Annotated in this window: 56 protein-coding genes (1 of these 56 only partly in view); 27 read left to right on the top strand and 29 right to left on the bottom strand. The window is 69.7% G+C overall.

What is annotated here, in order from left to right:
- The 9 genes from DEU34_RS00280 to DEU34_RS00240 all read right to left on the bottom strand — a co-directional run.
- Positions 1-187 carry the 5' end (the start) of a sugar phosphate isomerase/epimerase gene (locus tag DEU34_RS00280; protein WP_121147716.1) on the bottom strand. Its footprint begins 734 nt before the window's first position, so 187 of the gene's 921 nt are visible here — the first part of the coding sequence; the start codon lies at positions 185-187; the stop codon falls past the left edge of the window.
- A 2-nt stretch (positions 188-189) separates the two neighbouring features.
- Positions 190-972 carry an SDR family NAD(P)-dependent oxidoreductase gene (locus DEU34_RS00275; protein WP_121147713.1) on the bottom strand — a complete coding sequence of 261 codons (783 nt, stop codon included), beginning with the start codon at positions 970-972 and terminating at the stop codon, positions 190-192.
- A gap of 69 nt (positions 973-1,041) precedes the next feature.
- A complete protein-coding gene (locus tag DEU34_RS00270) occupies positions 1,042-1,884 on the bottom strand; it encodes an SDR family NAD(P)-dependent oxidoreductase (RefSeq protein WP_183042288.1) in 843 nt (280 codons plus the stop codon).
- 75 nt (positions 1,885-1,959) lie between these two features.
- Positions 1,960-2,940, bottom strand: coding sequence for a sugar ABC transporter substrate-binding protein (locus DEU34_RS00265; protein ID WP_183042287.1), 981 nt, complete (start codon positions 2,938-2,940; stop codon positions 1,960-1,962).
- 86 nt (positions 2,941-3,026) lie between these two features.
- Positions 3,027-4,022 (bottom strand): ABC transporter permease, encoded by a 996-nt coding sequence (locus DEU34_RS00260; RefSeq protein WP_121147706.1) that lies wholly within the window; start codon positions 4,020-4,022, stop codon positions 3,027-3,029.
- Positions 4,019-5,548, bottom strand: coding sequence for a sugar ABC transporter ATP-binding protein (locus DEU34_RS00255; RefSeq protein WP_121147703.1), 1,530 nt, complete (start codon positions 5,546-5,548; stop codon positions 4,019-4,021). Before DEU34_RS00255 ends, DEU34_RS00260 begins: the two co-directional genes overlap by 4 nt.
- The gene (locus DEU34_RS00250; protein WP_121147701.1) at positions 5,545-6,615 is read right to left on the bottom strand and encodes a zinc-binding dehydrogenase; all 1,071 of its coding nucleotides are present in this window, start codon (positions 6,613-6,615) and stop codon (positions 5,545-5,547) included. Before DEU34_RS00250 ends, DEU34_RS00255 begins: the two co-directional genes overlap by 4 nt.
- A 30-nt stretch (positions 6,616-6,645) precedes the next feature.
- Positions 6,646-7,611: a transketolase family protein gene (locus DEU34_RS00245; RefSeq protein ID WP_121147698.1), complete on the bottom strand. Its 966-nt coding sequence runs from the start codon at positions 7,609-7,611 to the stop codon at positions 6,646-6,648.
- On the bottom strand, positions 7,611-8,486 hold the full coding sequence (locus DEU34_RS00240) for a transketolase (protein WP_121147696.1): 876 nt from the start codon (positions 8,484-8,486) through the stop codon (positions 7,611-7,613). Before DEU34_RS00240 ends, DEU34_RS00245 begins: the two co-directional genes overlap by 1 nt.
- A 253-nt stretch (positions 8,487-8,739) precedes the next feature.
- Here DEU34_RS00240 and DEU34_RS00235 point away from each other — a divergent pair, with 253 nt between their 5' ends.
- Positions 8,740-10,239, top strand: coding sequence for an aldehyde dehydrogenase family protein (locus DEU34_RS00235; RefSeq protein ID WP_121147695.1), 1,500 nt, complete (start codon positions 8,740-8,742; stop codon positions 10,237-10,239).
- A gap of 125 nt (positions 10,240-10,364) precedes the next feature.
- Positions 10,365-10,859, top strand: a complete 495-nt coding sequence (locus DEU34_RS00230) for a MarR family winged helix-turn-helix transcriptional regulator (protein ID WP_183042286.1) — start codon at positions 10,365-10,367, stop codon at positions 10,857-10,859.
- 57 nt (positions 10,860-10,916) lie between these two features.
- Here the strand turns inward: DEU34_RS00230 and DEU34_RS00225 are convergent, their stop codons facing one another.
- Entirely contained in the window at positions 10,917-11,381 is a 465-nt protein-coding gene (locus tag DEU34_RS00225) for a MarR family winged helix-turn-helix transcriptional regulator (RefSeq protein WP_121147691.1), read from the bottom strand.
- Between the two features lie 90 nt (positions 11,382-11,471).
- Here DEU34_RS00225 and DEU34_RS00220 point away from each other — a divergent pair, with 90 nt between their 5' ends.
- The 4 genes from DEU34_RS00220 to DEU34_RS00205 are packed head-to-tail and all read left to right on the top strand — an operon-like array spanning position 11,472 to position 15,326.
- Positions 11,472-12,398, top strand: a complete 927-nt coding sequence (locus DEU34_RS00220) for an SDR family NAD(P)-dependent oxidoreductase (protein ID WP_121147689.1) — start codon at positions 11,472-11,474, stop codon at positions 12,396-12,398.
- Entirely contained in the window at positions 12,395-13,279 is an 885-nt protein-coding gene (locus DEU34_RS00215; protein WP_121147688.1) for an amidohydrolase family protein, read from the top strand. The genes DEU34_RS00220 and DEU34_RS00215 overlap by 4 nt, the downstream gene beginning before the upstream one ends.
- A 23-nt stretch (positions 13,280-13,302) precedes the next feature.
- Complete coding sequence (locus tag DEU34_RS00210; protein WP_121147685.1) at positions 13,303-13,755, top strand: MaoC family dehydratase; 453 nt, start codon at positions 13,303-13,305, stop codon at positions 13,753-13,755.
- A 41-nt stretch (positions 13,756-13,796) separates the two neighbouring features.
- A complete protein-coding gene (locus DEU34_RS00205) occupies positions 13,797-15,326 on the top strand; it encodes a long-chain fatty acid--CoA ligase (protein WP_121147682.1) in 1,530 nt (509 codons plus the stop codon).
- 89 nt (positions 15,327-15,415) lie between these two features.
- Here DEU34_RS00205 and DEU34_RS00200 read toward each other — a convergent pair whose 3' ends face one another.
- The 5 genes from DEU34_RS00200 to DEU34_RS00180 are packed head-to-tail and all read right to left on the bottom strand — an operon-like array spanning position 15,416 to position 19,767.
- Positions 15,416-16,258 carry a PaaX family transcriptional regulator C-terminal domain-containing protein gene (locus tag DEU34_RS00200; protein WP_121147680.1) on the bottom strand — a complete coding sequence of 281 codons (843 nt, stop codon included), beginning with the start codon at positions 16,256-16,258 and terminating at the stop codon, positions 15,416-15,418.
- Between the two features lies 1 nt (position 16,259).
- Positions 16,260-17,060, bottom strand: coding sequence for an ABC transporter ATP-binding protein (locus DEU34_RS00195; protein ID WP_121147677.1), 801 nt, complete (start codon positions 17,058-17,060; stop codon positions 16,260-16,262).
- Positions 17,053-17,877 (bottom strand): ABC transporter permease, encoded by an 825-nt coding sequence (locus tag DEU34_RS00190; protein WP_121147675.1) that lies wholly within the window; start codon positions 17,875-17,877, stop codon positions 17,053-17,055. Before DEU34_RS00190 ends, DEU34_RS00195 begins: the two co-directional genes overlap by 8 nt.
- On the bottom strand, positions 17,874-18,716 hold the full coding sequence (locus DEU34_RS00185) for an ABC transporter permease (RefSeq protein ID WP_121147672.1): 843 nt from the start codon (positions 18,714-18,716) through the stop codon (positions 17,874-17,876). The genes DEU34_RS00190 and DEU34_RS00185 overlap by 4 nt, the downstream gene beginning before the upstream one ends.
- A gap of 58 nt (positions 18,717-18,774) precedes the next feature.
- On the bottom strand, positions 18,775-19,767 hold the full coding sequence (locus tag DEU34_RS00180; RefSeq protein WP_121147670.1) for an ABC transporter substrate-binding protein: 993 nt from the start codon (positions 19,765-19,767) through the stop codon (positions 18,775-18,777).
- 307 nt (positions 19,768-20,074) lie between these two features.
- On the opposite strand from DEU34_RS00180, the gene DEU34_RS00175 reads away from it, so the two are divergent.
- From DEU34_RS00175 to DEU34_RS00150, 6 genes are all read left to right on the top strand, one after another.
- Positions 20,075-20,950 (top strand): methylenetetrahydrofolate reductase, encoded by an 876-nt coding sequence (locus tag DEU34_RS00175; RefSeq protein ID WP_396652093.1) that lies wholly within the window; start codon positions 20,075-20,077, stop codon positions 20,948-20,950.
- A 36-nt stretch (positions 20,951-20,986) separates the two neighbouring features.
- A complete protein-coding gene (gene purU, locus DEU34_RS00170; protein WP_121147667.1) occupies positions 20,987-21,862 on the top strand; it encodes a formyltetrahydrofolate deformylase in 876 nt (291 codons plus the stop codon).
- Between the two features lie 54 nt (positions 21,863-21,916).
- Positions 21,917-23,320 (top strand): aminomethyltransferase family protein, encoded by a 1,404-nt coding sequence (locus DEU34_RS00165; RefSeq protein ID WP_121147665.1) that lies wholly within the window; start codon positions 21,917-21,919, stop codon positions 23,318-23,320.
- 110 nt (positions 23,321-23,430) lie between these two features.
- Positions 23,431-24,027, top strand: coding sequence for a PadR family transcriptional regulator (locus DEU34_RS00160; protein ID WP_116648180.1), 597 nt, complete (start codon positions 23,431-23,433; stop codon positions 24,025-24,027).
- A complete protein-coding gene (gene folE / locus DEU34_RS00155) occupies positions 24,024-24,611 on the top strand; it encodes a GTP cyclohydrolase I (protein ID WP_121147662.1) in 588 nt (195 codons plus the stop codon). The genes DEU34_RS00160 and folE overlap by 4 nt, the downstream gene beginning before the upstream one ends.
- 112 nt (positions 24,612-24,723) lie before the next feature.
- Positions 24,724-25,383: a GntR family transcriptional regulator gene (locus DEU34_RS00150; protein WP_259459975.1), complete on the top strand. Its 660-nt coding sequence runs from the start codon at positions 24,724-24,726 to the stop codon at positions 25,381-25,383.
- Between the two features lie 158 nt (positions 25,384-25,541).
- Here DEU34_RS00150 and DEU34_RS00145 read toward each other — a convergent pair whose 3' ends face one another.
- Genes DEU34_RS00145 through DEU34_RS00125 form a run of 5 tightly spaced genes read right to left on the bottom strand, consistent with a single transcriptional unit; the run spans position 25,542 to position 30,268 of the window.
- On the bottom strand, positions 25,542-26,807 hold the full coding sequence (locus tag DEU34_RS00145; RefSeq protein ID WP_259459974.1) for an ABC transporter substrate-binding protein: 1,266 nt from the start codon (positions 26,805-26,807) through the stop codon (positions 25,542-25,544).
- Positions 26,804-27,907: a branched-chain amino acid ABC transporter permease gene (locus tag DEU34_RS00140; RefSeq protein ID WP_121147659.1), complete on the bottom strand. Its 1,104-nt coding sequence runs from the start codon at positions 27,905-27,907 to the stop codon at positions 26,804-26,806. Before DEU34_RS00140 ends, DEU34_RS00145 begins: the two co-directional genes overlap by 4 nt.
- The gene (locus tag DEU34_RS00135) at positions 27,907-28,788 is read right to left on the bottom strand and encodes a branched-chain amino acid ABC transporter permease (protein ID WP_121147657.1); all 882 of its coding nucleotides are present in this window, start codon (positions 28,786-28,788) and stop codon (positions 27,907-27,909) included. Before DEU34_RS00135 ends, DEU34_RS00140 begins: the two co-directional genes overlap by 1 nt.
- Positions 28,789-28,791: 3 nt before the next feature.
- Complete coding sequence (locus DEU34_RS00130) at positions 28,792-29,502, bottom strand: ABC transporter ATP-binding protein (protein WP_121147654.1); 711 nt, start codon at positions 29,500-29,502, stop codon at positions 28,792-28,794.
- Positions 29,489-30,268, bottom strand: coding sequence for an ABC transporter ATP-binding protein (locus DEU34_RS00125; RefSeq protein WP_116648185.1), 780 nt, complete (start codon positions 30,266-30,268; stop codon positions 29,489-29,491). The genes DEU34_RS00130 and DEU34_RS00125 overlap by 14 nt, the downstream gene beginning before the upstream one ends.
- A gap of 285 nt (positions 30,269-30,553) precedes the next feature.
- On the opposite strand from DEU34_RS00125, the gene DEU34_RS00120 reads away from it, so the two are divergent.
- The 3 genes from DEU34_RS00120 (at position 30,554) to DEU34_RS00110 (ending at position 33,652) form a co-directional block, all read left to right on the top strand.
- On the top strand, positions 30,554-31,918 hold the full coding sequence (locus DEU34_RS00120; RefSeq protein WP_121147652.1) for an aminomethyltransferase family protein: 1,365 nt from the start codon (positions 30,554-30,556) through the stop codon (positions 31,916-31,918).
- 64 nt (positions 31,919-31,982) lie between these two features.
- Positions 31,983-32,885 (top strand): IclR family transcriptional regulator, encoded by a 903-nt coding sequence (locus tag DEU34_RS00115; protein WP_121147650.1) that lies wholly within the window; start codon positions 31,983-31,985, stop codon positions 32,883-32,885.
- Complete coding sequence (locus DEU34_RS00110; protein WP_121147647.1) at positions 32,882-33,652, top strand: DUF1932 domain-containing protein; 771 nt, start codon at positions 32,882-32,884, stop codon at positions 33,650-33,652. Before DEU34_RS00115 ends, DEU34_RS00110 begins: the two co-directional genes overlap by 4 nt.
- A gap of 264 nt (positions 33,653-33,916) precedes the next feature.
- On the opposite strand, the gene DEU34_RS00105 is transcribed toward DEU34_RS00110, so the two are convergent.
- Together DEU34_RS00105 and DEU34_RS00100 are read right to left on the bottom strand one after the other, a co-directional pair.
- Entirely contained in the window at positions 33,917-34,150 is a 234-nt protein-coding gene (locus tag DEU34_RS00105) for a hypothetical protein (protein WP_121147645.1), read from the bottom strand.
- Between the two features lie 52 nt (positions 34,151-34,202).
- Complete coding sequence (locus DEU34_RS00100; protein ID WP_121147642.1) at positions 34,203-35,561, bottom strand: aminomethyltransferase family protein; 1,359 nt, start codon at positions 35,559-35,561, stop codon at positions 34,203-34,205.
- Between the two features lie 128 nt (positions 35,562-35,689).
- On the opposite strand from DEU34_RS00100, the gene DEU34_RS00095 reads away from it, so the two are divergent.
- A complete protein-coding gene (locus DEU34_RS00095) occupies positions 35,690-36,613 on the top strand; it encodes a LysR family transcriptional regulator (RefSeq protein WP_121147640.1) in 924 nt (307 codons plus the stop codon).
- A 256-nt stretch (positions 36,614-36,869) separates the two neighbouring features.
- Here the strand turns inward: DEU34_RS00095 and DEU34_RS00090 are convergent, their stop codons facing one another.
- Positions 36,870-38,273, bottom strand: coding sequence for an aminomethyltransferase family protein (locus DEU34_RS00090; protein WP_121149635.1), 1,404 nt, complete (start codon positions 38,271-38,273; stop codon positions 36,870-36,872).
- Positions 38,274-38,519: 246 nt separating this feature from the next.
- On the opposite strand from DEU34_RS00090, the gene DEU34_RS00085 reads away from it, so the two are divergent.
- The 4 genes from DEU34_RS00085 to DEU34_RS00070 are packed head-to-tail and all read left to right on the top strand — an operon-like array spanning position 38,520 to position 42,030.
- Positions 38,520-39,275 (top strand): PIG-L deacetylase family protein, encoded by a 756-nt coding sequence (locus tag DEU34_RS00085; protein WP_121147637.1) that lies wholly within the window; start codon positions 38,520-38,522, stop codon positions 39,273-39,275.
- A gap of 13 nt (positions 39,276-39,288) precedes the next feature.
- The gene (locus DEU34_RS00080) at positions 39,289-39,990 is read left to right on the top strand and encodes a 4-carboxy-4-hydroxy-2-oxoadipate aldolase/oxaloacetate decarboxylase (RefSeq protein ID WP_121147635.1); all 702 of its coding nucleotides are present in this window, start codon (positions 39,289-39,291) and stop codon (positions 39,988-39,990) included.
- Positions 39,980-41,050, top strand: a complete 1,071-nt coding sequence (locus DEU34_RS00075; protein WP_259459973.1) for a 4-oxalomesaconate tautomerase — start codon at positions 39,980-39,982, stop codon at positions 41,048-41,050. The genes DEU34_RS00080 and DEU34_RS00075 overlap by 11 nt, the downstream gene beginning before the upstream one ends.
- Positions 41,051-41,082: 32 nt before the next feature.
- Positions 41,083-42,030: a VOC family protein gene (locus DEU34_RS00070; RefSeq protein WP_121147633.1), complete on the top strand. Its 948-nt coding sequence runs from the start codon at positions 41,083-41,085 to the stop codon at positions 42,028-42,030.
- A 115-nt stretch (positions 42,031-42,145) separates the two neighbouring features.
- Here the strand turns inward: DEU34_RS00070 and DEU34_RS00065 are convergent, their stop codons facing one another.
- The 3 genes from DEU34_RS00065 to DEU34_RS00055 all read right to left on the bottom strand — a co-directional run bounded on the left by DEU34_RS00065 (position 42,146) and on the right by DEU34_RS00055 (position 46,343).
- Positions 42,146-43,255, bottom strand: coding sequence for a 5-methyltetrahydropteroyltriglutamate--homocysteine S-methyltransferase (locus DEU34_RS00065; protein ID WP_121147631.1), 1,110 nt, complete (start codon positions 43,253-43,255; stop codon positions 42,146-42,148).
- A gap of 98 nt (positions 43,256-43,353) precedes the next feature.
- Positions 43,354-44,214, bottom strand: a complete 861-nt coding sequence (locus DEU34_RS00060; RefSeq protein ID WP_121147628.1) for a serine hydrolase — start codon at positions 44,212-44,214, stop codon at positions 43,354-43,356.
- Between the two features lie 134 nt (positions 44,215-44,348).
- Positions 44,349-46,343, bottom strand: a complete 1,995-nt coding sequence (locus DEU34_RS00055; protein WP_121147626.1) for a M13 family metallopeptidase — start codon at positions 46,341-46,343, stop codon at positions 44,349-44,351.
- A 65-nt stretch (positions 46,344-46,408) separates the two neighbouring features.
- Between DEU34_RS00055 and DEU34_RS00050 the strand changes: the two genes are divergently transcribed.
- On the top strand, positions 46,409-47,737 hold the full coding sequence (locus DEU34_RS00050; RefSeq protein WP_121147623.1) for an MATE family efflux transporter: 1,329 nt from the start codon (positions 46,409-46,411) through the stop codon (positions 47,735-47,737).
- Position 47,738: 1 nt separating this feature from the next.
- Here DEU34_RS00050 and DEU34_RS00045 read toward each other — a convergent pair whose 3' ends face one another.
- Complete coding sequence (locus tag DEU34_RS00045; RefSeq protein ID WP_259459972.1) at positions 47,739-48,371, bottom strand: RNA methyltransferase; 633 nt, start codon at positions 48,369-48,371, stop codon at positions 47,739-47,741.
- A 201-nt stretch (positions 48,372-48,572) separates the two neighbouring features.
- Between DEU34_RS00045 and DEU34_RS00040 the strand changes: the two genes are divergently transcribed.
- Together DEU34_RS00040 and DEU34_RS00035 are read left to right on the top strand one after the other, a co-directional pair.
- Complete coding sequence (locus DEU34_RS00040) at positions 48,573-49,904, top strand: Nramp family divalent metal transporter (RefSeq protein ID WP_183042285.1); 1,332 nt, start codon at positions 48,573-48,575, stop codon at positions 49,902-49,904.
- A gap of 9 nt (positions 49,905-49,913) precedes the next feature.
- Entirely contained in the window at positions 49,914-50,564 is a 651-nt protein-coding gene (locus DEU34_RS00035; RefSeq protein ID WP_121147620.1) for a metal-dependent transcriptional regulator, read from the top strand.
- Between the two features lie 3 nt (positions 50,565-50,567).
- On the opposite strand, the gene DEU34_RS00030 is transcribed toward DEU34_RS00035, so the two are convergent.
- Positions 50,568-51,515 (bottom strand): SDR family NAD(P)-dependent oxidoreductase, encoded by a 948-nt coding sequence (locus DEU34_RS00030; RefSeq protein WP_259459971.1) that lies wholly within the window; start codon positions 51,513-51,515, stop codon positions 50,568-50,570.
- Between the two features lie 111 nt (positions 51,516-51,626).
- Here DEU34_RS00030 and DEU34_RS00025 point away from each other — a divergent pair, with 111 nt between their 5' ends.
- Positions 51,627-52,451 (top strand): HAD-IIA family hydrolase, encoded by an 825-nt coding sequence (locus DEU34_RS00025; RefSeq protein ID WP_121147618.1) that lies wholly within the window; start codon positions 51,627-51,629, stop codon positions 52,449-52,451.
- Entirely contained in the window at positions 52,451-53,023 is a 573-nt protein-coding gene (locus DEU34_RS00020) for a YdeI family protein (protein ID WP_121147615.1), read from the top strand. The genes DEU34_RS00025 and DEU34_RS00020 overlap by 1 nt, the downstream gene beginning before the upstream one ends.
- A 113-nt stretch (positions 53,024-53,136) precedes the next feature.
- On the opposite strand, the gene pyrE is transcribed toward DEU34_RS00020, so the two are convergent.
- On the bottom strand, positions 53,137-53,730 hold the full coding sequence (gene pyrE, locus DEU34_RS00015) for an orotate phosphoribosyltransferase (RefSeq protein ID WP_116648203.1): 594 nt from the start codon (positions 53,728-53,730) through the stop codon (positions 53,137-53,139).
- 134 nt (positions 53,731-53,864) lie between these two features.
- Here pyrE and DEU34_RS00010 point away from each other — a divergent pair, with 134 nt between their 5' ends.
- Together DEU34_RS00010 and DEU34_RS00005 are read left to right on the top strand one after the other, a co-directional pair.
- Complete coding sequence (locus DEU34_RS00010) at positions 53,865-54,710, top strand: exodeoxyribonuclease III (protein WP_121147612.1); 846 nt, start codon at positions 53,865-53,867, stop codon at positions 54,708-54,710.
- A 74-nt stretch (positions 54,711-54,784) separates the two neighbouring features.
- Positions 54,785-55,629: DUF222 domain-containing protein (locus DEU34_RS00005; RefSeq protein ID WP_121147610.1), on the top strand; the 845-nt coding region annotated here is incomplete at its 3' end.

Below are 55,629 nucleotides of genomic sequence, written 5' to 3'. Positions count from 1 at the left end.
CGGAGAAGAGCGCTCTCAGCTCCGCAGCATCCGTCGTCTCCGGATCGAGCGGCGGGAGCACCGCGCGGCGGTACCCCAGCTCGCCCAGTGCGCCGAGCGCGGCACCGAGCGCGCGCGGCTCGACGTCGGGCACGAGGACGTTGATGTGGCAGGCGAGATCGAGGTCGAGCTCGAGATCGGGATTCATCGCTAGAAGGTGGGCAGGTCGAGCCGCTGCTTGAAGACGGAGTAGCCGTCGTCGACGTGGACGACCGTGCCGTTGATCACGTTCGCCTCGTCGGACGCGAGGAAGGCCACCACGTCGGCGATCTCGGAGGGCTGGGTCATCTTGTTGCGCAGCTGCTCGCTCGCGAACGTCTCCTTGAGCTGGTCGCTGAACTGGTTGATGATCGCGGTGCCCACGCGCCCCGGGGTGATCGCCACGGCGCGGATCCCGTACTGCGCGAGCTCGTACGCGGCCGATCGGGTGAAGGAGATCACGGCGGCCTTCGCGGCGCTGTACGTGAACGACAGCTCGGCGGCCTGCTCGCCGTAGATCGACGACGTGCTGATGATGACGCCGGGGGTGCCCTGATCGCGGAACTGCCGGCCCGCGGCGAGGATGCCGTAGTAGACGCCGTCCTGGTCGATGCGGATCATCGGCTCGTAGTCGACGGCCGGATCGTGTTCGAGCAGGGGCTTGCCGCCGGCGATGCCGGCGTTGTTGAAGATGACGTCGAGCGTGCCGAAGACCTCGACCGCTCTGGCCACCATCGCCTCGACCTCGGCGAACACCGAGACGTCGACCTGGCAGGCCGCGGTGGCGCCGTCGAAGCCTGCGGCCGTGATCTCGTCCACGGCCTGCTGGGCCCTCTCGAGCGAGATGTCGGCGACGAGCACCTTCGCGCCCTCGCGGACGAACTTCTCGACGGTCGCTCGGCCGATACCGCTGGCCCCGCCGGTGATGATGGCGACTTTGCCTTCAAGTCTCATTCTGAGTGCTCCTTCGTGATGGGCTGCCGGCGGAATGGAGATCCGGCGGGCAGAGGGGGTGGGTTCCGGTCAGAACCCGGTATGGGAGAGGGAGAGCGCCCCACCGTCGACGGCGAGGACGGCCCCCGTGACGAACGACGATGCCGGCGCGATGAGGAAGAGCATGGGCCCCTGGATCTCGGCCATGGTGCCCATCCGCGCGAGGGGGATGGTTCCCGCCCACATCGCCTCCGCTTCGGGGGTGATCTCGGTCTTGCCGTCGCCGATGCGCGTGCCCTTGAACGGACCGGGTGCGATCGCGTTCACGCGGATCCCGCGCGGTGCCAGTTCGAGGGCGAGCTGACGGACGAGATTGAGGATGGCCGCCTTGGTGGTGACATAGGCGTAGGAGACCATCGGGTCGGTCCGCAGCCCCGCCGTCGAGGCGGTGACGAGGATCCGACCGCCCGACTCGAGAACGCGCGACGCCGCGCGGAGCGTCTCGAACGTGCCGGTGAGGTTGGTCGCGATGACGTCGTCCCACTCGGCGTCGGTGTAGTCCGCGATGCGGCCGTCGCCGAGGTAGCTCGCCCCGCCGGAGATCCCCGCGTTCGCGACGACCACCGTGGGACGACCGACCTCGGCCGTGATGCGCTCGAACACGCCATCGACGGCGCCGCGCGCGGCGACATCGACGGCGTATCCGTGGGCCTTGCCTCCCGCCGAGACGATCCCCGCGGCGACGTCGGCCACTCGCTCCTCGCTCCGTCCGAGGACGACGACAGTGGCCCCGGCGGCGGCGTAGATCTCCGCCGCCGCCTGACCGATACCGCTGGAGGCACCCGTCACGACGACGACGTCTGCGCTCAGGTCGAACAGTGTCGAAGGACCGGCCGAGGCGGCGGTGCCGATCGTCGTATCTGGCGAGTCCACGGGCGGTCCTTTCATGGATGAGGCCGAACAGTGCGCGGGGGCGGACGAGGATGCGTCCGCCCCCGCGCAGAAGGGTCAGAGCTTGTCGGACGGGGTGATCGTCGACGCGTTCGCCTTGTCGACGAGCGTCGTGGCGACGGCGTCGAAGTTGCTCGACGGCATCGTTCCGCTCTCCTGGTAGGCGACCATCGCCTCGACGACCGTGTCGAGGATGCTCGGCCAGGGCTGCTCCACCGTGGCGAGGAACGTGCCGCCCGATTCGATGGCGGCGATCGCCTCGCTGGTCGCGTCGACACCGGTGACGACCGCATCCGACCCGGCCTCGTTCAGGGCCTGCGCGGCGCCGAGGGCGGCGTCGTCCCATCCGACCCAGACCGCGTCCAGCCCACCGGGGTTGGCCTGCAGGTAGTCGGTGACGAGCGCGAGGGCCTCCGTACGACCGGTCGCGGGAGAGGTCACCTTCTGGATGGATCCGCCCGCGATGTTCGCGCCGGCTGCCTCGAACGCCTCGGCGGCGAGGCCGGAACGCATCCGGATGCCCGGGTGGGGGTCATGGCCGATGACCATGATGTTCTTGCCCTCCAGGCCGCCCAGGGTGGTGTCGATCTCGTCGACGGTCTGATCGACGATCCCCTGCTGGTCGGCGGTGATGTTCAGCACGAAGCCGTCGGTGGCCTCGGTGCCGGCGTCCATCGCGAACATCGGGATGTTCGCGTCCTTCGCCGCGGTGATGATCGAGCTGATCGAGGCGTAGTCGGTGTAGCCGTTGAAGATGGCGTCGGCTCCCTGCCCGATGGCGCTCTCGACGGCGGGGTTCATCTTCTGGAAGTCGAAGTCTCCCTGGATCATGGTGAGATCCCAGCCGAGCTCGTCCGCCTTCTCCTGCACGGCCTTGACCCACCAGGCGCCGACGGGTGTCTGGTTGCCCGACGTGAAGGCGATGACCTTGAAGGTGTCGTCGTCTCCTCCGCCACCGGCACCGCCGGTGGAGCAACCCGTGAGGGCGAGGGCCGCGACGGCGGCTGCGGCCGCGATGGCCTTGATTCGTATACGCACTTCATACTCCTTTGTGTCGTTGCGCTTGTGCTGTGTGGTGCCCGGGCAGGGGTGGCGCCCGGTTCTTTCGGGTGAGGTTTCTGCGTCTATCTCTCTCGGCTCTTGAACGACGACAGCGTGACGGCCGCGATGATGATGAGGCCGGTGACGACCTGCTGCACGTAGGCGTTGACGCCGAGGATGTTGAGGCCGTTGCTCATCACGCCGATGATCGCGACACCGACGACGGTGCCGACGATGTTCGCGGCGCCCGAGCGGATCACGGTCATGCCGAGGAAGACCGCTGCGACCGAGAAGAGGAGGTTGTCCTCGCCCTGCACGGCGCTGGCGCTGCCGAGGCGCGCCGCGAGCAGGATGCCGCCGACGGCCGAGACCAGCCCGGCGAAGGCGAAGGCGAGAAGCCGCGCACGCCGGACGTTGACGCCGGAGAGGCGGGAGACCTCGACGTTGCCGCCGGTCGCGTACCACCGCCGACCGAGGGTCGTGTACTTGAGGACGAACCAGAGGATGAGCAGGATCGCGATCGCGAAGAACACCGGCAGCGGGATCTCGAGGAACCGCCCCTGCCCGAGCGCGTTGAACTCGGCCGGAAGGTTGAACAGCGTGGTGCCCTCGGTGACGAGGTAGGCGAGGCCGGTGACCGACGTGAGCGTCGCCAGGGTCGCGACGAACGCCGACAGGTTCAGGTACGCCACGAGCAGACCGTTGGCGATGCCGATCAGGAGCCCCACGGCGAGGGCGATGAGGATCGCCAGCACCACGGGCATCCCGCCGAGCATGAGGGATGCTGCCACCGCCCCCGCCAGCGCGGAGGTCGCCGCGACCGACAGGTCGAAGTCGCCGACGACCATCACGAGCGACTGCGCCCCGGCGATGATCGCCAGGATCGCCACCTGGTACAGGATGTTGCGGACGTTCGTGAAGGTGAGGAAGACGTCGGGCCGCATCGCGAAGAAGAAGACGACCAGCACCACCAGCGCCAGCACGGTGCCGCTGGAGAGGAGGGTCTGCCCCACCGAGCGGCGGGGCACGGCCCGGGTGCGGGAGGCGTCCTCGATCCCGGGGTTCTGCGTCGTGGTCATGAGTGGGCCTTTCCGTAGCAGTACGACAGGAGGACTTCCTCGTCCGCCCCGTCGGCGGGCACGTCGCCGAAGATCCGGCCCTCGTGCATGATGATGATGCGATCGCACATCCCGATGAGCTCGGGGAGCTCGGAGCTCACGGCGATCACCGTGGTGCCGCCGGCGACCAGCTGCCGGATGAGGCGGTAGATCTCTGCCTTCGTTCCGACGTCGATGCCCCGGGTGGGCTCGTCGAGCAGGAGCACGTGCGGGTTGCGCGCCAGCATCTTGGCCAGGACGACCTTCTGCTGGTTTCCGCCGGAGAGCTCCCCCACCGGCTGTCGAGAGCTGCGCGCCTTGATCTGGAGGTCGGCCATCCCCCGCGTGACGATGTCGGAGATCCTCGCCCCCGACACCATGCCGAAGGAGCTGACCCCGGGGATGTTCGCCACCGCGATGTTGTCGCGGATCGTGCTCCCGAGGATCACACCCTGGGTGCGCCGCTCCTCGGGCACGAGCGCGATCCCGGCATCCAGCGCGCGTCCGACGCTCGCCGCGTGCCCGAGCTCGTGGTCGCCCACCGTGATCGTGCCGCCCGCGCGCTTCTGCGCCCCGGCGAGGATGCGCAGCAGCTCGCTGCGGCCGGCCCCGGCGAGTCCGCCGATCCCGAGCACCTCTCCGCGGTGCGCCACGAACGAGACGTCTTTGACCCGGCGCCCGTGGAGGTTCTCCACGCGCAGGGCGACGTCGGATCCGACCGGCGTGCGCTCCGGGTAGAGGTCGCCGCCCGGGCGCCCGACCATGTTGGAGATGACCTCGTCGATGTGGGAGTCGGCGACGTCCTTCGTCACGATGGTCTCGCCGTTGCGCATGATCGTCAGGCGGTCGCACAGCTCGAAGACCTCCTCCAGACGGTGCGAGACGTAGACGATCGCCACGCCCTCGTCCCGGAGCCCGCGCAGCACCGCGAACAGCTCCGAGATCTCGGTGTCGGTGAGCGAGGCGGTCGGCTCGTCGAGGATCAGCACCCGCGCGTCTGTGGCGAGCGCCCGCGCGAACGCGACCATCGTCTGCTGCACCGGCGACAGCTCGCCCGCGAGCTTTCCGAGCGGGATCTTCTGGTGGATGCGCTCGAGCTGCGCGCGCGCCTGACGTCGCATCGCACGCCAGCTCACGATGCCGCCGCGCGAGGGCGTCTGCTCTCCGAGCAGGATGTTCTCCGCGACGCTGATCGTCGGGATGATCGACAGTTCCTGGTACAGGGCGACGATGCCGGCGCGGTTCGCGACGCGCACGTTGGCGAGCTCGATCTCCTCGCCGTCGCGCAGCAGGGTGCCGCCGTCGGGCGAGTAGACGCCGGTGAGCACCTTGATGAGGGTCGACTTCCCGGCCCCGTTCTCGCCCAGGAGGGCGTGGATCTCCCCGGGCCGTACCGAGAACCGCGCGCCGTTCAGGGCATGAACGCCGTCGAAGCGTTTGACGATGTCTCGCGCCTCGAGCGCGATCGAGGTCGAAGCGACCCGAGGTGCCTGTTCGGCGGTGGTCATGAGATGCCTCTCTCGTCATCGATGTCGTTGCACCGCAGCACGACCTTCGGGAATCGCCCGCTGACGTGCACCGCGAACGCCTCGACCGCGTCCTCGAGGTCGTAGACCGCCTCGGTCAGCTCGTCGAGCTTCAGATAGGGCAGGATCTGCAGCGCACGGGGAAAGGCGTAGGGCGAGACGAACACGCCCGTCAGCGTCAGCTCCTTGAGGTAGAGGCAGTCGGAGAGATTGAGCGGCAGCTCATAGTTCTCGGGATACATCGCCCCGTAGACGACGGTCGCCCCCTTGCCGGCGATGTCGAGCAGGCCCCGCACGGCGCGCGGCGATCCGGACGCGTCGATCACGACGTCGTAGCCGCGACCGCCGGTGATCTCCGACGCGAGGGCGCCCTGATCCTCGCTCACGGGATCGATCGCGAAGTCCGCGCCGTGGCGCAGCGCCATCTCGCGCCGCTCGGCGATCGGCTCGATCATCGTGAGCGAGGTCGCGCCGTTCATCTTCATCACCTGGAGGGTGAGCTGCCCGATCGGTCCGCCGCCGCAGATCGCCACCCGATCCCCCACCCGTGCGCGCGCTTTGTCCGCGATGCGCACCGCCACGGAGGTCGGTTCGAGGATGCTGCCGTGCAGGAGGCTGACCCCGTCGGGAAGCCGGTACACCTGCGACTCGTGCCAGGTCACGGTCTCGGCCATGCCGGGGCGGTTGTAGTCCTGGATGTTCTCGCAGAACTGCTGCCGGCCCTCCTGGCAGGGGCGGCATGTCCCGCAGAACCGCAGGAAGTTGCCCGCCACCCGGTCGCCGACCTTCAGACCGTTCCGGGTCGCCCGCTCGCCCAGCGCCTCGATGACCCCCGATAGCTCGTGGCCGAGTCCGATGGGCACGTCGGTGCCGAAGAAGCCCTCGGCGAGGTGGGGGTCAGATCCGCAGATCGCCGAATAGGCGACTCGGATGCGGACGTCCTCCGGCCCGAGCGGCTGCTCGGGGAAGTCGACGACGCCGATGCGTCCTCGGGTGTTCTCGTCGGGATCGCGCAGGCTGCCGATCCGTGTCACCGCTACCGTTCTCATTCGCTTCTCCGTTGAACCGAGGTGGATCGTTCAGGCCTGGGCGGAGACCGCGCGCCGCAGGGCCGCGACGGTGGCAGCGGGGCCGTACCCGTGCTTGTTGCGCAGCTCCTCGTCGTCGCCGAAGCCGGCGTACACCTGAGGGATCCCGAGTCGCTCGAAGGTCGTGAGCCGCACGCCGCGGTCGGCGACGACGTCGGCGATGCGCGAGGCGAGCCCGCCGTAGGCGAGGTGGTCCTCCAGCACGACGAAGCGTCCGCCGGTCTCGTCGGCGCACCGCACGATGAGCTCCTCGTCGATCGGCTTGAGCGTGAACATGTCGACGACGCGGATCGACCGGCCGTCCTTGGCGAGCTCGTCGGCGGCGTCGAGCGCCTGCGCGACGGTCGTGCCGTGGGTGAAGATGGTCGCGTCGGTTCCCTCGCGGGCGACGATCCCCTTGCCGATGCGCACGTCGTGCTCGCCCGGCTCGTACAACACCTTGTCCTTCTTGCCGACGGCCAGACGGATGTAGATCGGCCCCGTCATGGTCATCGACTGGCGGATGATCTCGCCGACCATCAGCGGGTCGCCGATGGAGGTGACCGTCATGTTGGTCAACGCGCACATCAACGCGAGGTCTTCCACGGCGTAGTGCGTCGATCCGCCGTTGCCGACGAGACCGCCGTGGGTGCCGATGATCTTCACGGGAAGGTTGGGGTAGCACACGTCGCTGCGCACCTGCTCGAGTGCACGCATGGAGAGGAAGGGCAGCATCCCCGAGACCACCGGGATGTTGCCGTCGTACGCGAGACCGGCGGCGATGCCGACGCACGCCTGCTCGGCGAGACCGACGTCGATGAAGCGGTCGGGGAACTTGTCGCGGAACTCCACGAGCGTGGCACCGATGTCGGGGGTGAGCACGAAGAGGTTCGAGTGCTCGTCTCCCAGTTCGGCGAGGGTCGACCCGATGACCGAACGGGCTCCGAGGAACTCGCCGAAGGTGAATGTGGTGGGCATCAGACGTTCTCCTTCGTGCGTGAGGACTGCAGGGCTGCGAGAGCCTTCTCGAGGTCGGCGGCGCCGAGCGACCCGGCGTGCCAGGCGAGGTTGCGCTCCATGAAGTCGACGCCCTTGCCCTTGATGGTCTCGGCGATGATCACCGTGGGAACGTCGCTGTCGGGGGCCGGGAGGGCGTCGACGGCGTCGACGAGCTGGCCCATGTCGTGGCCGTCGATCTCGACGACGTTCCAGCCGAAGGCCCGCCACTTGTCGGGGTAGGGCTCGAACATGACCCGCTCCTCGGCGTGGCTCGTCATGAGCTGCCTGTTGCGATCGATGAAGGCCACGAGGTTGCCGAGCTTGTTGCTGCGGCCGGCCATCGCCGCCTCCCACACCGAGCCCTCTCCGGTCTCGCCGTCGCCGAGCAGGGTGAAGACGCGGTGGTCGTCGCCGCGGTGCCGGGCGCTGAGGGCCATGCCGACCGCGAGCGGGAGACCGTGACCGAGCGAACCGGTCGACGCCTCGACGCCGGGTAGCTGAACCTTGCAGGGGTGCATTCCGTACGCACTGTCGAGCTGGCCGTAGGTGTCGACGATCCCCTCGTACGAGAAGAATCCGCGCATCGCCATCGTGATGTACATGCAGACCGCCGCGTGGCCCTTGCTCAGCACGAAGCGGTCGCGCTCCGGGTTGCTGATGTCGGTGGGGTCGATGTGCATCCCGTAGTGGAACAGCACGGTGAAGATGTCGGCGGCCGACAGATCTCCGCCGATGTGCACGGCCCCCTCGTAAGTTCCGCACAGCTCCAGCAATTTGGTGCGCAGCTCGAAAGACAGTTCCTCGAGCTCCGCGACGCTGTGCAGCGCCCCCGCATCCAGGGTCTTCGTACTCATCGCATCTCTCCTCGTTGATTGATACGCATGCCGATTTCCGGCGCCTGACCAGGCATCTTCTTCGACACTCTCGGGCTGCCGAGGGCCATTCTCCCCCCGACGGAAGTGACGCTAGCACGAAGCTCTTTACATGTAAACAGGAATGCACGTAAACTCCCCGCAGAGGTTGTGGCGCACGCGCTCAGCCCGCAGAATCGGGGGAAACGGCGTCGTTCTCTCCCGGAAGACGACTCACAGAGAGGTGGATGTCGATATGACTGGAGACGTTCTGACCAGCGCGGGAACGCGCACAGGTCTGTACATCGGCGGGGAGGAGCGGTTCACCGAGAACACGCTCTCGATCGCCGACCCCGCGAAGCCCGGGGCGATCGTCGGAGAGGCTGCAGCAGCATCCGCCGACGATGTCGCCGATGCCGTCGCCGCCGCGAAGGGCGCCTACCCGGGGTGGTCCGCGCTCGGCGCGAAGGAGCGCGCCCGCATCATGGGCGAAGCCATCAAGGGCATCGCCGATGATCGTGATGAGGATGCCGCGATCCTGTCGCAGGAGAACGGCAAGGTCCGCTTCGAATCCTGGGTCGACGCCCTCGTATTCGAGATCCGCTGGAACCTCGCGCTGATGCTGGCCGACGAGGTCGACACGACCAAGACACTGCCGGTGATCCCCGGCGCCATCCCCGTCTCCACGGAGGTCGCCTACCAGTCGATCGGCGTCGTCACGGTCATCGTCCCGTTCAACTGGCCGATCGCGATCCTGGGAGCCGCGCTCCCCCACGCGCTGCTGGCCGGCAACACCGCGATCGTGAAGCCGCCGCCCTCGGCGCCGCTGGCGACGACCCGCGTGGTGCAGCGCATCGCCGAGAAGCTGCCCCCGGGCGTGCTGAACGTCGTCACCGGCAAAGACGAGAACATGGCCGGCCTCATCCAGAACACCGACATTGCGAAGGTCTGCTTCACCGGATCGGTGGGCGGCGGCAAGCGCATCATGGAGATGGCCTCGAAGTCGCTCACGCGGGTGACGCTCGAGCTCGGCGGCAACGACGCGGCGGTGTTCCTCGCCGACGCCGAGATCGACGACACGCACCTCGACCGCCTCTACGCGGCGATCTACGACACGACCGGGCAGATCTGCATGAACGCCAAGCGCGTCTTCGTGCACCGTTCCCGCCTCGACGAGGTCGTCGCGGGGCTCTCGGCGCGCCTCGAGAAGGCCGTGATCGGTTACGGCCTCGACGAGGGCACCACGATGGGTCCCCTGCACCAGGCCGCGCAGAAGGCGTTCGTCGAGGAGATCATCCAGGAGGCCAAGGACGCCGGTGCCGACGTGCGCGAGTTCGGCGAACTGCCCGGCGGCGACCTGGCGGGCGGCAACTTCCTGCGCCCCGCCATCGTCGTCGACCCCGCTCTCGATCTCCGGGTCGTGACCCAGGAACAGTTCGGCCCCGTGATCCCCGTCATCCCGTTCGATGACGAGGACGAGGCCGTGCGCCTGGCCAACGACACCTGGGGCGGGCTCTGCGGATCGGTCTGGACCGCCGACCCCGCCGCCGCGCAGCGCGTGGGCGGTCAGCTCGAGTGCGGCTACGTCTGGGTCAACGACCACGGCGCCACCCGACTCGACCTGCGCGCCCCCTTCGGCGGCGTCAAGCAGTCGGGTTTCGGCCGCGAACAGGGCATCGAGGGCATCCGCGCCTTCCAGGACACCCGCTCGATCGCGACCATCGATCCCGAGGCGCTCGCGAACATGGCGCACTGACCCCGTGACGTCCAGATGGGGCTCGGCCTCCCGGCCGGGCCCCATCTGCGTTCCCCACCGACGACGGAAGGATCTGCATGCCACGCGGCACTGCATCGACGAGATTCCCCGCAGGATCGGATGACTTGCTCACCGAACCACTGACCGGCACGATCGACCCCGAGAACTTCACCCCGCGCTTGATAGCGCTGCTGTCGAATGCGCTCGTGTGGCGCGAGTCGCACGAGCTGCGCCGGCGCTTCGGGCTCGGCACCAACGACTGGCGGGTGATCTCGGCGCTCGCGATCAGGCCGGGTGCGTCGGCGACCGAGGTGACGGATTTCATCGGCGTGAACAAGGCGGTGGTGTCCAAGAGCGTCACGACGCTGGCTGCGCGTGAGCTCATCACGCTCGTCGACGGCCCCCGCGGCTCGCGCCCGCTCTACCTCACCCCGGCGGGAGTGCGGATGCATGACGAGATGCTCCCCGTCTCGACGAACGGGCAGGACATCATCCTCGAGGGCATGGATCCGGCGCACGTCGCCGCTCTGAACACCCTGCTGCGCGACATGATCGACAAGGTCCGGGTGGCCAACGCGGACGAAGCAGCCGAGCTCGACGAGGCCCCCACCCCCGTGTGAGCGGCGGGGACGGGTGCGGCCGACCGCGGAGCGCCTCGCACACCTGACGCGCGCGGATCAGCCCCGGTCGACGAAGGCGATGCGACGCAGCAGCGCGGCGAGCTGGTCGCGCTCGAGCGGCTCGAGCGCGGAGTGCAACTCCTGCTCGGCGTCGCGCGCGGCGACCGCGGCCTCGGCATGCACCGATCGACCCGCGTCCGTCGCGATGACGACATTTGCACGCCGATCGTTCGGATCGGGCCGTCGCTCGACGAGACCCCGCTGCTGGAGTCCGTCGACCAGCGCCACCACCTGGCTCGGATCGAGCCGGAGGAAGGTCGCGAGGTCTCGCTGCGTGGGTCGACGGTCGTCGACCGTCAGGGCGAGAACGGAGAACGATCGCACGCTCAGCCCGAACGGTCGCACCGCCGCGTTGCCGGCCGCCAGCGACAGGGCGTTCGCCCGCGCCATGAGAAAACTCAGATCCGCCGCGAGCGACACCGATGCGAGCCTCCCCGCGGAGGTGGTGCCGTCGGTCGCCATGGCGGCAAGCGTAGCAAAACATGCGCAAATCAATAATTGACAATCTCAACGATTTGCAGGTTCAATGAAGACACCAACGAAGGAGCCCTCATGTCCCTGGACGGCAAAGTCGCCATCGTCACCGGATCCGGCCGCGGCCTCGGCCTCGCCTACGCGCAGGAACTCGCCCGTCAGGGCGCGTCCGTCGTCATCAACGACGTCGACGCCGCCACGGCCGCCGAGGCGGTAGCCGGCATCGAGGCCGCCGGGGGCAGGGCCGTCGCGGTCGTCGCGCCGGTCGGGTCGACCGAGACGGCACAGCTGCTCGTCTCGACCGCCGTCGATACCTACGGGCGTCTCGACATCCTCGTCACCAACGCCGGCGTGCTGCGCGACACCGTGCTGTGGAAGATGAGCGACGACGACTTCGACACCGTCATCGGCGTCCACCTGCGCGGCACGTTCACGTGCGTCCGCGAAGCGGCGACCTACATGCGCGCCAACGAGATCGCCGGCCGCATCATCTGCATCGGCTCCCCCACCGGGCAGCGCGGCAACTTCGGTCAGACGAACTACGCCGCCGCCAAGGCCGGGATCGTCGGCATGGTGCGCACCTGGGCGCTCGAGCTCAAGAAGGCCGGCATCACCGCGAACGTCGTCGTGCCCGTCGCGGCGACGGCGATGACCGCGACGGTCCCCTATTTCGCGGCCGCCGTCGAGGCCGATACGGCCGGTGAGCCGATGCCGGCGTTCTACCGCCACGACCTCGGGTTCGGCACCGCCGACGACGTGTCGGGCCTGATCGCCTACCTCGCCTCCGACGAGGCGAGCGGCGTCACCGGACAGGCGATCGGTGTGGGCGGCGACCGCCTGCAGCTGTGGTCGCACCCCGAGCCCGTCGTCACCGCCTACCACGACGGCGGGTGGGGTGTTGCGGCACTGCAGGACGAGTTCCCCGGCCTCATCGGCGAGCACCAGCAGTCGGTCGGCGAACGCTTCCCCGCCCTCCCCGAAGAACTGCAGCGCCCGCGGCCGTGACCCGTTACGAACCGGCGATCGATCTCGCCTCGATCCGCGCGATCGACGTGCACGTGCACGTGGAGGTCGACGACCACGGGCACAGCTCGCTGCCGCCCGACCTGGCCGACGCCGCCTCGAAGTATTTCAGCGCCGACCTCGAGCGTCCTGACATCGACGCGATCGCGGCGTACTACCGCGAGCGCCGGATGGCCGCGGTCGTCTTCACCGTCGACGCCCAGACGGCGCTGCAGCATCCGCCCCTCTCGAGCGAGGAGATCGCGGAAGCCGCCGCTCGTAACAACGACGTGCTGATCCCGTTCGGCTCGGTCGACCCCCGCCGCGGCGCCGACGCGGTGGAGCGTGCACGACGCCTGATCGGCGACCACGGGGTGCGCGGCTTCAAGTTCCACCCGACCGTGCAGGGGTTCGATCCGAGCGACCCGGCGTGGTTCCCGCTCTACGCGGCGCTGCAGGACGCCGGTGTGGTCGCCCTGTTCCACACCGGCCAGACCGGGATCGGTGCGGGCATGCCCGGAGGGCGCGGGTTTCGCCTGGCCCTGTCGAACCCCATGCTGCTCGACACGGTGGCCGCGGAGTTCCCCGAGCTGCAGATCATCATGGCCCACCCGTCGGTCCCCTGGCAGGACGAGGCGATCTCGGTCGCGACTCACAAGCACAATACGTGGATCGACCTGTCGGGCTGGAGTCCGAAGTACTTCCCGCCGCAGCTCGTGCGCGCCGCGAACTCGTTCCTGAAGTCCCGCATCCTCTTCGGCTCCGACTTCCCGCTGCTCACTCCCGACCGCTGGTTGCGCGACGTGGAGACGACCGACCTGAAGCCCGAGGCGATGCCCGGCATCCTCCTCGACAACGCCGCACGCCTGCTCAAGCTCACCTGACCCTCACATCCCTAGGAGCCCTCATGACCACCACCGTCGCTTATACCGATGCCGCCGGCCTCGCCGGCACCGACCTCGGCTGGACCGAGTGGGTCGAGGTCACCCAGGACCGGGTGAACCTCTTCGCCGATGCCACCGACGATCACCAGTGGATCCACGTCGACCCCGAGCGCGCGAAGGACGGCCCGTTCGGCGGCGCCGTCGCCCACGGCTTCCTGTCGCTGTCGCTGACGGTGAAGTTCTGGTCGGAGCTGTTCGACGTCGAGGGCGTCAGCGCGAAGGTCAACTACGGCCTCGACAAGGTGCGCTTCGTCTCGCCCGTGAAGGTGGGCGCGAAGGTTCGCGGCGGTGCCGTGATCACCGAGGTCACCGAGGTGCCCGGCGGCTACCAGTTCGCCGTCGACCAGACGATCGAGATCGAGGGCGGTACGAAGCCCGCCGTCATCGCACGCGGGCTCTACCGCTTCTACGCCTGACCCACGAGGTCTCCCGACTCCCTCGACGATGAGGACATGCAATGACGCAGGACCACGGACTCGGCTTCTGGCTCGATAAGCGGCGACGGAAGACCCCGGACAAACCGGCCATCGTCTACGGCGACGACCGGACGATGACCTACCGGGCCCTCGCCGACGCCGCCGACCGTGTCGCGGCCGTGCTCGCCGAGCGGGGGATCGGTGCCGGCGATGCGGTGGGCTACCTCGGCGAGAACAGCCCCGAGTTCCTGCAGGTGCTGTTCGGCTGCGCGCAGCGCGGCGCCGTGTTCGTGCCGGTGAACACCCGGCTCGCCCCGCCCGAGATCGCGCATGTGCTGGCCGACTCCGGCGCGAAAGCCCTCGTGTACGACGCCGAGTTCGCCGAGCGCGTCGCCGACGGCATCGAGGCGGCGCGCGTCGCGCACGTGTTCCTCACCGGCGAGGGGGCGCCGGGGGTGCCGGGCCTCGCGCACCACATGCGTGAGGCCGCTCCACGCCCCGCCGATGCGGGGATCGGCCTCGACGATCCGGCGGCGATCATCTACACCTCCGGAACGACGGGGCGGGCGAAGGGAGCCGTGCTCAGCCACGGCAACCTGACGTGGTGCGCGATGAACTGCATCGTCGACTACGACGTCGTCTCGTCCGACGTGGCACTGATGATCTCCCCTCTGTTCCACGTCGCATCTCTCGGGATGGGCGCGCTCCCCGTGATCCTGAAGGGCGCGACGCTCGTGCTGGAGAAGGGCTTCGAGGCCGGGCGGGCGCTCCGCCTCGTCGAGCGTCACGGCGTGACCATGCTCAGCGGCGTGCCCACCACCTATCAGCTGATGGCCGACCATGCCGACTGGGCCACCACCGATGTGTCGAGCCTGCAGAAACTCACGTGCGGCGGGTCTGCTGTGCCCCTCCGCATCCTGAACGCCTTCGAAGAGCGCGGGCTCTCGTTCTCGCAGGGTTACGGGATGACCGAGACCTCCCCCGGCGCGACCGCGCTGTCGCCGGCGATGACCCGCGAGAAGCAGGGCAGCGTCGGCCTCCCCCACTTCTTCACCGATGTGCGCATCGCCGGGGAGAACGGCGAGCGGGTGCCGGCGGGCACGGTGGGCGAGATCGAGATCTCGGGCCCGAACGTGTTCCTCGGGTACCACGGCCTCCCCGAGGCGACCGCCGCGGCCTTCACGGCCGACGGCTGGTTCCGCTCGGGCGATCTCGGATACCTCGACGACGACGGGTACCTCTTCATCGCCGACCGACTGAAGGACATGATCATCTCGGGCGGCGAGAACATCTACCCTGCGGAGGTGGAGAGCCTGATCGCCGAGATCGGCGGCATCTCGGGCGTGGCGGTGATCGGGGTGCCCGACGAGCGGTGGGGCGAGGTGCCCTGGGCCGTGGTCACTCTGCGCGACGACGCGGAGGTGACGACCGAGTCGGTGCGCAGCCACCTCGACGGGGTGCTCGCCCGCTACAAGCTTCCGAAGAACGTCGTGGTCGTCGAGGAGCTCCCTCGCACGGCCTCGGGCAAGGTGCGTAAGCCCGACCTCCGTGCCCGGTTCGGTCGCCGCTGAGGGCGCCCGCCCGCCGAAACACGCGAATCGGCTGAGACACCACGCCAGGCGGTGCGTCTCGGCCGATGCGCGTGTGTCGGTGACGGGGGTCAGCCCAGGTCGGCGAAGGCCGCGACGGCCGCGTCGTGCAGCTCACTCCGACGCGCCCGGTAGGCGGCGATCGAGCGCTGCGCCGGCCAGTCGTCGTCGAGGAACTCGCAGGGCAGGCGGGGGTCTGCCCGGAGCAACGTGAGCCAGTCCGACACCAGCATGGTCAGCGACGACAGCGGCGGAACGGATGCTGCGGAGCGCGCCGGCTCTTCCCATACGGCCAAGAAGCGCTCGTGCAGTCCGCGCAGCGCGCCGAGATCCCAGGCCTCCCGCACCGACGCGGCGAGCGGGAACTCGGGCAGGTCGCGCGCCCGGAAGGCCACGACGCTCGAGTCGGTCAGCTCGTCGCGCAACGGCTCGAGGGCGCCGGCGAGATCCACCTCGCCGGGGGCGACCCACAGTCCGTCCCTCACCGGCGCGAACCCGCCCCAGGTGAGGGCGGCGCGCAGGCGGTGCCGCAGCGTCCGCTGCCCCTCGGGCACCGAGAAGGTGACGAGCGTCCATCCTCCGCCGTGGGGCGAGAACGGGTCGGGCGAATGCACGCGCTCCGACCCCTCGCGCAGCACGTCGCGGCCGTGGTCGGTGAGGCCGTACTCGACCTCGCGCCCGACGCGACCGCGGCTCAGGAACCCGCGCACGACCATGCGGTCGAGCGTGGCCCGCGCCGTCGGGCCGGCGACGCCCGCACCCTCGAGCACGTCGAGGTACACACCCGCGCGCAGGGGTCGCTCGATGCGCAGATCGAGCTGCTCGCCGAGCAGCGCCAGCAGCAGCTGCCGCGGGTTGCGGGCGAGGCCCGCCTCTTCATCGCGGGGGCGGGCCGGGGTGACCGTGGACGACACGTCAGGCGACCGGCCGCACGGCCTCGCCCCGCTTGGCGCGCTGGATCTGCTCGTAGACGTGCGTGCGCAGCTCGGTGAAGCGCGGCAGGGCCCGCGTGGTGATCTGGTCGCGGTCGGGGGCCAGGTCGATGACGAGGTCCTCCTGCACCCATGTCGGCGACTTGGACAGCACGACGACCCGCTCGCCGAGGTAGACCGATTCGTCGATGTCGTGGGTGACGAAGAGGATCGACATGCCTCGCTCGAGGTGCAGGCGGCGCACCAGGTCTTCGAGATCTGCCCGGGTCTGCGCGTCGACGGCGGCGAAGGGCTCGTCCATGATGAGCACCTCGGGCTGGTACGCGACGGCGCGGGCGATCGCCACGCGCTGCTGCATGCCGCCCGAGAGCTGCCACGGGTAGCTCTTGGCCGCGTGGTCGAGGCCGACGGCGACGAGCGCGTCGTCGATGAGACGGTCGCGCTCGCCCTTCGAGAGCTTCTTGTGCTTCAGCGGCAGCTCGACGTTGCCCCGCACGGTCAGCCAGGGGTAGAGGCTGCGACCGTACTCCTGGAAGACGAGCGCCATGTTCGGCGGCGGGCCGGTGACCTTCTTCCCGTCGAGCACGACGCTGCCGGCGGTGGGCTTGAGCAGACCCGCGATGCACTTGAGCAGCGTGGTCTTGCCGCAGCCCGACGGACCGACGATGCAGACCAGCTCGCCGCGACGCATGGTGAAGTCGATGTCGCCGATGGCCTCCACCGATCCGGTGGTCGATTCGTACACCTTGTTCAGGTGCTCGACGTGCAGGAGCGTCTCAGGCACGCTCCACCTCCTTGATTCCGTGGTACCAGCGCAGGACTCTGCGCTCGACGATGGTGAAGACGACGGCCAGCAGCACACCGACGAGGCCGAGCAGCACGATGCCGCTCCACATCTCGGCGATGAGGTAGTTGCGCTGGAAGAACGTGATGCGGAAGCCGAGCCCCGACGACGAGTAGAACATCTCGGAGATGACCATCATGATCAGCGCGACCGACAGGGTCTGGCGCACCCCCGCCATGATGCGGGGGCTCGCTGCGGGGAGCACGAGGCGCAGGAGCCGCTGGCTGCGCGTCAGCGAGAACGAGCGCGCGGTCTCGGTCATGACCGAGTCGGTGCCTCGCACCCCCTCGACGGTGTTCAGCAGCACGGGCCAGAGCGACCCGAAGACGATCACGATGATCTTCATGCTGTCCGTCACACCCAGGAGCGCGACGAAGACGGGGATGAGCACCGGCGGCGGGATCGCGCGGAAGAACTCCAGCAGCGGCTCGAGCAGCTCGCGCAGCCACCGGGTGAGACCGATCAGCGTTCCGGCGGCGATCCCGATCGCGATCGCCAGCACGATGGCCACGGCCAGCCTCGCCAGGCTCGGCAGCACGTCGGTGACGAAGATCGGCCCGACCCAGGTGTCGACGAACGCCTCGGCGATCCGCAGCGGGCCCGGGAAGAACTTCGCCGGGGCGAGGGTCCCCCAGATCCCCCACACGATCAGCAGCACGATCGGAAGACCGATGGCGAAGCCGATGCTCTTGCCGGCCCTGGTCCACAGCCGCGGCGCGGGCGGGGCGGTACGCACGGTGCTCGTGTAGAGGGTCACAGCAGCTCCTCCCCGCGGATCGACTGGTGCCACGCCAACGCCCGGCGCTCGACGAAGCGGAAGACGAGGTTGATGAGCAGCCCGAGCACACCCGTGACGACGACGACCGCGTACACCGTCGAGATGTTACCGATGTTGTAGGCGACCACGAGCACCTGGCCGAGGCCCGGGTTCTGGATGGTCATCTCGGCCGTGATGGCGAGGATGAGAGCGACGGATGCGGCGAGCCGCAGTCCCGTGAAGATGTACGGGAGCGCCGTGGGAAGCACCAGGCTTCGCAGCTGCGCGACCCGGGTGAGCCCGTAGCTGCGCGCGGTGTCGCGGGCGACCGTGTCGATGTCGGCGACGCCGTAGAGCACCTGTACGAACACCTGCCAGAAGCACGCGTACACGATGATGACGAGCGCTGCCTGGATCTGGATGCCGTAGGCGAGGATCGCGAGCGGGATGAGGGCGACCGACGGGATCGGGCGGAGGAACTCGACCGTGCTGTGGGTCGCCTTCCGCAGGAACGGGATCAGCCCGACGAGCCCGCCGAGAGCGATGCCGAGCACCGAGGCGATGATCAGCCCGATCGCCCAGGCCGTCATGGTGCGGCCCACGTTGCGCCAGAACTCGAGGTCGCCGACCATCACGCCGAGCCGGGCGAAGGTGTCGACGGCCGAGGGCAGCTGCGAAGGGTTCACGATTCCGGCCGCGGCGACGAGCTGCCACACGGCGAGGAAGCCGACGATCCCCAGCGCACCCAGGAGGGCCTTGCGCGGTGAGCGCCGGGGCTTCCGGCGACGCGGCACCACCACCGTGGAGGTGTGCAGCGGAGCGGGAGGAGCAAGGGTCATGAGACGCCTTCCAAGAGGGAGAGGCCGGGGGCGTCGTCGGGCGACGCCCCCGGTCGGGTCACTGCTGCGGCTGGATCAGTGTGGCGAAGTCGGGCTCCGCGTCGACGTAGCCGTACTCGACGGCCAGGGCCCCGAGGTCTTCGATGCCGGCGTCGCCGAGATCGAAGGTGAAGTTCGGCAGCGTGATTCCGGCGGCCGCAGCCTCCGGGATCTCGAGGTTGGACGCGATCGCCGCGCGCACGGCGTCTTCGTTCTGCGTCGCGTACTCGAGCGCTTCCTTCATGGCCGCCGCGTAGTCGGCGACGAGCTCGGGGTCGGAGTCCATCTTGTCCTGCGTGGTGAAGTTGGTGAGCACCGTGAGACCCGGGATGGTCGCCTGGTAGGGCGAGACCACGTCGACCCCGCCACCGCTGACGATGAGGCCGCGGAACGGGTCGGGCACCCATCCGGCGTCGATGTTGCCGGCCTCGAGCTGCGCCTGCACGTCGGGGAAGGCGACCTCGATGAACTCGATCGTCGACGAATCCCCGCCGGCGTCGTCGACGGCCTTGCGGATCGTGAGGTCGCCGGCCGCGCCGATGCTGTTGACCGAGACGCGCTTGCCCGCGAGGTCGGCAGGGCTCGCGATACCGGAGTCGGCGAGCGCGACCACCGAGTTCACATCGTCGCCGCTGGCCAGGCTCGAGGCGTAGTTGCCGAAGATGACGACGCCGAGGTCCTGAAGGTCGGCCCGGATCGGACCCATGGGCTGACCGATGGCGAAGTCGATGTCGCCGCTGAGGAGGGCGGGGATCGCCTGCGCGCCGCCCTGGGCGGGAACGACCTCGACGGCGAGGCCGTGCTCCTCGAAGATCCCCGCGTCGATGGCGGCCCAGAGGGCTCCGCTCTCGGCGATGGGGAGGGCGGCGACGCGAACGTCGCGCAGTTCGCCGCCGCCGGCGTCGGCGGAGCCCGACGAGGTGTTCGCGGGGGTGGCGGCGGAGTCGCTGCAGCCGGCGAGCGCCAGGGCTGCGACGGCGACGAGTCCGAGCGCGGTCAGGGTCTTCTTCATCGAATGGCCTCTCAGTGCGGTGAGTGGGTGTCGACGCGACAGGGCCATCGGCGGGCGCCCCGTGCGGGAGCCACGCTGTCATCCGCACCGCGTCGTGCTGACAACGCCATGCTCCGCGATGGGTGTTCCAATGTCAAGCATTCCGTGACGATCGTCACGTGATCGTTTATTGGCAAACGCACGTCACGGTTCCGTGGGGCGCGAGACGCATCCGAAATACCTCTTGTCATTACCTATCAACGTAGGTAATGTCCCTCTCGGAGCTGCAGTGACGCACTCCCCCTGAGAGCGGAAAGGACCACGATCAGTGGCACACACATCCCCCGCGGGCGACAACGCCGCATCCGTTCGTCTCGTCGAAGGCTTCTCGCTCGAGATGACCGGCAAAGACATCCCCGGCCTCCAGGAAGCGCAGAGCACCATCCCGGCCGGCACCAAGATCAACGTCACCTTCCTCGGCAACGAAGACCTCGAGATGCGCGTCGCGGCGTGCAAGGCCGTCGCGAGCATGGGTTTCGTGCCCGTCCCCCACATCTCGGCCCGACGCCTGTCGTCGCAGGCCCAGCTCGAGGAGTACCTCGACCGCCTCCAGCAGGTGGGCGCCACCCAGAACGTCTTCGCCGTCGGCGGCGACCCGGCCGAGCCCGAGGGCCCCTACCCCGACTCGCTCTCGGTGATCCGCACCGGGCTGCTGCAGAAGTACGGCACCACCGAGGTGTCGATCGCGGGCTACCCCGAGGGACACCCCGACATTCCGAACGACGTGCTCTGGCAGCACCTCGAAGACAAGTCCGCGGCCCTGAAGGAGCAGGGCCTGGGCGCTGTCATCCTCACGCAGTTCGCCTTCGACACCGACCCGGTCACCGCCTGGGTCAACGGCGTCCGCGAGCGCGGCATCACGTCGGAGATCCGCATCGGTACGCCCGGCCCCGCGGGCATCAAACGCCTCATCGGATTCGCCCGCCGCTTCGGCGTGGGCGCGAACGCGATGATCGTGAAGAAGTACGGCTTCTCGCTCACCAACCTCATGGGAACCGCCGGTCCCGACAAATTCGTCACCGACCTCGCCGCCGAGCTCGCCCAGAACCCCGCGTCGGGGGATGTCAAACTGCATTTCTACACGTTCGGCGGTCTCAAGGCGACGTCGGAGTGGGCGCGCGACTACATCGCGGCCCGCGTCTGACACGCGCCCGACGACCGAGGCCTGAGGAGAAAACGCATGTCCATGCACACCGCCGCCCTTCGCGATCGCGCCTGCCTGATCGTCCACGGTCCTGACCAGCCGGGTCTCGTCGCCGCCGTGACCGCGCTGATCACGCGGCACAAGGCGAACATCGTCTCGCTCGACCAGTACACCGACAACCCCGAGGGCGGCGACTTCTTCCAGCGCGTCGTGTTCCACATGAACGACCTCGCCGCCGCCTTCCCCGACCTCAAGGCAGACCTGGCGCAGACGCTCGAGCCCTATGGGATGACCTGGAAGCTCACCGATCAGTCGGTGCCCAAGCGCATGGCGATCCTCGCCTCCACGAGCGACCACTGCCTGCTCGAGCTGCTGTGGCGCCACCGCCGCGGCGAGCTCAACGTCACGATCCCGATGGTGATCTCGAACCACACGAACACCGCGGAAGACGTGCGCTCGTTCGGCATCCCGTTCTTCCACGTGCCCTCGCAGGGGCCCGACAAGTCGGCCGCCGAGGCGGAGATCCTCAAGCTCCTCGCGGGTAACGTCGACTTCGTCGTCCTCGCCCGCTACATGCAGATCCTCTCCGACGACTTCATCACGGGCGTCGGGGTTCCCGTCATCAACATCCACCACTCCTTCCTCCCCGCCTTCATCGGCGCCGGCCCCTACAAGAAGGCCAAGGAACGCGGTGTGAAGCTCATCGGGGCGACCTCGCACTACGTGACCAAAGACCTCGACGAGGGTCCGATCATCGAGCAGGACGTCGCGCGCGTCGACCACTCGCACTCGGCTGCGGCGCTCCAGGCCCGCGGTGCCTACGTCGAACGCGCCGTGCTGTCGCGAGCCGTGCAGTGGCACGCCGAAGACCGCGTCATCCGGCACGGCAACCAGACCATCGTCTTCACCTGACCCCACGCCTCATCCGAGGCACTCTTCGAGAGAGAACAGAGAGGTTCACCTTCCATGGCTGACAACCTGCAGCAGCTGCTCGACCAGACCAACCCGGTCGAGATGCTGCGAAACTCGCAGATCGGTTCGTACATCTACCCCGTCGTGCCGGCCGACTTCCAGAACTGGATCAAGGAGCAGCAGGCGTGGCGCAACACCGCCGTTCTGTACGACCAGTCGCACCACATGGACAACGTGTTCCTCAAGGGTTCCGACGCGATCAAGCTCATCAGCGACACCGCGATCAACTCGGTCGCGAACTTCGCCGTGAACAAGGCCAAGCAGTACGTGCCGACGACCTCGTCGGGCCACGTCATCGGCGACGGCATCCTTTTCCGCGAGGCGGAGGACGAGTACACCTACGTCGGCCGCGCGCCCGCGTCGAACTGGCTGATGTTCCACGCAGAGACCGGCGGCTACTCGAACCTCGACCTCACGGTCGACCGCCGTTCGAACTCGCGCCCCTACGGCCACGCGGTCACGCGCCAGTACTACCGCTTCCAGATCCAGGGCCCCAACGCCTGGGCCGTCATCGAGAAGCTCAACGGTGGCCCGCTGGAGAAGCTCGGCTTCTTCAACATGTCGACGATGAGCATCGCCGGCAAGCAGGTCCGCACCCTCCGTCACGGCATGGCCGGCGCCCCCGGCCTGGAGATCTGGGGCCCGTACGCCGACCACGACGCCATCCGCGACGCCATCGTCGAGGCGGGGGCCGAGTTCGGTCTCGTGCCCGTCGGGTCGCGCGCCTATCCCTCGAACACGCTCGAGTCGGGCTGGATCCCGTCGCCGCTTCCCGCCATCTACACCGGCGAGGCCGAGCGCGCCTACCGCGAGTGGCTCGGCACCGACAGCTACGAGGCGACCGGAACGCTCGCCGGCTCGTTCGTCTCCGACAACATCGAGGACTACTACCTGACCCCGTGGGAGCTCGGGTACGGCTCGTTCGTGAAGTTCGACCACGACTTCATCGGCCGCGACGCCCTCGAGAAGATCGACCCGGCCAGCCAGCGCAAGAAGGTCACCCTCGCCTGGAACGCCGAAGACCTCGCCGGGGTCTGGGGATCGCTCCTGAACGTCGACGGACCGACCTACAAGTTCTTCGACCTCCCGCTGGCGAACTACGGCTCGGCGAACTACGACTCGATCGTCGACGCCGACGGCACGAACGTCGGATTCTCGATGTTCACCGGATACAGCGCGAACGAGAAGCGCGGCCTCTCGCTCGGCGTCGTCGACCCCGACGTGCCCGAGGGAACCGAGCTCAAGGTCGTCTGGGGCGAGCCCGACGGCGGCACCTCGAAGGCGTCGGTCGAGAAGCACGAGCAGACCGAGGTCCGCGTCGTCGTCAGCCCCGTCCCCTACTCGACCGTGGCCCGGTCGACCTACCAGGGCGGCTGGCGCACCGGTTACAACGACTGAGCACGTCCGTCCGAGGGGCCTGGGCGAACACGCCCGGGCCCCTCGCCGCACCCCGCGGTCGGTCGACGGTAGCGTCGGCACTCCGACGGGGTGACCACAGAAGGAGTCCGATGAGTCTGCGATACGCGCTTCTCGCGCTCGTGCGCGTGGGTCCGCAGTCGGGGTACGAACTGCAGAAGCAGTTCGCCGTCTCCGTCGGCCACGTCTGGCATGCGCCCGACTCGCAGATCTACCCCGAGTTGCGCCGCATGGAGGGCGAGGGGCTGCTGTCCGGCGAGGAGCAGACCCGCGGCGAACGCGGAACCCGACGGCTCTACCACATCACTCCGGCGGGCGAGCAGGCGTTCCTCGACTGGATGGCCTCGCCCCCCGACTACCAGCGGGTGCGCGATCCCGCGCATCTGCGGGCGGCCTATCTCGAGGCCGCCACCCCCGCGCAGGGACGCGCATTCCTCCGCGCTCACATCGCGCAGTGGGAGGGCGAACTGGATCAGTGGCGCGGCGAGCTGGTGCGCATCGACGCCGCCGACAACCCGATGCTCGTCCGACGCCTCGCCGTCACCGCCGACGAAGATCGTGAACGCACGATCGCGTACAAGAGATTCGCCTACGAAGGCCTCGTCGAGCGTGCCCTCGGCGAGATCCAGTGGGCCCGCAGCGGACTCGACCTGATCGACCGCCTCGAAGGTGCCGAGGAGGCCCCATGACGATCACCAGCCCCGTCAGCGTCGACCGCGACCGTGCGGTCTCCGCCGTCCGCGAGCTCCTGCTGGCCGTCGGGGAGGACGCCGACCGCCTGGGCCTGCTCCGCACGCCCGAACGGGTCGCCGACCTCTTCCTCGACCTGTTCTCGGGGCTCGGCGTCGACCCGGCCTCCGCGCTCGGCGCACCGGTCGCCCTGACCGAGAACGAGCAGCCCGGCGAGCTCGTCGGCCTCACCGGCATCCCGTTCCGGTCGGTCTGCGAGCACCACCTGCTCCCCTTCGAGGGCACCGTCGACATCTACTACGCGCCCGTACGCCACATCGCGGGCCTCAGCCGCATCGCGACGCTCGTCGAGCTCGCCGCCCGTCGCCCGCAGCTGCAGGAGCGGCTAGGACAGCAGATCGCCGACGCGCTCATGGCCGTTCTGCGCCCGCACGGCGTCGCCGTCCGCATCGAGGCGGCCCACGGGTGCGTCGCGCATCTCGAGCCGAGCGCCGCTTCGGCGCGCGCGATCACGGTCGCGACCGTCGGCACGATCCCCGACGAGACCTGGCGCCTCGCGGCCAGCACGCACCCCGCGCCCTGACTCCGCACCTGCCGCACAACGGAAATGGCGTCGAGAATGGTGCCCGGATCGGCGACAATGGTGCCACTGCCCGCGGAGGTCGCCGCGGGCCTCTCACGGAGAGCGTGGAACCATGACCCTCATGCCTGTCGCCGGTGACGCCGACACGGTGGAACGAACCGCCGTCGACCAGCAGATCCGCGAGGCGATCCTCGGCGGCGAGTTCGCCCCCCACCAGCGACTCATCGAGGCCGACCTCAGCGACCGGTTCGACGCGACCCGCGCCGCGGTGCGCACCGCCCTGCTCACCCTCGCCAGCGAGGGGCTGGTGGAGCGGCTGCCGAACCGCGGCGCCCGCGTGCGCGCCATCAGCGTCGACGAGGCGATCGAGATCGTCGAGGTGCGCGTCGGCCTGGAGTCGCTCTGCGCCCGCAAGGCCGCCGAGCGCGTCGACGCCGAGGCCGTCGAATGGCTGCGCGACCTGCGCGACCGCATCGGGACCGCCGTCTCCGCCGGCGATCTCGTCGAATACTCCCGCCTGAACCAGGAGATGGACCGGCGGCTTCGCGAGCTGAGCGGTCACGCCACCGCCACGCAGCTGCTCGAGCGCCTGCGCGCCCAGTCGGCACGCCACCAGTTCCGCCTCGCGTTCGCCCCGGGGCGGGCCGCCCAGTCGGCCCCCGAGCACATCGCGATCATCGACGCGGTGATCGCCGGAGACGCGGATGCTGCGGAGGCGGCGACGCGCACCCACCTCGCCGGCATCGTCGAGGTGCTCCGCACCCTCGACTGACCCGCGACCTCCCCCACGGCGTCGGACGAAGCTGCCGATACCCCCGCGGCAGCCGCAGCAGGACTCGGCGCGCCGCCCGAAGCATCCGAAGTCCTGCCCGGGAAACGCCGAACGGCGGCCCGCCCCGAAGGACGGACCGCCGTTCGCGTCGCGGGGTCTTAGCCGAAGTCCTCGACGGTGGCGTAGCCGGTGCCGTTGTACTTCTGCACGACGACCGACGAGACCGCGGGCTGACCGTCGACCGTCGTGTCGACGGCGGTGCCGTCGAGCATCAGCGGCGCCTGGAAGTCCGTGATCGACCGCAGCGCCTCCATGAAGTTCTCACGGGTCGGCTCGGTCATCTTCTCGAAGGCCTGCTCGAGCGTCGCGCCGACCATCCAGCTCCACTGGCAGTGCGGGAACGCCGGCATGTCGGGGTAGTTTCCGTACTCCTTCAGCGCGGAGAGGTACTCCACGACATCCGGGTCTTCGGCGAACGCGGGGCTCTGCGGGGCCTTGGCGAACGAGACCGAGTAGATGCCGGGGAACGCGTCGGCGCCACCGGGCTGGAGGATCGCCGTCGGGCTCGACGTGTTCGACGGCAGGAACCAGCTCGGCGTCCAGTTCAGCTGCTGCGCCTTCTGCAGCGCAGAGATCACAAGAGGTGTGATCGACATGGCGTTGACGAAGACGTCGGCTCCGGATGCGGCGAGTTCGGTCATCTGGCCGTCGACGGCCGTGTCGGTCGCCTCGTAGGTGAGCTCCTTGACGATCTCGATGTTCGAGGCGCCCTCGACGGCCGTCTTGAAGCCCTCGAGGTACCCCTCGCCGTAGTCGTCGTTCTGGTAGAGAACGGCGACCTTGTGGCTCTCGGTCGAGGAGGCCAGCAGCTCTCCGAAGGCTTCGCCCTCGTTCTGGTAGATCGGCACGAAACCGAGCTGCTCCGGGCTCTCGGCCTGGTCGCTGAAGATCGGGTCGCCCGTCATGACGAGCACCTGGGGCACCTCGTCGGCGACGGCCGCCTGGAGGTACGCGCGGTTCGTCGGCGTTCCGAGGCCCGCCGTCATCGCGAACACGCTGTCCTTGAGCTGGTCGTAGTTGGCCTTCGCCTTCTGCGGGTCGTATGCGTCGTCGAGGGCGTTGATCTCGACCGTGCGCGTCTTGCCGTCGCCGAATTCGATGCCGCCCTCGGCGTTCTTCATGCCGAAGTACGCGGTGACGCCCGCCACGGTGCACGTGCCGGGGCCGGCCGTCGCGCCGCTGAGCGGTGTGGTGATGCCCAGGGTGAGCGTGGTGTCGGTGATGCCGGGGCTGGCCGCGGCCGCGCCGCCCGAGGCGTCACCGCCGCCTTCTCCCCCGCGCGAACAGCCCGAGATCGTCAACGCGAGCGCCGAACTCAGGGCGACGATGCCCAGGACGCTCCTGCTCCTCTTGCTCATGTTCATGCCTGATCCTCTTTCTTGTTATCGGTGCCCGAGGTGCCGCCCCCGGCGGCGTCTCGAAGGACGGTTCCCTCCGCCGCGGGGCGCTGCTGCTCGCCCCGCGGAGAAGTCGGTCGGGTGCCGGACGGACCGGCGTGCTGGGGTTTCCGGAACAGCTTCCGCAGCCGGGCGGGGAGTGACGCGAGCCCCCCGGGGAGGAGGAAGAGCACGAGCAGCAGGAGCGCACCCTGCAGCACGGCGGTCAGGTTCGGGTCGACGAGGTTCGTCAGCTGCGGGGCGAGCACGTAGTACGCGCCGCCCAGGAGCGACCCGATGATGCTGCCCGCGCCGCCGATGACCATGGCGGCGAGCAGTTGGATGCTGTGGCCGAAGCTCATGGTCTCGGGCGAGGTGTACTGCACCACCACCATGTAGAGGAAGCCGCTGACGCCGCCGATGAGGGAGGCGACCGTGAAGGCCAGCACCTTGTAGCGGTAGGGCGAGATGCCCATGGACGAGGCGACGGCCTCGTTCTCCTTCACGATGGCGAAGGCGCGACCGTACTTCCCGCGCACCAGGTTGCGGGTGAGGAGGAAGACGATGCCGCCGACGAGGATCACGATGTAGAGCTGGAACTGGTCGTCGTACAGACCCGACCATTCCGGCGCGTCGGTGAAGCGGGCGGAGATTCCCTGCGAGCCGCCCGTGAACTCGGACAGGCGCTTGGCGAGGGGTACGCCGACGATGGGGAGCGCGATGGTGACCATCGCGATCGCGAGCCCCCCGAGACGGGCGGCGGCGAGCGCGATCAGAAGCCCGACGACGCCCGGCAGCACGATGCTCGCGAGGAAGGTGACGACGATGTTCCAGTCGTTCTCGACCCCGTAGGCGGTGATGTACGCCCCGAACCCCACGAAGAAGATCTGGCCGAGCGAGACCTGGCCCGTGTAGCCCATGACGACGTTGAGGCCGAGCACCGCGACGGCGAAGACCCCGATGCGGGCGACGGTCTGGTTGGCGAACTCGGGGAGCATGAGCGGCAGCGCGAGCACGAGCGCGACCACCACGATCGTGATCGCGAGGCGCACCCAGCGGCGCGAGAAGAACGACGTTGCAGCGGACATCAGACGCGCACCACGGCTTTCCGGCCGAACAGGCCCTGCGGTCGAACGATGAGCACGACGAAGATCAGCACGAACGGCACCGCGACCTTGAGGTCGTAGCCGATGAACGGCACGTACACGGCGGCGAGGTTCTCGAGCACCCCGATGATCCAGGCCGCGAGCACCACCCCGAGAGGACTCGACAGGCCGCCGAGGATCACCGCGGCGAGCGCGTAGACCAGGGCGTTGTCCATCATTCCCGGGGTGAGCGTCAGCTGCGGGGCGATGAGCGCACCGGCGACGGCACCGAGCACCGCCGCGAGGCCCCAGCCGACCATGAGCAGCCGACCGACGGGGAGCCCCGAGAACGACGCCGACTGCGGGTTCACCGCGACGGCCCGAAGAGCCAGTCCGAGCTTCGTGCCGAGGAACAGCCCCTGCAGCGCGATCATGATCGCCACGATCACGAGGGTCGTGCCGAGCGAGCGCACGCTCACCGAGGCGCCGAGGATCGAGACGGTGTCGAGGGAGAACAGCGAGGCGAACTGCTGGTTGTTGTAGGTGAAGAGCCACCCGCAGACGCCCGTGATGAGGGTGAGCACGCCGATGGTCACCACGACCGCGGTGTCGGGGTCTCCCCGTTCGAAGCGGCGCATCACCCACCGTTCGATACCCGCGCCCATGAAGAACGACACCAGCACCGACAGCAGGATCGCGACGATCAGGGGCACACCGAAGCCGGTGAACCACCACGCGATGTACGCCGACAGCACGGCCATGCCGCCCTGCGCGAAGTTGATCAGCCCGGTCGTCTGGTTCACGAGCACGATCGCGAGGGCGAGGGCCGCGTACACCGAGCCGATCGAGAGCCCGTCGACGACGAGTTGGACGAAGGTACCCATCGGTCAGCCTCCCAGGTAGGCGCGTCGGATCTCGTCCATGCCCTTGAGCTCGGCCGAGGTGCCGGTGAGGACGTTGCGGCCGGTCTCCAGGACCGTCGCGCTGTCGACGAGGCGGAATGCGAGGTTGGCGTTCTGCTCGACGACGAGCATCGCGATGCCCGACTCGACGCGCAGTCGCGCGATCGCGTCGTACACGTTCTTCGCGGTGCTGGGTGCGAGCCCGAGCGAAGCCTCGTCGAGCAGCAGCAGCCGTGGCCGGGCCATGAAGGCGCGGGCGACGGCGAGCATCTGCTGCTCGCCGCCGGAGAGCGCGGAGGCGCTGGAGCGGTAGCGCTCCTTCAGGTTGGGGAACAGCTCGAGCAGGTAGTCGATGTCGGTCTGGATCGCCTTGCGGTCCTTGCGGAGGTAGGCCCCCACGCGCAGGTTCTCGCGCACGGTGAGGGAACCCAGCGTTCCTCGCCCCTCGGGAACGTGGGCGATACCGATCCGCGCGACGCGGTCGGTGCGCATTCCCCGAATGTCCTGGCCGTCGAAGCGGATGCTGCCACCCGCCCGCACGACGCCGGTGATCGCACGTAGCGTGGTGGTCTTCCCCGCGCCGTTGGCTCCGAGGATGCCCACCGCGCCGCCCTCGGGCACCGACAGCGAGACGCCGTCGAGCACCTGCACGGGACCGTAGAACGCGGTGACGTTCTCGAGTTCAAGCAGCGCCATCGACCGCATCCTTTCCGATGTAGGCCTCGATCACGCGAGGGTCGTTCTGCGCCTGCGCGGCCGTGCCCTCCATGAGGGTGCGGCCGTGGTCGAGCACGACGACCCGGTCGGTCAGCGCGGCGATCAGGCCCATATGGTGCTCGACGACGATGACGGTGATGTCGTCGTCGCGGATGCTGCGCACCGTCGCGATCAGCTGCTCCACCTCGGAGTGCGGCAGGCCCGCCGCGGGCTCGTCGAGAAGGAGGAGGCGGGGTCGCGAGAGGAGCGCCCGGCACAGCTCGATGCCCTTGTGGAGACCGTGGGAGAGTTCGTCGGCGGGGAGATCCGCCGCCCATCCGAGGCCCGTCCGCTCCAGCAGCGCGCGCGCCTCCGCGCGCAGCTCGCGCTCGGACCGCAGGGTACGGGGCGACCGGATCGACCACTCGGCCGGCCCGCCGGGCAGGCGCGTGTGGGCGCCCAGCAGCACGTTCTCGAGCACCGACGAGTGCAGCTGCAGCGCGGGGTGCTGGAAGGTCCGCGCCAGTCCGCGACGGGCGAGGCGTGCCGGCGTCGAGCCGAGCATCTCGTCGTCGTCGATGCGGATCGACCCGGAACTCGGGCGGTAGTGCCCGCTGATGCAGTTGAACAACGAGGTCTTCCCCGCGCCGTTCGGCCCGACCAGGCCGAAGATCTGGCCCGGTTCGACGGTGAACCCCACGTTCTCGAGCACCGTGATGCCACCGAATCGCAGGTTCACCTCCTGCAGGGTCAGTCGAGCTGCCATTGCTCACCTCTCCGTGTCGCAGCATCCTCGCCCACGACATAAAGGACGAATCCCGCCCTGTCTGGGAAGCTACGGATCCGCTCACCGATTGTCAACGATTTTGGTGTGCAGTTATGCGGACGTGATCTCGGGCCCCCGCCACGAGCGCGCGTCGTCGGGCCCGTCGACCGGGTTCACCGTGACACCGAGACCGCCCGCCCGCCGCGGAATTTCCTTTCATCGGAAGCCGGCGCGTCGAACCGGCGCGACGGGCGCACGATCGACGAAACGAAAGGAACGTCGACGATGACATCCGAAACCCTCGCCCAGGCGATCACCCGTGCCGGCTCCGCCGTGGAGCTGCTCCGCAACCAGAACTGGCCGGCCTTCACGTTCCCGGTCGCACCCGAGTTCACGAACTGGCGCGACGAGCAGCGCTCGTGGAGCACGACCGTCGCGCTCATGGACCAGTCCCACCACATGACGCAGCTGTTCCTCGGCGGCAGCGACCTGCTCCCGCTCCTCGAATCGGTCTCGCCGAACACGTTCGCCACCTTCCGGCCGGGCGTGGCGAAGCAGCTCATCTCGGTGAACGAGGGCGGCTACCTCATCGGGGACGGCATCCTCTTCTACAACGAGGACGCCCCCGAGGGCCTGGTGCTCATCGGCCACCACATCCTCATCGACTGGATCCGTTTCAACGTCGAGAAGGCCGCGGCGGCGGGCAAGGACGTGCACCACCGCCTCGAGCCCAACTCGCACATGCGTCAGGGCCCGCCGACCTTCTACCGCTACGAGCTGCAGGGGCCCCGCGCCGACGAGGTCATGGAGAAGCTCTTCGGCGGCCCGCCGCCCGAGGTGAAGTTCTTCCACATCGGCGACTTCGAGATCGCCGGACGCGCGGTCAAGGGGCTCCGCCACGGCATGGCAGGACAGCCGGGCTTCGAGTTCTTCGGGCCCTGGGCAGACAACGAGGCCGTGCTCGAGGCGATCCTCGACGCCGGAGCCGAGTTCGACATCCGCCGCGTGGGTGCGAAGGCCTATTCGGCGACGCCGCTCGAGTCGGGCTGGGTGCCCACCCCGTTCCCCGCGGTCTTCGACGACGACCTGGCCGAGTACCGCGAGTGGTTGCCGGCCGCGCGCATCGGATCGGTGGCCGGCTCGCACTACTCCACCGACATCCGCGACTTCTACATGACCCCGTACGACCTGGGGCTCGGGCGCTCGGTGCGCTTCGACCACGACTTCCACGGGCGCGCCGCCCTGGAGCGCCACGCCGACGCTCCGCGCCGGCGGAAGGCCACGCTGCTCTGGAATGCCGAAGACGTCGCGTCGGTCGTCCGCTCCCAGCTCGAACCCGGCACTCCGGCGAAGTTCCTCGACTTCCCCAAGGCGCGTTACGGGCTCTACCAGATGGACGACGTGCGGCTCGACGGCCAGAGCGTCGGCATCTCCACCGACGCGGGGTACATCGCGTTCGACCAGCTCTACATGTCGCTCGCGACGATCGACGTCGACGTGGCGGACGGCACCGAGGTCGAGGTGGTGTGGGGCGAGGATCCGATCTCCGCGAAGGATTCGGTCGACCAGGATCACCGCCAGGTCACGATCCGCGCGACCGTCGCCCCCGCGCCGTACCACGAGTGGGCGCGCACGGTCTATCGCGCCTGACCGTCGTCGCCGGAGGGTCGGGCACGCGGCGGGCGGTGTGTAGGGTCTGTCGCAGGAGGTCGCGATGGCGCGGAGGTCTGCCGGGGAGTCGGCGCTGCACCGGCACCTGCGCGTGCTCGACGCCTTCGACGCGCTCCGCCCGTTCCTGACCCTCGGCGAACTCGCCCGCGCCGCGGGACTCCCCCTCTCCACGACGCACCGGCTCGTCGGCGAACTGCTGCAGGAAGGGATGCTGGAGCGCATGCCCGATCGCACCTACCGCCTCGGCGTGCGGCTGTGGGAGTACGCCTCGCGCACTCCGGGGGCGCTGGGGCTGCGCGAGGTGGCGCGCCCGTGGTTGGCCGCGGCGCACGCGCGGATCCGTCAGCACCTGCAGCTGGGGGTGAGGTCGGGCACCGACGTGCTCTTCATCGAGCGCATGTCGACGAAGGACGCCGTCGTCAACGCCACGCTCATCGGCGGACGCATCCCGCTGCACGCCTCATCGATCGGCCTGGTGCTTCTCGCCCATGCCCCCGACGCCGTGATCGAAGACACCATCGCGCAGGGGCTGCGGGCCTACACCTCCCGCACGATCGCGACAGGAGCCGGGCTGCGCTCGACCCTCCGCCGCATCCGTGCCGACGACGTCGCGATCGCTCCCGGCCACATCCATCTCGAGTCGCGCGGAATCGCCGTGCCGGTGCGCGGGCCCGACGGCTCGGTGTACGCGGCGATGGGTGCCGTCGTGCGCAACGACGATTCGTCGGCCGCGCCGGTGGTCGAGGTGCTGCGCGTGGCGGCCGCGGGGGTCACCCGGTCGCTCCGCGACGTCTACGCCGCCGACGTCGACGAGAACGCCGCGCTGCACGGACCGCGACCGGATGCGGGGGTGTCGGCCCGATCGTGGGAGTACATCGCCGCGCTCGATGCCCGCGCACCCCGGACGGGATCGGGCGGAGCGGCGGCGGCGGGAGGCATGCGATGACACGGATCGCGGTGATCGGGCTCGGCGAGGCCGGCAGCCTCTACGCCGGGGGGTTCCGTGAGGCGGGTGCGCGGGTGCGGGGATACGACCTCCGCCCCCGGCTCGCCGACGGCGGGCAGGTCGACCGCCTCGCCGATGCGCTCGAGGGCGCCGACGTCGTCGTGAGCCTGGTCGGCGCCGCCTCGTCGCTGGAGGTCGCCGAGGAGGCCCTCCCCCTTCTCGAACCGTCGACGATCTTCGCCGACTTCAACACCTCGTCGCCCGATCTGAAAGACCGCATCGCCACGATCGGAGCGGCGCGCGGCGTCGACGTGGTCGATGTCGCCGTGCTCGCGCCCGTGCCCCGCGAGGCGGAGCGCACGCCCCTCCTGGCCAGCGGTCGCGGAGCCGAGCGACTGGCCGGGCGCCTGCGCCCCCTCGGGGCACCCGTCGTCGTGCTCGACCAGCCGGCCGGCGCGGCGGCCCGCATGAAGCTGCTGCGGAGCGTCTTCACGAAGGGGCTCGCGACCCTCATGATCGAGACGCTGGGGGCTGCCCGCGCCGCCGGCGCCGAGGACTGGGTGCGCGGCCAGATCGCGTCGGAGCTCGGCGACCAGGGGCCCGCGCTGCTCGACCGCTTCGTCGCGGGCACGTACCAGCACGCCGAGCGCCGCGAGCACGAAGTGCGCGACGTGCTCGCGGCGCTCGAGTCGACCGGGCAGCCGTCCGACATGACCCGCGGAACCCTGGCCTGGTTCCAGCGCATCCTGGCCGAGCGTCCCGCCTGACCTCGCTCGGGCCGCCGACTCCCCCGGGTTCGGGGCGCCATTCTCCCTTCGGGGCGCGGAATCCCCCGCCCCGACGAGCAGATCGCGCCCCGAACGTCGGTGGCGCCGGAATGCGACCGGGGAAAACTGACGGCGGCCGCACCGCAGCCGGTTCGCTGCGGAGGAGATGTGCACTCCGGAGGTTTCCCGTCGCGGAAGTCGCCTCCGGTGTGCACATCCCCTCCCGTATGAACCGTGCTCCGGGCGAACCGACACCTCGACGCGTCAGGGGCGCCGCGCGAACGCCGGAACCCGCTCGGGTCGCGGCCCGACCCCGAGCAGGAGTGCGGGAACCACGGCGACCCCCGGCACGCGCCGCAGCAGCCACGCGAGGGGGCGCGGCGGCGTGATGGCCCGACCGGCGAGGGCCGGCATGATCACGCGCGCGTGCAGCACGCGCTGCACGGTCTGGATCACGGCCGCGTCCCCCGCGGTCTCGTCCACGATGCCTCCCGTCACCGCGACGATAGACCTCGTCGCGGCGCCGGGGAAGGCATCCGGATGCTGCGCGTCAGCTCTTGCGGTAGTTCTCGCGCGCGAAGCGCGAGAACGGCGCGGGAGCCACGGTGGCGCGGATCTCGACCTGCCGGTGCGGCTCGACGGCGGGCTTGCGGGAGTTCGGCTCCTCGCCCCACGTCACGACGACCCTCGTACCGGGCTCGGCCGACGCCGCGTCGACGCTCGCGAGCGAGACGAACGCCTGCTCGTTGGTGATGTAGCCGCAGTCGTGCGAGATGCCGACGTCGGTGCCGTCGATGCTCACGCGGTCGACCTGGTAGACCCCGTAGCGGGCCTTCGGGAACTCCAGGTACTTCGCCGGCACGCCCTCCTCGTAGAGCGAACGCTGCGCGGCCGCGACGTCCTCGGGGTCCCAGACGAGCGTGACCTTCACCCGCTTGTCGGCGGCGGCGAAGCGCTCGAGCGCGGCGCGACCGATGAAGTCGTGGTCGAACGCGACGCTGCGGCCGTAGCCGAGCTCGTAGGGCGTCAGGTAGTAGTCCTCGATGTTGTCCGAGACGACACTGCCCGCCAGCGACCCGGTGCGGGCGGCGGGCAGCCATTCCAGGTACTCGGCGCTGCGCTCGCCGGTGAAGACCGCCGGAAGCGGCGACGGCACCCACGCCGACTCGAGGTTCGCCGACGAATACGCGCGCGATCCGACGAGAACGAGGTCGAACTCCTCCCCCGCGGCGACGATGGCCTCTCGCACGGTCGCGCCGTCGGCCCAGGGTCCGAACAGTTCGAACCCGGGCTGCCCGGCCATGCCGTGGCGCAGGGAACGCACCGTGATCCCCGCGATCTCGAAGGTCGCCATGCCGAAGAACTTCGTCGGCGGAACCGGTGCCCCGGTGAGCTTCTCCATCAGAGCGAGGGCGTGCGGCCCCTGCAGCTCGTAGCGGTACAGCTTCGGGTCGGTGCCCGGTGCACGCATCAGCGAGTTCGCGTCGCGCTCGAACGTGACGTCGTAGTCGCCGGTCTCGCCGATGAACTGCACCCAGTCGAGCACCATGTGCCATCCGACGAGGTCGTAGACCTCCTCCTCGAGGTGGAACAGGATGGCGTCGCCGATGAGGTAGCCCTCGTGGTTGACCGCGATGAACTGCTTCGCGGCGTCGACGGGGAAGTTCGCGAAGCTGTTGACGCCGGTCTCGCTCAGCAGGCGCAGCGCGTCGGGGCCCGAGATGAACAGGTCGGTCATGTGGTGCGACTGGTCGAGCAGGGCGACGCTCGTGCGCCACGCCAGTTGTTCGGAGCGCCAGTTGCTGAACTCGGGGGTCACGGGGAAGATCGTCGGTCGAGACTGGGCGTTGCGCAGCAGCTCGACGGGGCTTCCGGCCCGGGCGATGGCCTCGGCGGCGGATTCGATCATGGAGAACTCCTTCGTTCGGCGGGTGTCGCGAGAGCAATGCTAGGCAGCACAACGCATGATGGGCGGGCGAGCGCATAATGAGTGCTTATGGGACCGCAAGCAGCCGTTAACCGCACCGGGAACGCCGGATGGATCTGAACCTGGTGCGCGTGTTCCTCGCCGTCAGCGAGACACGAAGCCTCACCGCCGCGGCCGCCCGCCTCTACGTCACGCAACCGGCGGTGAGCCAGGCGCTCGCCCGACTCCGCCGCGAGCTCGATGACCCGCTGTTCGTCCGCGAGGGGCGTCTGATGGTTCCCACGCCGCTGGCCGAGAGCGTGGCACCGGGCTTCCGCGACGCGATCGCCGCGATCGACCGCACGCTCGACGGCGTGCACGGGTTCGATCCCGCAGCATCCGATCGCACCTTCCGCATCGCCCTGTCCGAGCTCGGCGAGATCGGCTGGCTGCCCGCTATCGTGCGGGCGGTGCGGGCCAAGGCCCCGACGATGCGGATCGAGGTGGTCCCCATGAACGTGCGGGAGCTGCCCGAGTGGCTCGGGCGGGGCACCGTCGACCTCGCCGTGACGCCCTCTCCCGTGCCGGGGCGGTTCGAGAAGGTGGTGCTCAAGACGCAGGGGTACGGGGTCGTGATGTCGACGAAGCATCCGCTCGCCACCGGGAAGCTCGACCTCGAGGCCTACGCGAACGCGAACCACGTCGTCGTCGCGAGCGACTCGGGGGCCTCGGCGATCGACCAGGCGCTGCACCGCGCGGGGATCGCCATCGAGCCGCGGATCGCCTCGAACCACTTCGCCGCGCTGCCGCCGCTGATCGCCGCGAGCGCCGACCTCGTCGCCACGATGCCCGACACGATCGCCGAGGGATGGGCGCAGACGTGGCCGCTCGTCGTTCGCGCCCTGCCGTTCGACATGCCGGCGATCGACGTCAGCCTCTACCGGCGGTCGACCACCCAGCACACCGCAGCCCTCGACTGGCTCTTCGCGACGGTCGCCCACGCGATCCGCGGCTCATCGGGCCGCTTCCAGGTCATCCACGGCGACGCCCCCTGAGCCTCCGCGCCCCGCCGCCCCCACCCCTCCGCCGTCAGGAATGTGGCGCATTCCAGCGACTGACTGCACAGGTTCCTCGCGTCACTCGCAGGAAACTGGCGCCGTCGCGGCGAGCACCGCGCGGGAGGCCGTTGTCGGGAGACGAGACCGCCCCCTGACTGGCGCCGTCGCGGCGAGCACCGCGCCGGAAGCCGCCGCCGGGAAACGAGACCGCCCCCTGCCCCGCGACGACAGGACAGGGGGCGGGAATCGGATGCTACTGGCCGCCGCTGGTGCGCCAGCCGCCCTGGTACTCCTGGCGCGCCGTCTCGGCGTACGGCACCGGGCTGACGATGGCGCGCACCGAGATCTGCTCGTGCGGCTCGACCGTGGTCTTGCCGGAGCCCCCGTCGGGCTCGCCCCAGACGACGCGCACCTCTGCACCGATCGGCACGTCGTGGTCGACGGTCGCCAGCGACAGACCGCGCTTCTCGTTCGCGGTGACACCGGTGAACAGCGACAGTCCGACGGTGTTGCCGTCGGCGTCGATGACCGCGTCGTAGTTCGACGAGCCGTAGTTCGCGTTCGGCAGGTCGAAGAACTGGTAGCCGACGCCCTCGCGGTCGATGACGCTCGTGAGGATCTTGGCGAGGTCCTCGTCGTTCCACGCGAGCGTGACCTTCTTGCGCTGGTTGGCCGGGTCGAGCTTCTCCAGTGCCTCACGCCCGATGAAGTCGTGGTCGAACTTCACGAACGAGCCGTAACCGAGCTCCCACGGGTTCAGGTAGTAGTCCTCGATGTTGTCGGAGACGAACGAGCCGGCGAGCGCGTTGATCGCCTCGTAGCTGTTGGCGGGCAGCCATTCGCGGTAGGCGCGCTCGGCCTCGCCAGTGTAGATGGCCGGCAGCGGCGAGGGGATCCAGCCCGACTCGAGCGTGTTCGACGAGTAGGCGCGCGAGCCGCAGGGCTCGAGCCCGAACTCGCGTCCGGCATCGAGCACGGCCTCGCGGATCTTGCCGTGCTGCTCGTAGGGGCCCCAGATCTCCAGGCCCGGCGCACCGGCCATGCCGTGACGCAGCGTGCGCACCTTCTCGCCGGCGATGGTCATCTCGCCCATGTGGAAGAACTTGACCTTCTCGAGCGTGCCGCCGTTGAGCTTCTCGATGATCGACCAGGCGTTGGGGCCCTGGATCTGGAAGCGGTAGTACTCGCGGGTGACGGCCTGGCCGTAGGGGCGCGAGGGCGAGCGGTCGTCGTAGCGGAACTGCACGTCGTAGCCGCCGGTCTCGGCGTGGAACTGCAGCCAGTTCGCGCCCGGCGCGCGGCCGACGTAGACGTATTCGCCCTCGGCCTCGTGGAAGAGGATGCCGTCGCCGATGACGCCGCCGTTGGAGGCGGTCGGCACGAACTGCTTCGCCGTGTTCACGGGGAAGTTCGCGAACGAGTTGATGCCCGTGTCGCTCAGCAGCTTCAACGCGTCGGGACCCGAGACGAAGAAGTTGACCATGTGGTGGGTCTGGTCGTAGAGCACGGCGGTCTCCCGCCAGGCCTTCTGCTCACGACGCCAGTTCGTGAACTCGGCGGGTACCACCGGGTAGATGTACGTACCGAGCTGCGAGTCGCGGAGCATCTGGACGATGCCGCCCTTCTCGTCCAGCAACTCCTGCAGATTGCGCGCCATGGGGGCTCCCTCGACTTTCTCTTCGTTGAGCAGCACGTTCAGTCCTGTGTGTCAGCCGCCACCGTACGGCGACGATTTGCCTCTGTCCATAGTGGTTCAGGTTGCCCAGATTGTAAACAAAATCTTGACCATTCATCCGGCGGTGTGGTTCGCTGAGTCCGAGTCGGCCAGCGTCGCCCCGTCCGCGGCAGCACCGTGCCCACCGATCGGTGGACGGACCGACCCACGACGGACAGGAGTCGACCCATGGCAGAGACCGCACCCGCCCTTCTCGTGGTGAGCGCACACGCCGGAGACTTCGTCTGGCGCGCCGGTGGAGCCATCGCCGCCGCGACGATGCGCGGCGAGCGCGCCACGGTCGTCTGCCTCAGCTACGGCGAGCGCGGCGAATCGGCGAGCCAGTGGCTCGCGGGCAAAGACCTCGACGAGATCAAGGCCACCCGTCGCGGTGAGGCCGAGGCCGCAGCATCCGCTCTCGGTGCCGACGTCGTCTTCCTCGACCTCGGCGACTACCCGCTGCGCGAATCCCCCGAGGCCGTGGCGGCGCTCGTCGACGTGTACCGCCGCGTGCAGCCCACGGTCGTACTCACCCACCCGCTCACCGATCCCTACAACGGCGACCACCCGGCCGCCGCCCGCATGGCGCTCGAAGCGCGGGTGCTGGCGCAGGCGATCGGCGTGGCGAACTCCGACGGCTCCTTCCCCACGAAGGACGACATCATCGGCGCGCCCCCGGTGTTCTTCTTCGAGCCGCATCAGCCGGAGCAGAGCGACTTCAAGCCGAACGTGCTGCTCGACATCACCGACGCGTTCCCGCTCAAGCGCGCGGCGATGGAGTGCCTCCCCGCCCAGAAGCACATGTGGTCGTACTACACCGACCTCGCGATCCGCCGGGGGGTGCAGGTCAAGCGCAACGCCGGACCCAACCTCGGGCTCGCGCACGACACGATGGGAGAGGCCTACATGCGCTACTTCCCGCAGGTCACCGGACACCTCGAATGAGCGGAGCATCCGAATGACCGGCGTCGTCGTCACCGACATCCAGAGGGCGGATGCTGCGGTGGCCGCCGCGCTCGCGGAGTTCGGCTCCGCCACCGTGCACGAGGCCATGGGGCGGATCGGCTACGCCGGCCCCCGGCTGCGGCCGATCCAGCAGGGCGCCCGCATCGCGGGGACGGCTATCACGGTCAGCGTGGCGCCGGGTGACAACCTCATGGTGCACGCGGCGATCGAGCAGGCCCGAGAGGGAGATGTGATCGTCGTGGTGCCCATCAGCGACTCGGCGTTCGGATTCATCGGCGACCTGATGGCCACGCAGATGAAGGCGCGCGGTGTGCGCGGCTACGTCACCACGGGCGGCGTGCGCGACACCCAGGAACTGCGCGAGATGGGCTTCCCGGTCTGGACCCGGCACGTCAGCGCGCAGGGCACCGTGAAAGACACCGCAGGTTCGGTGAACGTGCCCGTCATCCTCGACGACGTCGAGGTGCGCCCGGGCGACATCGTGGTCGCCGACGACGACGGCGTCACGATCGTGCCGCGGCGACGCGCCGAGGAGGCGCTCAGCGCATCCCGCGCACGCGCCGCGAAGGAGACCGCCAACCGCGCCCGCTATCTCTCGGGCGAGATCTCGATGGACCTCAACGGTCTGCGACCCGTGCTCGATGACCTCGGCGTCCGGTACGTGACACAGGAGGACCACGACGGTGGTCGCTGATCCCGTGCACGACGGCATCCGCTGCATGGTGCTGCGCGGCGGTACGTCGAAGGGCGCGTTCTTCCTCGCCGACGATCTGCCCTCCGATCCCGCGGACCGCGACGACCTGCTGCTGCGGATCATGGGCAGCCCCGACCCGACCCAGATCGACGGGCTCGGCGGCGCGCACCCGCTCACGTCGAAGGTCGCCGTCGTCTCGCTCTCGGACGCCCCGGGGATCGATCTCGACTACCTCTTCTTCCAGGTGTCCGTCGATGAACCCGTCGTCGGCACCGCGCAGACCTGCGGCAATCTGCTCGCCGCCGTCGGACCTTTCGCCGTGGAACGGGGCCTGACCCGCGCGATCGACGATCGCACGACCCTGCGCATCCGTCTCCTCAACACCGGGGATGTCGCCACGGTCGCGTTCGCGACCCCCGACGGCCGTGTCTCCTATGACGGCGACGTCGCGATCGACGGAGTGCCGGGCACCGCGGCCGGCATCGACATCGACCTCACCGGCGGCGACAAACCGCTGCTTCCGACGGGTTCGGTCTCGGACGAGATCGCCGGGCACCGCGTGACGCTGATCGACAACGGCATGCCCGTGGTGCTGCTGCGGGCCGACGAGTTCGGCGTCGACGGCGACGAGTCGCCGGCCGACCTCGAGGAGCGCGCGGATCTGCGCGACGAGATCGAGCGCATACGCCTGGCCGCCGGCCCCCTCATGGGGCTCGGCGACGTCTCGCAGCAGACCGTCCCGAAGATGTTCCTGCTCTCGGCCCCGCGCGGCGATGGCGCCATCTCGACGCGCGCGTTCATCCCGTCGCGCGTGCACACGTCGATCGGGGTGTTGATGGCGGCCTCCGTCGCGGCGGGAATCCGCATCCCGGGCGCGGTCGGCAGCGACCTCGCCCGTATCGCCGACGACGCCACCACCGCCGTCGAGCATCCCACCGGCACGTTCCCCGCCGCCGTGACCGTCACCCGCACCGGCGAGACCTGGCGCGCGTCGTCGGCGTCGGTGCGCACCGCCCGCAAGATCTTCGACGGCACGGTCTTCGCCCGACCGCGTCGCTGAACCCTGTTCGCCCGTCAGAGAGGACCCGCACCATGACCGACTCCACCGCATTCGACGTCGCCCACATCGGCAGCGTCGAACTGCTCACCCCCGAGTTCGACAAGAGCCTGTGGTTCTTCCGCGACCTCCTCGCCATGCGCGTCGTCGCCGAGGAGGGCGGCTCGACGTTCCTGCGCACCTGGGACGAATACGAGCTGTACACGATCAAGCTCACCCCCTCGGATGCTGCGGGCGTCGGGCGCACGACCTTCCGCGCGTCGTCGCCCGAGGCCCTCGAGCGCCGGGTCGCCGCGATCGAGGCCACGGGCCTGGGCGAAGGCTGGGTAGACGGCGAGGTGGGAACGGGTCGCACGTTCATGTTCCGCGACCCCGACGGCCACTCGATGGGCATCTACTACGAGACCGAGCGCTACGTCGCCACCGATGACAAGCCCGCGCTGAAGAATCAGGCCTCGGCCTTCCCCGGCCGAGGCGTCAACGCCCGGCGCCTCGACCACATCAACTACCTCGCGAAAGACGTCGAGGCCAACGGCGAGTTCCTGGCCGACGCGCTCGCGATGCGCGAGAGCGAGCGCATCCGCAACGACGACGGCAAGTTCGCCGCGTGGTGGTTCCACTTCTCGCTGAAGTCCTATGACGTCGTCTACTCCGACGACTGGACCAAGCACGGCAACCGCCTGCACCACATCGCGTTCGCCCCCGACACCCGCGAGGACATCCTCAAGGCCGCCGACATCTTCCTCGAGAACGGCATCCACATCGAATCGGGCCCCCACAAGCACGCCATCAACCAGACGTTCTTCCTCTACGTGTGGGAGCCGGGCGGCAACCGCATCGAGTTCGCCAACGCGGGTGCGCGTCTGCTGCTCGACCCCGACCAGCCGGTCGTGGAGTGGAGCCAGGAGGAGCGCAAGAAGGGCCAGGCGTGGGGCATGAAGACCATCGAGTCGTTCCACACCCACGGCACCCCGATCGTCTGACGCTCGGGCTTCACCCGCGCAGCATCCGCTTCGCCGGCCCCTTCACAGTCCAAGACACCCGGACGCGCAGCTCACGCGCTCCGGGTGTCTTGGGCTTTCAGCGCAAGAGGGGCGCTCAGCCCCAGACGGAGTCGGCGATCTCGACCACCGAGCGGATCTTCGCCCACTGCTGATCCTCGGTGAGCGTGTTGCCCTCCTCGGTCGAGGCGAAGCCGCACTGGGGGCTCAGCGCGAGCTGCTCCAGAGGGGCGAAGGCGGATGCTTCGTCGATGCGCCGGCGGATGGCGCCGGCGTCTTCGAGCTCTCCCGTCTTGGTGGTGATGAGCCCGAGCTCGACGACCTTGTCGCCGGCGGGCAGGAAGCGCAGCGGCTCGAACCCGCCGGCGCGCTCGGAGTCGTACTCGAGGAAGTATCCGTCGTACGCGGTGTTGCCGAGGAGCTGTTCGGCGACGGGCTCGTAGCCGCCCGACGAGATCCAGGTGGAGCGGAAGTTGCCGCGACAGACGTGGGTGGTGACGACGAGGTCGTCGGGCTTGCCGTCGAGGATGCGGTTGAGCAGGGTCGCATAGCGCTCGGCGATACCGTCGGTGTCGATCCCGCGGTCACGCGCCTTCGCCAGCTCGACGTCGGAGCAGAGATACGCCCAGGCGGTGTCGTCGAACTGCAGGTAGCGCGCACCGGCGTCGTAGAAGGCGGCGAGCGCGTCGCGGTAGGCGCTCACCAGGTCGTCGGTGATCGCGTCGCGTCCGTCATAGGTGGCGTCGATGTGGCCCGGCTCGAGCCGGAAGTCGAGCACGGTGGGGGCGGGGATCGTGAACTTCGGGGTCAGGCCCGTTCCGGCGACGTCGTCCTGCAGCGCGCGGTAGTGCGCGAGGAACGGGTGGTCGGCGGGGAAACCGATGGGTCCGGAGATCTCGATGCCGCGCGGACGGGTCTGCACGCCCTGGAACTGGATGCCGTGGTCGAGCTCTACGATCTCCACGCCGTCGAGCAGACCGAAGAAGTCGAAGTGCCACCACGACCGGCGGAACTCGCCGTCGGAGGCGACCTGGAGACCGTTCTCGGCCTGGCGGGCGACGAGGTCGACGACCGCGGCATCCTCCGCCGCGCGCAGCGCGTCGTCCGAGAGGTCGCCCGCCGCGTACCGGGCACGAGCCTCGGCGAGAGCCGCAGGACGGAGGAAACTACCGACGATGTCGGCGCGGAACGGAGGGTTGACGGTCATGCAGCGATGCTACTGAGCGGCACGCGTTCGCGTCGCACCGGCCGACGCGCGACGTCATCGACGCCGCACACCGCGGCTCGCGGCGATGAGCGGGCCGGTCAGTACACGTACTCCATGAGTTCGACGCCCAGAGTGCGGAACGCGTCGTGAGCGCGCAGCCGGTGCGTGATCGACAGGTCGTCGAAGCAGACGATGAGTGCGTACGCGACACCCGCCCGGGGCCCGGCGAGCACTCCGGCCTCGGCACGCACGCCGGCGCTGCGGCCGGTCTTGTTCACGAACAGCAGCTCGTGCTCATCGTGCTCGTGGGCGAACGGGTCCAGCCCCGTGGCCGACGCCACGAGGCTCAGATCGTGGTTGAGACTCAACCACTCCGAGACCTGCGCGCTGACCCCGGGGCTCACGGCCTGGGAGTTCACGAGCGCCGAGAACAGCTGCGCCAGCTCGCGCGCCGAGGCGAGCGCCACCTGGGGTGCGTCGTCGGGCCCGCGCGCGTCGCGGAACCGGTCGAGCAGCGCCGACCGGTCCAGACCCAACGACTCGATCCGGGCGCGCACCGCGGGCAGACCGACCCGCTCGAGGAGCGCGTTGGTCGCGAGCGCGTCGCCCGCGGCGGCCGCCAGCACGGCCGCGTCGATCAGCGGCAGGGCGGGGATCTTCAGGTGCTGCCAGATGCCCGCGACGCCCACCTGCTCAAGGCCCGCCCGATCGACGATCTCGAGCGGATCGAGGCGTCCCTCCTCGAAGGCCGCCGCCACCTCGATCAGGAGCGGGACCACGCCGAGACCTCCGACCGGGTGCGTGTCGAAGTCGTCGCCGGCGAGCACCGGGGTGCCGCGATCGAGGTCGTCCACACGCACCGACACGCGGGCACCCGACGCCGCCACGGCGTCGAGCGCGCGCAACGTCGACGTGAACGACCTCGCCGCGGAGCGTGCGCGACGCGGCGAACCCCGCATCTCCGTACGATCCGACGCCCGCAGCGGGGCGGCATCACGCGGAGAGTCGGCAGACGTGCCCACGGCGGCCCCCCTCTCCGGTCCGGTCAATCGCTCGACGGTCGATGCAGCATCCGGATCTCACCAGACGCGGGTTACCAGATGGTGACCCGACGGTCGGGGTCGAGCCACAGGTCGTCGGCCTCGGTGACGTCGAACGCGTCGTAGAACGCGTCGATGTTGCGCACGATCTGGTTGCAGCGGAACTCGTTCGGCGAGTGCGGATCGATCGTGAGGAGGCGGATCGTCTCGGCGTCGCGCCCCTTCTGCTGCCAGACCTGCGCCCAGCTGATCAGCAGGCGCTGGATGCCGGTGAGACCGTCGACGACCGGGGCCTCCGCGGGGGCGTCGTCGGAGACGGCAGCGCCCGACGACGGCAGCGACAGGCGGTAGGCGCGGATGGCGATGCCGAGGCCCCCCAGGTCGCCGATGTTCTCGCCGATCGTGAGCTCGCCGTTGACCTTGTGCTCGTCCGACAGTCCGCGCGGCACGAGCTCGTCGTACTGGTCGATGAGGGCGCGCGTGCGCTGCTCGAAAGCGGTGCGGTCGGCGTCGGTCCACCAGTCGCGGAGCGACCCGTCGCCGTCGAAGCGGCTGCCCTGGTCGTCGAAGCCGTGCCCCAGCTCGTGACCGATCACGGCGCCGATGCCGCCGTAGTTCGCCGCCGCGTCGCGGTCGGCGTCGAAGAACGGGTACTGCAGGATCGCCGCGGGGAAGACGATCTCGTTCATCAGAGGGTTGTAGTAGGCATTCACCGTCTGCGGCGTCATCAGCCATTCGTCGCGGTCGATCGGCTGCCCGACCTTCCCGAGCTGGCGGTCGTGCTCGAACACGTGCGCCCGGCGCACGTTGCCGACCAGGTCTGTCGCGTCGACCTCGAGGCCGGAGTAGTCGCGCCACTTCACCGGGTAGCCGATCTTCGGCGTGAAGGCGTCGAGCTTGGCGAGCGCGCGCTCGCGCGTCTCGGGGCTCATCCACTCGAGGTCGGAGATCGACTGCCGGTAGGCCTCGATGAGGTTCGCGACCAGCTCGTCCATGGCCTCCTTCGCCGACGGCGGGAAGTGCCGCTCGACGTAGACACGGCCCACGGCCTCGCCCAGGGCCGCCTCCACGAGGCTGACCCCGCGCTTCCACCGCTCGCGGTTCACGGGCACGCCGGTGAGCTGCGTGCCGTAGAACGCGAAGTTCTCGGCGACGAACTCGTCGCTGAGGAACGCGGCGGCGGCGTGCACGATCTTGAAGCGCAGCCACGCCTTCCAGTCGTCGATCCGCTCGGCGGTGAGCACCGTCTGCAGCGCTTCGACGAAGCTGGGCTGGTAGAGCACGACCTCGGAGAAGGCGTCGGCGTGCCCGGGCGCGATCGCGTCGAGCCAGGGTCCGAGGTCGACGCCGGCGAGCGCGACGGTCTCGTCCCAGGTGCGCAGGTTGTAGGTGGCGACCGCGTCGCGGCTGCGCACCTTGTCCCAGTGGTGCGCGGCGATGTCGGCCTCGAGGGCGAAGACGCGGTCGGCGGATGCTGCGGGCTCGGCGACACCCGCGAGGCCCAGGATGCGCTCGATGTGGGCGCGGTAGGCCGTGCGCACGTCGGCGAAGTTGTCGAGGCGGTAGTAGCTCTCGTCGGGGAGCGAGAGCCCGCCCTGGATGACGAAGGGCACGTAGCGCTGCGGATTGCCCGGATCGGGCTCGACGTAGAGCTCGATCAGGCCGTTGACGCCGTCGCGCTCGAGCCCGCCCACGGTGCGCAGGAACGACGCGACGTCGTGGACGTCGTCGACGAGCGCGAGCTGATCGGCGATGGGGGCCGCCCCGAGATCGGCGATGCGCGCGGTGTCGGTGAAGCTGGCGAAGAGGTCGCCGATCTTGCGGGTCTCAGTGCCGGGCTCAGCATCCTGCGACTCCTCGATGATCGTGCGCACGTGGCTCTCGGCCTGCTCGGCCAGCACGTGGAAGGCGCCCCACCGAGCCTTGTCGTCGGGGATCTCGGTGCGGTCGAGCCACTGCCCGTTGACGTAGCGGAAGAGGTCGTCCTGGGGGCGGATCTCGTCGCTCAGCTCGTCGAGCGCGAGACCGGAGCGGGGGGAATCGGTCATGCGACAAGGATAGGCGCGCCGCTGCGGAGTCGGCTGGGAACGGCGAGGACTCTACGCTCGAAGCCGTGACAGCCGACACGCTCAACCGCGACATCCTGCGCCTCGCCGTGCCGGCGCTCGGGGCCCTCGTCGCCGAGCCGCTCTTCCTCATCGTCGACTCGGCGCTGATCGGCCACCTCGGAGTCGACCCGCTCGCCGGTCTCGGCATCGCCGGCGCGGTGCTGCAGACGATCGTCGGGCTGATGGTCTTCCTCGCCTACTCGACGACCCCCGCGGTCGCCCGGCGCTTCGGCGCCGGTGATCCGACCCGCGCGGTGTCGGTCGGCATCGACGGCATGTGGCTTGCGCTGTGCATCGGAGCGCTGTTGGCCCTGGCAGGCTCGCTCGCCACCCCGTTCCTCGTCGGACTCTTCCGCGCGCCCGAGAGCGTGGCGATGCAGGCCGAGATCTACCTCGGCGTCTCGATGTGGGGGCTGCCCGCGATGCTCATCGTCTTCGCCGCGACCGGACTCCTCCGCGGCATGCAGAACACCGTCACGCCCCTGTGGATCGCCGGCGTCGGCTTCGCCGCGAACGCCCTCCTGAACGGCCTGTTCATCTACGGCTTCGGGTGGGGGATCGCCGGTTCGGCCGTCGGAACCGTCATCGCCCAGTGGTCGATGGTCGGGGCGTACGTCGTCGTGGTCGGTCGCCTCGCGCGCAGGCACGCCGCATCCGTGCGCCCGCAGAGCGAGGGCGTGCGCGGCTCCGCGGTGTCGGGGGGATGGATGCTGCTGCGCACCGTCAGCCTGCGCGCGGCCCTCCTCGCCACCGTCGTCGTCGCCACCGGGCTCGGCGCACCGGAGCTGGCGGGATGGCAGGTCGTCTTCACCATCTTCTCCACCGCCGCGTTCGCCCTCGACGCCCTCGCCATCGCCGCGCAGGCCCTGGTCGGGAAAGGACTCGGCGCCGAAGACCCCCGGGGCGTGCAGCGGGTGCTCCGGCGCACGACGGCGTGGGGCCTGTGGTTCGGAGTCGTCGTGGGCGGGGCGATCGCAGCTCTCTCCGGTGTGATCGGGCTCGTCTTCACCGGCGACCCGGCGATCGCCGCGCTCATCCAGCCGGCGCTGCTCATCCTCGCCGTCGCGCAGCCGGTCGCCGCCGTGGTGTTCGTGCTCGACGGCGTGCTGATCGGCGCCGGTGACGCGCGCTACCTCGCCGTCGTCGGGGGGCTGAACCTCGTCGCCTTCGCGCCCGCGCTGGTGCTGGTCGCCGTGCTGGGCCCGACCGACGCGAGCGGCCTCGCCTGGCTTGCGGTGACGTTCTTCGGGGTCTACATGCTCGCGCGGCTCGCGACCCTGGGCTGGCGGGTGCGCGGTACCGCCTGGATGACGGTCGGCGCGGCCCGGGCCTGACCTACTGCGCCCAGCGGCGGCTCCACTCGTACATCACGACCGCCGCGGCGGCCGAGGCGTTGAGAGACCGCGTCGACCCGTACTGGGTGATCTCGACGACGCCGGATGCGGCGGCGACCGCCTCGGGAGAGAGCCCGGGCCCCTCTTGACCGAACAGCAGCACGCAGGCCTCGGGGAGCTCGGCGCGGTCGACCGGAACCGAGCCGTCGACGTTGTCGACCGCGATGACCGGCAGCGAGGCGGCTTCGGCCCAGGCGACGAACGTCGCGACGTCTTCGTGGTGGCGCACGTGCTGGTACCGGTCGGTCACCATCGCGCCACGGCGGTTCCACCGACGCTTGCCGATGATGTGCACCTCCGCGGCGAGGAACGCGTTGGCACTGCGCACGATCGACCCGATGTTGAGGTCGTGCTGCCAGTTCTCGATCGCGACGTGGAACGGGTGGCGCCGCTCGTCGAGATGGGCGACGATGGCCGCCATCGTCCAGTAGCGGAACTCGTCGACGACGTTGCGCCGGTCGCCCTTCGCGAGCAGCTCCGGGTCGTACCGCGGATCGTCGGGCCACTCGCCCTGCCACGGCCCCACCCCGTGCGCGACCTCGGCCTCGGGTTCGGTCAGGCCGTCAGCATCCACCGCCTCAGGCTACCCGCGCTCGCCTCTGCCGGAATGTGGCGCATTCCTGCGACCGACCCCATCGATTCGTAGCGTCGGTCGCCGGAATCTGGCGCATTCTTCTCGCACGACGGCGGCGAGCGGCCGGTGGAGTCGCCGAAGAGCGGATGCGGCGCCGCACGCGGTGTTTTCGGTGGACCGAAATATGGCTAAGGTTTCGGTATGCCGAAAAGCGATGTCGCACTGGCGCGAGCTCCCCGCACCACCCGGCCCCCGCGCGCCGCGTGGCTGATCGGCCCCGCCCTCGTCGCGGGGGTCGCCTACCTCGACCCGGGCAACGTCGCGAGCAACATGACCGCGGGCGCCGTCTTCGGCTACCTGCTCGTCTGGGTCGTCGTGCTCGGCAACGTCATGGCCTGGCTCATCCAGTACCTCTCGGCCAAACTCGGCATCGTCACGGGCGAGAGCCTGCCCGAGGCGCTGGGCCACAGGATCCGTCGCCCGTGGGTGCGGCGCGCGTACTGGCTGCAGGCCGAACTGGTGGCGATGGCGACCGACATCGCCGAGGTCATCGGCGGCGCGGTCGCCCTGAACCTGCTGTTCGGCGTGCCGCTCCTGTGGGGCGGGGTCATCACCGGCGCGGTCTCGATGGCGTTGCTGGTCGTGCAGTCGCGGCGAGGTGCGCGCCCCTTCGAAGTCGTGATCGTCGGACTCCTGGCCATCATCGCCATCGGCTTCATGTTCGGCGTCTTCATCGCCCCGCCCGACCCCGCCGGTGTCGTCGGGGGTCTCGTGCCCCGGTTCGAGGACTCGCAGTCGGTGCTGCTCGCCGCATCCATCCTCGGCGCCACGATCATGCCCCACGCGATCTACGCCCACTCCGCGCTCGCCCGTGATCGTTTCGATCCGGCGGGCGCCGCCGACGCGAGGCGGGCGGGCACCCCGACCGAGCGCGAGCGCAAGACCGCGCGCGACGGCCTCGAGAAGGCTCGGGGCATCGGGACCGCCCGGCTGCTCCGCGCCACGCGGTGGGACGTCACGATCGCCCTCGCCATCGCCGGAACCGTCAACCTCGCGATCCTGCTGCTGGCGGCCGCGAATCTCGCCGGCGTGCCGGGCACCGACACGCTCGAGGGGGCCTACGGCGCCCTCCGCGACGGCATCGGGCCACTCGTGGCCACCCTCTTCGCGGTCGGTCTGCTCGCGAGCGGCCTCGCGTCGACCTCCGTCGGGGCCTACGCGGGCGCCGAGATCATGCACGGCCTGCTGCGCATCCGGGTGCCGCTGCTCGCGCGGCGTCTGGTCACGCTCGCCCCGGCCCTGGTCATCCTCGGCCTCGGCGTCGACCCCACCCTCGCCCTCGTCCTGAGCCAGGTCGTGCTGTCGTTCGGCATCCCGTTCGCGCTGATCCCGCTCGTCGCCCTGACCGCGAAACGCGAGGTGCTGGGGCGGTTCCGCAACCGCTTCATCACGACGGCGGCCGGGGTCGCCGCATCCGTGTTCCTCATCGCCCTGAACGGCCTGCTGCTCTGGCTGGTGCTGACGGGCGGTTAGCCTGTTCGCGTGGCTTCCCCTGCCGTCGACGACTATCTGAAGACGATCTACCACCACACCGAGTGGCAAGACAGTCGCATCACCCCGTCGCAACTCGCGGCCGTGCTGGGGCTCGCGCCCTCGAGCGTCACGGAGATGGTCAAGAAGCTCGCCGCCCTCGACCTCGTCACCCATCGCCCCTACGGCCCGGTCTCGCTCACCGATCTCGGCGAGCGCCGTGCGGCCGCCGTCATCCGCCGCCACCGCCTCATCGAGACCTGGCTCGTGCGCGACTTCGGCTACTCGTGGGACGAAGTGCACGACGAGGCCGACGTGCTCGAGCACTCGCTCAGCGACCGGCTGCTGGAGCGGATCGACGAACGCCTCGGGCATCCCCGCTTCGATCCCCACGGCGACGCGATCCCCGACGCGGACGGCGCCGTGCACCGCGAGCCGTTCGTGCTGCTCGCCGACGCGCAACCCGGTCACCGGGGGCGCGTACTGCGGGTCAGCGACCGCGACTCCGCACTGCTGCGCGCGCTGGTCGACGTGGGCATCGACGTCGACGTCGAGCTCGAGGTCGAGGATGCGACCTCGGTGCGAGTGGATGCTGCGCGGGTCGCGCTGCCCGACGGCGCGGCGGATGCGGTGTGGCTCAGTCGAACGGGCGACGCCGACTGACGGTCACCGCGCCGCGCGCGCGGCTTTCGCGAACGGCCACCGCACGCCGGTCGCCTCTTCGCTCACGGCCCAGAGACGCTCGCCCACGGCGGGGTCGCGCGTGAGGGCCGGCGCCGTGGCGGGACGCGGGGCTCCTCGCGTGATCTGAGCCGGGCCCCAGTACGACCCTCCCTCGGCGCCGGCGTCGACGAGCGCGCGCACGAGCGGCCACGCGCCCTCCTCCTTCGACTGCGTGAGCGGCGCCTGCAGGTTGGCGAGGAAGCGCTTCGCGCGAGTGGGCTCGTTGACGTCGCGGATGCCGGCGGTGCGGCCGCTCAGCGAATAACCGGGGTGGGCGACGAGGCTCCTCACCGGCACGCCCGTCGCGCGCAGCCGCCGGTCGGACTCGAAGGCGAGCGCGGTCGTCGCCACCTTCGACTGCACGTACGCCCGCCACGGCGTGTACCCGGTGGTCAGTTGCGGGTCGACGGGGTCGTAGTTCCACATCGAGGTCGACATGCTGCCCACCCAGACCATGCGTCCCCGCGCCGCCGCCAGGGGCTGCAGCAGCTCCCCGGCGAGCGCGAAGTGTCCGAGCACGTTCGTCGCGAGGATCAGCTCGTTACCGTCGACCGTCTCGCGGGTCTTCGGCGGGTGCACCACACCGGCGTTAAGCAGCAGGCCGTCGAGGGCCCCGCGGGCGCGCAGTGTCGCGGCGGCGGCCCGCACCGACCCGAGTTTGCTGGTGTCGAGGAGGAGGGTCTCGACCGATGCGTCGGGCACCCGACGCACGAGCGCGGCGCGCGCGGTGACGAGCCGGTTCGGGTGGCGCCCGGTGAGCACGACGTGGGCCCCCGCGCGCGCGAGCTGCTCGCAGGCGAAGAACCCGAGCCCCCGGGTCGCGCCGGTCACCGCGAACGTGCGTCCCGTCAGGTCGGGAAGCTGTCGAGGGTTCCACTCCGCTCGCGTCACACCGTCGACGATATCGGCGTGGACGGCCGCGATCGAGGTATGTCGCCGACGGCATGGAACTGGTAGGGAACCCACCCTGCGGTGGCTGAGCCCGGGGTCTAGGCTGAGCCCATGCGGACCCGGGGCGACATCGAGTGCTGGCTGACCGATATGGACGGCGTGCTCGTGCATGAGAACGTGCCCATTCCGGGGGCGGCCGACCTTCTCGCGCAGTGGCGCGAAGAGGGGACCCCCTTCCTCGTGCTCACGAACAACTCGATCTACACGCCCCGCGACCTGAGCGCCCGGCTGCGAGCGTCGGGGCTCGAGGTGCCCGAAGCATCCATCTGGACCTCCGCCCTCGCGACCGCCGACTTCCTGAAGTCGCAGAAACCCGGCGGCACGGCGTTCGTGATCGGCGAGGTCGGCCTGACCACCGCGCTGCACGAGGCCGGCTTCATCATGACCGAGACCGACCCCGACTACGTCGTCGTCGGCGAGACGCGCAACTACTCGTTCGAGGCGATCACGAAGGCGATCCGCTTCATCGGCGCCGGCGCCCGCTTCATCGCGACGAACCCCGACGCGACCGGCCCGTCGACCGAGGGGGTCCTGCCCGCGACCGGTGCGATCTCCGCGCTGATCACGAAGGCCATCGGCAAGGAGCCCTACGTCGTCGGCAAGCCGAACCCGATGATGTTCCGCTCGGCGCTGAACCGCATCGGTGCGCACTCCGAGAACACGGGCATGATCGGCGACCGCATGGACACCGACGTCGTCGCCGGCATCGAGGCGGGACTGCACACGGTGCTCGTGCTCACCGGCATCAGCGACCAGGCCGAGATCGACCGCTACCCCTTCCGACCCGACGAGATCCTCGGCTCGGTCGCCGACCTGGTGCGGTCGGAGCCGATCGAGATCGAACTGAGCGAGTCGGAGCTTCCGGACGGACTCTGATGGGGGCACTCGACGACGGAGAGCGCGTGGTCGCCGCGGACGGCGACGCGTGGCGCGCATGGCTCGCCCTCCATCACGAGAGCTCGCGGGGGGCCTGGCTGGTTCGAGGACGGTCGGGTTTCGCTGACCGCCATGTGGCCTACGAAGACGCGATCCTGCACGCGCTGTGCTTCGGATGGGTGGACGGCCCGGTGCGCGTCTTCGACGAAGAGACGTCGGGGCTCTGGTTCGCGCCACGTCGCCCCTCGAGCGGGTGGGCCGCCACGAACAAGGCGCGCATCGCTCGCCTCGAGGCCGAGGGCCTCCTGCAGCCCGCCGGAGTGCGCGCCATCGAGACGGCCAAGCGCAACGGCGCGTGGGAGATGCTTGACGGACCCGAAGCCGGTATCGAGCCACCGGAGTTGACCGCGGCGCTCGACGCGAACCCCGAAGCGCGCACCCGGTGGAACGCGTTTCCGTCTTCGACGAAGAAGTTCGGGCTCACCCAGATCGCCATGGCGAAGCGGCCCGAGACCCGCGCCGCGCGCATCGCACGGATCGTCGCCGACGCGGCGCAAGGAAAGAGGCCCTGATGGACGACCGCACCGCGATCCTGCTCGTCTCGTTCGTGATCCTCGCGACGACGCTGGTGGTGTTCGTCGTGCAGTGGGTGCGCTCGCGCCGCGACCGCGACGACGACTGACCCCTATTGCGGGGCGAGCCCGAGGTCGTCGAGGTCGATCGCGGCGAGCCACGTCAGACCGGCCGCCTCGACCGCGGCCTGCGCGCCGGTCTTGCGGTCGACGATCACCGCGACGGCCAGAACCTCGGCGCCCTCTTTGCGGAGCGCCTCGACCGCCTTCAGCGCCGACTGCCCGGTGGTCGAGGTGTCTTCGACGACGATCACGCGCGCACCGGCGACCTCCGCGCCCTCGATCTGACGGCCTCGGCCGTGGTCTTTGGGCTCCTTGCGCACGACGAACGCGTCGACCGGGTCGCCGGCGCGGGCGGACTCGTGCAGCACCGCGTTGGCGATCGGGTCGGCCCCCAGGGTGAGTCCGCCGACCGCCGAGATGTCGCTCCAGGTCTCGCCGAGCCCCTGACGCATGAGGTCGAGCATGATGCGCCCGATCGCGGGAGCCGCGCGGTGATCGAGCGTGAGCTTGCGCATGTCGACGTAGTACGTCGCCTTCTTGCCGCTCGAGAGGGTGAAGTCGCCGTGGAAGACGGCCTCCTCCCCGATCAGGGCGATCAGAGCCTGGCGGTCGGCTTCGAGCTCGGGCGTGGAGGCGACGGTCATGCTCCGAGCCTAGAGCCCGCAGCATCCGTCGAGTGTGCCCGAAACCGCCGACCGCGCCCCCTTCTTCGCGCACCTCTGGCCGAAAGCGGCACTCTCGGCGGGGCCGACGTGGCCGCGGTCGTAGGCTGGAAAGCATGCGCCTGGCCACCTGGAACGTCAACTCGATCCGCGCCCGCGTGACCCGCACCGTCGAGTTCGCCGTGCGCGAGCACATCGACGTGCTGGCCATGCAGGAGATCAAGTGCAAGAACGAGCAGTTCCCCTACGCGCAGTTCGAGGATGCCGGCTACCACGTCGTCGCCCACGGCCTGAACCAGTGGAACGGCGTCGCGATCGCGAGCCGTGAGCCGATCACCGACGTCGAGATCGGGTTCCCGGGGATGCCCGGTTTCGCCAAGGGGCACGAGGGTCCGGATGCTCCGCAGGAAGCGCGTGCGATCGGCGCGACGATCGGCGGGGTCAAGGTCTGGAGCCTCTACGTGCCGAACGGGCGGGCGCTCGACGACCCGCACTACATCTACAAGCTCGACTGGCTGAGCGCGCTGCAGGAGTACGCCGCCTCGACGCTGGCGCAGACGCCCGATCTGGCGCTCGCCCTCACCGGTGACTTCAACATCGCCCCGACCGATGCCGACAACGGCGCGCCCGGTGTTGTCGTCGGAAAGACCACCCACGTCTCGCCGCCCGAGCGGGCGGCCTTCGCCGCCCTGGAGTCGGCCGGCCTCACCGATGTCGTTCGCCCGCTCGTTCCGACAGGCTTCACGTACTGGGACTACAAGCAGCTGGCTTTCCCCCGCAACGAGGGGCTGCGCATCGACTTCATCCTCGGCTCCCACACGTTCGCCGACGCCGTGCGCGGCGCCGAGATCCACCGCAATGAGCGCAAGGGCGAGGTGCCGAGCGATCACGTACCCGTGGTCGTCGACCTCGATCTGACCTCGGCGGAGGACGACGACGATCGGCCGATGATCTTCGGCTGAGTCGCCCGCTGCGGGGTTTTCCACAGGCGCCTGCTTCCCGGGCGGGTGTCGTACCTTTGTTCTAGAATGTAAGCATGTTCTCGAACGGTGGGACCCCGGCTGGCGGTGAGGCATGGCGCGATGCCGATGCCCCGCAGCCGGAGGCCGATCGCTCGGAGTGGCCCGACGAGCGCGACTGGTTCGAAGAGCACGAGTGGTTCGACGTCGACGTCGATCCGGTCGCGGCGGGGCGTGATGGGTTGGATGCGGTGGCGGATGTGTCGACGTTGATGTCGGTGTTCGCGGCGCAACGGTTCGAGCGGGTCGAGGGCCTCCGTCGGGAGGCGATGGCGGAGGCGGCGGTGTTCCGGGGGACGACGACGGAGATCGTGATGCGGTCCCTGCGGCTCGAGCTCGCGACGGTTTTGCAGGTCACGGAGCACATCGCGGAACGGATGCTGGGCACCGCTGACGGTCTCGTGAACCGGTACCCGGTGATGCTCGACGCCCTGTCGCATGCGCGGACGACGGAGCGGCACGCGGACGTTTTCGTCGACCTCGTCGATCGGGTCGAGCCGGAGCTGCGTGACCAGGTGGTGCCGCTCGCCGTCGACCTCGCGACGACCCACGCACTGGGGGCGTTCCGCCGGTTGCTGCGGAAGCTGGTCGACACGGTGCGGGCCGCGACGCTCAGTGAGCGGCATGCGGAGGCGGTGCGGGAGCGGCGGGTGGTGGTGCAGCCGGGGGAGGACGGGATGAGCTGGGTGATGCTCTATACCTCCGCCGTGAAGGCCCACGCGATCCAGCACCGCGCGACCGCGATCGCACACGCCCTCGCCGACCAGGACGGCGAAGAACGCTCTCTCGACGAACTCCGCGCCGACGTGATGGTCGATCTTCTCGTCGACGGCGACGTGCCCGCCCACCCCGACGCGGCACG

This window comes from Microbacterium sp. AG1240, from assembly GCF_003635115.1.
Classification (GTDB): Bacteria; Actinomycetota; Actinomycetes; order Actinomycetales; family Microbacteriaceae; genus Microbacterium.
The sequence above is the reverse complement of the archived record's forward strand: the minus strand, read 5'-3'. Positions and strand labels throughout refer to the sequence as shown.

What these genes read in the sequence shown, in the direction of transcription:
- DEU34_RS00275 (WP_121147713.1), bottom strand. Translation starts at nt 972, where the DNA reads ATGAGACTTGAAGGCAAAGTCGCCATCATCACCGGCGGGGCCAGCGGT.
- DEU34_RS00260 (WP_121147706.1), bottom strand. Translation starts at nt 4,022, where the DNA reads ATGACCACGACGCAGAACCCCGGGATCGAGGACGCCTCCCGCACCCGG.
- DEU34_RS00255 (WP_121147703.1), bottom strand. Translation starts at nt 5,548, where the DNA reads ATGACCACCGCCGAACAGGCACCTCGGGTCGCTTCGACCTCGATCGCG.
- DEU34_RS00250 (WP_121147701.1), bottom strand. Translation starts at nt 6,615, where the DNA reads ATGAGAACGGTAGCGGTGACACGGATCGGCAGCCTGCGCGATCCCGAC.
- DEU34_RS00245 (WP_121147698.1), bottom strand. Translation starts at nt 7,611, where the DNA reads ATGCCCACCACATTCACCTTCGGCGAGTTCCTCGGAGCCCGTTCGGTC.
- DEU34_RS00240 (WP_121147696.1), bottom strand. Translation starts at nt 8,486, where the DNA reads ATGAGTACGAAGACCCTGGATGCGGGGGCGCTGCACAGCGTCGCGGAG.
- DEU34_RS00235 (WP_121147695.1), top strand. Translation starts at nt 8,740, where the DNA reads ATGACTGGAGACGTTCTGACCAGCGCGGGAACGCGCACAGGTCTGTAC.
- DEU34_RS00225 (WP_121147691.1), bottom strand. Translation starts at nt 11,381, where the DNA reads ATGGCGACCGACGGCACCACCTCCGCGGGGAGGCTCGCATCGGTGTCG.
- DEU34_RS00220 (WP_121147689.1), top strand. Translation starts at nt 11,472, where the DNA reads ATGTCCCTGGACGGCAAAGTCGCCATCGTCACCGGATCCGGCCGCGGC.
- DEU34_RS00210 (WP_121147685.1), top strand. Translation starts at nt 13,303, where the DNA reads ATGACCACCACCGTCGCTTATACCGATGCCGCCGGCCTCGCCGGCACC.
- DEU34_RS00205 (WP_121147682.1), top strand. Translation starts at nt 13,797, where the DNA reads ATGACGCAGGACCACGGACTCGGCTTCTGGCTCGATAAGCGGCGACGG.
- DEU34_RS00185 (WP_121147672.1), bottom strand. Translation starts at nt 18,716, where the DNA reads ATGACCCTTGCTCCTCCCGCTCCGCTGCACACCTCCACGGTGGTGGTG.
- DEU34_RS00180 (WP_121147670.1), bottom strand. Translation starts at nt 19,767, where the DNA reads ATGAAGAAGACCCTGACCGCGCTCGGACTCGTCGCCGTCGCAGCCCTG.
- purU (WP_121147667.1), top strand. Translation starts at nt 20,987, where the DNA reads ATGTCCATGCACACCGCCGCCCTTCGCGATCGCGCCTGCCTGATCGTC.
- DEU34_RS00165 (WP_121147665.1), top strand. Translation starts at nt 21,917, where the DNA reads ATGGCTGACAACCTGCAGCAGCTGCTCGACCAGACCAACCCGGTCGAG.
- DEU34_RS00160 (WP_116648180.1), top strand. Translation starts at nt 23,431, where the DNA reads ATGAGTCTGCGATACGCGCTTCTCGCGCTCGTGCGCGTGGGTCCGCAG.
- folE (WP_121147662.1), top strand. Translation starts at nt 24,024, where the DNA reads ATGACGATCACCAGCCCCGTCAGCGTCGACCGCGACCGTGCGGTCTCC.
- DEU34_RS00150 (WP_259459975.1), top strand. Translation starts at nt 24,724, where the DNA reads ATGACCCTCATGCCTGTCGCCGGTGACGCCGACACGGTGGAACGAACC.
- DEU34_RS00145 (WP_259459974.1), bottom strand. Translation starts at nt 26,807, where the DNA reads ATGAACATGAGCAAGAGGAGCAGGAGCGTCCTGGGCATCGTCGCCCTG.
- DEU34_RS00140 (WP_121147659.1), bottom strand. Translation starts at nt 27,907, where the DNA reads ATGTCCGCTGCAACGTCGTTCTTCTCGCGCCGCTGGGTGCGCCTCGCG.
- DEU34_RS00135 (WP_121147657.1), bottom strand. Translation starts at nt 28,788, where the DNA reads ATGGGTACCTTCGTCCAACTCGTCGTCGACGGGCTCTCGATCGGCTCG.
- DEU34_RS00130 (WP_121147654.1), bottom strand. Translation starts at nt 29,502, where the DNA reads ATGGCGCTGCTTGAACTCGAGAACGTCACCGCGTTCTACGGTCCCGTG.
- DEU34_RS00125 (WP_116648185.1), bottom strand. Translation starts at nt 30,268, where the DNA reads ATGGCAGCTCGACTGACCCTGCAGGAGGTGAACCTGCGATTCGGTGGC.
- DEU34_RS00120 (WP_121147652.1), top strand. Translation starts at nt 30,554, where the DNA reads ATGACATCCGAAACCCTCGCCCAGGCGATCACCCGTGCCGGCTCCGCC.
- DEU34_RS00115 (WP_121147650.1), top strand. Translation starts at nt 31,983, where the DNA reads ATGGCGCGGAGGTCTGCCGGGGAGTCGGCGCTGCACCGGCACCTGCGC.
- DEU34_RS00110 (WP_121147647.1), top strand. Translation starts at nt 32,882, where the DNA reads ATGACACGGATCGCGGTGATCGGGCTCGGCGAGGCCGGCAGCCTCTAC.
- DEU34_RS00100 (WP_121147642.1), bottom strand. Translation starts at nt 35,561, where the DNA reads ATGATCGAATCCGCCGCCGAGGCCATCGCCCGGGCCGGAAGCCCCGTC.
- DEU34_RS00095 (WP_121147640.1), top strand. Translation starts at nt 35,690, where the DNA reads ATGGATCTGAACCTGGTGCGCGTGTTCCTCGCCGTCAGCGAGACACGA.
- DEU34_RS00090 (WP_121149635.1), bottom strand. Translation starts at nt 38,273, where the DNA reads ATGGCGCGCAATCTGCAGGAGTTGCTGGACGAGAAGGGCGGCATCGTC.
- DEU34_RS00085 (WP_121147637.1), top strand. Translation starts at nt 38,520, where the DNA reads ATGGCAGAGACCGCACCCGCCCTTCTCGTGGTGAGCGCACACGCCGGA.
- DEU34_RS00080 (WP_121147635.1), top strand. Translation starts at nt 39,289, where the DNA reads ATGACCGGCGTCGTCGTCACCGACATCCAGAGGGCGGATGCTGCGGTG.
- DEU34_RS00070 (WP_121147633.1), top strand. Translation starts at nt 41,083, where the DNA reads ATGACCGACTCCACCGCATTCGACGTCGCCCACATCGGCAGCGTCGAA.
- DEU34_RS00065 (WP_121147631.1), bottom strand. Translation starts at nt 43,255, where the DNA reads ATGACCGTCAACCCTCCGTTCCGCGCCGACATCGTCGGTAGTTTCCTC.
- DEU34_RS00060 (WP_121147628.1), bottom strand. Translation starts at nt 44,214, where the DNA reads ATGCGGGGTTCGCCGCGTCGCGCACGCTCCGCGGCGAGGTCGTTCACG.
- DEU34_RS00055 (WP_121147626.1), bottom strand. Translation starts at nt 46,343, where the DNA reads ATGACCGATTCCCCCCGCTCCGGTCTCGCGCTCGACGAGCTGAGCGAC.
- DEU34_RS00040 (WP_183042285.1), top strand. Translation starts at nt 48,573, where the DNA reads ATGCCGAAAAGCGATGTCGCACTGGCGCGAGCTCCCCGCACCACCCGG.
- DEU34_RS00025 (WP_121147618.1), top strand. Translation starts at nt 51,627, where the DNA reads ATGCGGACCCGGGGCGACATCGAGTGCTGGCTGACCGATATGGACGGC.
- DEU34_RS00020 (WP_121147615.1), top strand. Translation starts at nt 52,451, where the DNA reads ATGGGGGCACTCGACGACGGAGAGCGCGTGGTCGCCGCGGACGGCGAC.
- pyrE (WP_116648203.1), bottom strand. Translation starts at nt 53,730, where the DNA reads ATGACCGTCGCCTCCACGCCCGAGCTCGAAGCCGACCGCCAGGCTCTG.
- DEU34_RS00010 (WP_121147612.1), top strand. Translation starts at nt 53,865, where the DNA reads ATGCGCCTGGCCACCTGGAACGTCAACTCGATCCGCGCCCGCGTGACC.